Source organism: Streptomyces spirodelae (assembly GCF_017676385.1).
Taxonomy (GTDB): Bacteria; Actinomycetota; Actinomycetes; order Streptomycetales; family Streptomycetaceae; genus Streptomyces; species Streptomyces spirodelae.
Genome location: NZ_JAFFZN010000018.1, coordinates 56,706 through 114,196 on the forward strand (window position 1 = coordinate 56,706; position 57,491 = coordinate 114,196).

Consider the following 57,491-nt stretch of genomic DNA (forward strand, 5'->3'; position numbering starts at 1 on the left):
CCGGAACCGGGCAGCGTGCCCTCGTCGCCGCCGGCCCCGGCACCCCCGGGGCCGTCTGAACCGCCCGCCGACCCTTCGGCGCCCCGCGACGCCGCTGCGGAGGACTTCGAGCCGTGGCCCTTCGTCTCGCCGTCATTTCTGCCTTTCTTCTTGTCGCTGTTCTTGCCGTCCGTGGCGCTGTCGTCCTCCTTGCCGCCGCCCTTCGTGCTGCCGGGCGGGGCGACACCGGCCGGTGTGGCGTCACCGACGACCCGGCGGGGTTTCGAGGCGGCGGCGTCCTTGTCACCGCACCCGGTCAGCAGCACACCGGCCGCCAGCAGCGTGGTCGTGGCAGCCGCGGCTCTCCCCGGCCGGCGGACGCGGTCACGCCACTCGCGCGCACCGGCTCCCGGGCCTGCGGTCTCCCGCCGGGGACCCGCCGCCCTCTTCGCGCTGTGCGTCATCTCCGCGTCCGGTGCCATGCTGTCGTCGACTCCCTGCTCGTACTGCCCGCCGTCGGGCCGGGCACAGCGTTCTCAGCTGCCCGGCTTTCGATGACAGGGCGGACGGAATAGTTCACGGTGTACGGAGATTGTTTCCCGAGCACCCCGCGGCAGCCCAAGGGGGGACCGACGATCCCCTGACAACCGCTGCCTTCCTCCCGTTCTCCGGTCGGCGCACCGTTGAAGTGCAAGAACCCACCACCGAACGGAGAACACGGCATGGCTCGCATCGCCCTCATCACCGGCGCCAACCGCGGACTGGGACGCAGCACGGCGCTGCACCTGGCCGAGGCGGGCACCGACCTGCTGCTCACCTACCGCTCGCACGCCGAAGAGGCCGCGGACGTCGTCGCGCGCATCCGCGCCATGGGCCGGACGGCCGTCGCACTGCCGCTGGATGCCTCGGACCCCGCCGCGTTCCCGGCCTTCGCCGAGACCGTGCGCGGCCTGCTGAAGGAGCACTGGGAGCGCGAGGACTTCGACATCCTGCTCAACAACGCCGGGCACGGCAGTTACAAGGCGTTCGCACAGACCACCGAGGAGGAGTTCGACGCTCTGATGGATGTCCACGTCAAGGGCGTCTTCTTCCTCACCCAGGCGCTGCTGCCCCTGCTCAAGGACGGCGGCCGGATTCTGAACACCTCCACCGGGCTGACCCGTTTCATCGCTGCCGAGACCTCCGCGTACGCTGCGGCCAAGGGCGCTGTCGAGGTGCTGACCCGCTATCTCGCCAAGGAACTGGGGCCGCGCGGCATCGCCGTCAACGTCATCGCGCCGGGCGCCACGGCGACCGACTTCGGAGGCGGGGCCGTCCGGGACAACCTCGAGACCAGGAACGGTCTGGGTTCGCTCACCGCGATGGGCAGGGTCGGGGAGGCGGACGACATCGGAGCCGCCGCCGCGGCGCTGCTGGACGAGCGGACTTCCTGGATCACCGGCCAGCGCGTCGAGGCATCGGGCGGCATGCTGTTGTGAGCGGAACGCCGGAACGCCGGAACGCCGGAACGCCGGAACGCCGGAACGCCGGAACGCCGGAACGCCGGAACGCCGGAACGCCGGGCCCCGGAAGGTTGGAACGCCGGAACGGGACAGGGAGCATCGACAATGGACCGAGCACAGCTCGCGGACTTCCTGCGGACACGCCGGGAGGCGCTGCAGCCGGAGGATGTGGGCCTGCCCCGTGGGCCGCGCCGCCGCACCAGGGGGCTGCGACGCGAGGAGGCGGCGGCCCTGAGCGGTATGTCGACCGATTACTACAGCCGCCTGGAGCAGCAGCGTGGCCCGCAGCCCTCGCCGCCGATGCTGGCCGCGATCGCCAGGGGCCTGCACCTGTCGCTCGCCGAGCGCGACCATCTGTTCCGTATCGCCGGGCACAACCCGCCCCCGCGGTCGGGTTCCGACCACATCTCGCCCGGACTGATGCGGATCATCGGCCGTCTCGGTGACACACCGGCGCAGGTGATCAACGAACTGGCCGAGACGCTGTGGCAGACGCCTCTTGCAGCGGCCCTGCTGGGCGACGAGACCCGGTACACCGGTGCGGCGCGCAGTACGTACTACCGGTGGTTCACCGACCCGGCCGCACGGCTGATCTTCCCCGAGGAGGACCACCCCCGGCACAGCCGGTTCTTCGCCTCGGAACTCCGTGCCGCCTACTCCCGGCAGGGCACGGGCAGCCGCGCCGAGCTGCTGGTGGAGCGGCTGCTGGAGGTCAGCGAGGAGTTCGCCCGGTACTGGAGCGCCCATGAGATCGGCGCCCCACGGGTGGAACCGAAGCGGTTCCGCCACTCCGAGCTGGGCGAGATCGAGACGCACTGCCAGGTGCTCCTGGACCCGGACCAGGCCCAGACGCTCCTCGTCTATACGGCCACCCCCGGCTCGGCCGACGACGAGAAGCTCCGCCTGCTCCCGGCCGTCGGCCCCCGCTCCACCGGGGCCGACGCCGGTCGTCCTTCCTCCGGAACAGGTCAGGACCTGCCGTGACGACGAGTCAGAGGTACTGCGCCAGGCCGTTGCCGAGGGACCAGTCGGCCGACTGGTTCTCGGTGACCGTGACGAACATGTTGCGGGGTTCCGTTCCGGCGTAGCTGTGGGCGAGCTCGGCGATCCGCCGGTACATGGCCTGCTTCTGAGCGGGTGTCCGCCCGGAGCGCATGGTGATGGCCACATAGACGATGCCCTCGTCCCGCTGCACGCCGAGGTAGTTGTCGTAGGCCAGCGTGCTGTGGGTGCCGTCGTGGCCGACGAGGACCTGGAACCGGTCGTCGGGCGGTATTCCGATCGTCTCGACCAGCGCTTCGTGCACGGCCCGGCCGAGGGCGTCGAGTCGTTGCCCGTCGGCCCGCAACGCGTCGATACGGACAAAGGGCATGGGCGGCTCTCCTTCACGGGACGGGCGGCACCTGTCAGCACCGCAGTGCCGTACATACTAGTAGGTACAGCTATTGTCGGGGACGCCGTCCGATGAACCTGTCAGGGGCGCCGTCCGATGAAGCAGAGGAAGGCCGTCTGCGCGTCGGCGTCCTCCGGCGCCGGGAGGCTCCGGTCGAAGGCCCCGGTGGACAGCAGTGCCGCGTGATGCGGGACCAGCGCCTGATGGGTGCGGGTGACGGCGTCCTGGTCGAGTATCTCGTCGCCTCCGGTGGCGCGGGCCAGGTCCCAGGCGTGGCCCAGCAGTTCCAGGGAGCCGATCACCTCGACGGCCACCTCCACGGGCACCGGTCCGAGTGGTCCGCCGGGCAGCGGACGGTCGGCCTGCTCGGGGTCGCGGAGCATCGCGACCATGTCGTCGCGGCAGGCGAGGAACGCGGTCGCCAGGTCGGCGCCCGGCTCCACGGCGGGCGCCTCGGCCATGGGTGAGACGCCGACGCCGTGCGCGGGGGAGGGCGGAGCGCCATGGACGGCGGCGAGGATGCCGCGGTGTCCGTTGATGACGTGCGCGACGACATCGCGGGCCGTCCAGCCCCGGCACGGGCTGTGCGCGTCCCACCGGTCGTCGGGCGTGGCCCGGACGCGGGCCAGGAAGGCGTCGGCGAGGTGGGCGTAGTGGTCTGCTGTGTCGGACATGAGGGGTTCCTGCCTGTTTCGGTGGGTCAGCCGGCGGGCAGCCGGCTGAGGAATTCCGCCAGTCGGCGCTTGACCAGGGAGTTCCATCCGCCGCCCATCGCGTTGCGGGCCCGCTGCTGGAGCGGGTTGTCGGGGTCGAAGCCCTCGTGGAGAAGGAAGAGCCGGGTGCCGCGCCCTTCCGGCCGCAGGGTCCAGGTGATGGTCCAGTCGGCGCCGCTCGGGCTCATGGGGTCCGCGTCGCGCCAGCCGACGCGCAGCATGCGCTCGGGCTCGAAGGCGAGCACCTCGGCCCGTACGGTGCCGGAGAACCCCGTGGCGGGCATGGGCCGGGCCCGCATGGTGTAGCGGTGGCCGACCTCGAGACGGAAGTCGCAGGGCATGAGCCACTGCTCGATCAGCCCCGGTTCGGTCAGGGCCCGCCACACCTTGGCGGGTGGATGGGCCAGGAACTGGTCGACCCGCACGGTGCCCGGATCGTCGTCGGCCGTACCGTCAGCCGTACCGCTGTTCGTCGCCTCGTCGTCGGTCATGGCCCATCGTCCCCACGGGTGTCGCCGTGCCTCTGCGCATCGCCGACACCGCGGGTGTCGCCGTTGCCGGGTGGGTCCTCCTCGTCCGGAAGCGTGTCGAGCAGGTCGCGCAGGTTGCCGAGCTTCTCGCGCCAGAACCTCTCGAACGGGCTCAGCCACTCCTGCACGTCGTGCAGTGGGGCCGCCTCCAGCCGGTACAGCCGCTGTCGGCCCGATCTGGTCTCGCTGACCAGCCCGGCCTCCCGGAGCACCCGCAGGTGCTCGGAGAAGCTGGGGCGGGCCATGGCGAAGTGTGCGGCGAGCCGGGTGACCGGCTGAGGCCCCTGCTCCCGCAGCAGCCCCAGCACCTCGCGGCGCACCGGGCTGGCCAGCGCGGCGAAGACCTTCCCGCCCTCGGTTTCGGTGGTGCGCATCGGCTCAGGACCCGGATTTCGCCGGTGCGGGCGCCGGCTCGACGAGTACGAAGCTGTTGCCGTCCGGGTCGGTGAGGGTGGCCTGGCGGCCCCACGGCAGCTCGTGCGGGCCCTCGACGGCGGCCCCGGCCCTGGAGAGTTCGGCGCAGTCGGCGTCGAGGTCCGAGGTCTCCAGGATGAGGCCGCTGACGCTGCCGGGGGTGAAGCCCTGCTCGGCGGAGGCGAGCGTGAAGCTGGTCTCGGCTCCGTGCGGTGCGACCTGGAGCCAGCGGACCGGCCCCATGCGCTGGTCGGCGAGCACCCGGAAGCCGAGCGCGTCGACGTAGAAGTCCTTCGCCCGCTCCTGGTCGGAGACGGGCAGGGTGACGGTCTTGGCGTGCGTGATGTTCATGCCCTCCACTATACGTAGGAAAATTCCTACCTGTCACCGAGTGCGGCGGTGACCAGCCAGGCGGAGCTGCGCAGCCGTACCGTTCCCGCGGCGTCCTCGTGCGGCCGCAGCAGCTCGATCAGCTCCCGGCGGGCCCGCTCGCCGCTCTCCTCGTCCACCTGGCTCAGCAGATGGCGGGCCGGTCCCGAGCTCAACAGGAAGTCGGCCGCGTCCTGGGCACCCTCTCCCCACCTTCCGGCTGCTTCGGTGAGCTCCACCCCGATGTCCGCGAACCCGGCTGCCGCCAGGACTTCGCGGACCCGCGCCGGCTCGGCGAGCGAGAACATGCCCGGCCCGCCGGTCTCCCCGAATCCGCCGAGCGGGAGGTGCGCGCGGAGCCCTGCGAGTACCTGGAGCCACTCGTTCCGCTCGGCCCCCGCCGCGCAGATGAAGGCGAGCCGCCCCCCGGCGCGCAGGCCGCTGCCGATGTTGCGGAACGCGGCGACGGGGTCGGTGAAGAACATGACGCCGTAGCGGCTGATCGCGACGTCGAAGTCGCGTCCGGCCAGCGGGTGGACCTGGGCGTCGCCGTGCTCGAACGACACGTTGTCCAGTCCCTCGGCGCGTGCGGTGGCCTCGGCGCGCTCCAGCATGGGGCGTGACAGGTCGACGCCGGTGGCCCGGCCCTCGGGGGTGCGGCGGGCGGCGAGCCGGGTGGTGTCTCCCGCGCCGCAGCCGATGTCCAGGACGGTGTCGCCAGGCGTGAGCGCCGCGGCGTCCAGCAGCGGCTCGTTGAACCCCTCGTTGACGGCGTCCCAGCGTTCCTGGTTGCGGGCCCAGTGGGTGCCCTCGGCGCCGTTCCACGCCTGGGCCTGCTCGGTGTTGACGATCTGCTGCATGGCGAACCCGACTTCCCGTAGCGCCTAGTATGGGCGTGCGCCCAAAGCTGTGAGCTGCACAGTATGGGCACACGCCCAAACTGTCCATCCACAGCCGCCCATCCTTCCGAAAGGTCCCTTATGTCGCCGCGTGGCGTGGCCGTACCCGATATCCGTGAACGCCTCTTCGCAGCCGCCGAACGCGTCGTGGCCCGAGGCGGTCCCGGCGCGCTCACCAGCCGGGCCGTCACCGACGAGGCGGGCTGCGCCAAGGGGATGCTGCACACCCACTTCGCGGACGGACTCGATCAGTTCGTCGCCGAGCTCGTCCTGGACCGCTTCGCGCGTACTGCCGCACTCGCCGCCGAACTGCCCGGGCGGGCCGGTCAGGGCACGGTCGCCGCGAACCTGACCACCGTCGCCACCGCGCTGCTCACCTCCGCGGGCCCGGCCATGGCAGGGCTCGCCCTCACCCGCCCGGGCGCCGCAGCGCGCTTCCGGGAGGCGATGGCCGCCGGGGCCCCTGGCTTCGCCGCCGTCCAGGAGTCCGTCGCCGGCTACCTGGCCGCCGAACAGCGGCTGGCGCGTATGGCGGCCGACGCTGACCCCGAGGGCCTCGCCCTCGCGCTGGTCGCCACGGCGCACCATCTGCTGATGACCAGTTGGCCCGGCGCTCCCGCCCCTTCCGCACAGCTCGAGCGGGTGATCGCGGCCCTCACCGCCACCGGGGCCGCGGGCTGACGTGAGCCCGTTGCGCACCGAGAAGCATCCCGCCGCACTCGAACCCCTGTTGCCCGGCACGTGAGTTCCGTACTCTGACCGAGGCACCAGTCACGTTCGAATCGACTGTCTCCCTCCTGTCGCCGCCTCGGGCGCGGGTGCGCCGAGACGGGTCATTGGACAGACAGGGGGAAGGTGTGGGCTCAGGGCAGCATGCCGGAAATGCTTCGTTAGCGGGACGACCACCGTTGACGGACCAGGAGCTGGCGAGCGGACTCAAGGCCGATCTGGCCGTCGTCGAAGAACTCATCCACGACTCCATCGACTCCGAAGCGCCACTGCTGCGCGAGGCGTCCCAGCACCTGATCGACGCGGGCGGCAAACGCTACCGCCCGATGCTGACACTCCTCGCCGCCCGTTTCGGGAACCCGGACGACCCGGACGTGCTGCGTGCCGCCGCGGCCTGCGAACTCGTGCACGCCGCCGCGCTCTGCCACGACGACGTGCTGGACGGCGCCCCGCTCAGACGGGGCCGCAGCAGCGTCAACGCGCGCTGGAGCGACGCGGTCGCCATCCTCACCGGCGACTTCCTCTTCGCGCAGGCCTTCCTCCTGCTGGCGGCCGTGCCCCAGCAGGAGGCACGGCTGGAGGTCAACACCTTCGTACGGCTGGTCACCGGCCAGATCCGGGAGATGACCGGACCCGCCGACGGGGAGGACCCGACCGACTACTACGTCACCATGGTCTCCGACAAGACCGCCTCGCTGCTGCGCGCCTGTGTCCGCCTCGGAGCCCTCACCTCGGGCGCCGGAGAGACCACGGTACGGGCGCTGGAGGAGTACGGGGACGCCTTCGGAGTGGCCTTCCAGATCTCCGACGACCTGCTGGACCTCTTCGGCGAGGAGGAGCGGTCCGGCAAACGCCAGGGCACCGACCTCCTCCAGGGCGCGCCGACGCTCCCTGTGCTGTACGCGCTCAGCGGTACCGGCGAGGACAGCGAGCGGCTGCGCGCCCTGCTCGGCCCCCTCCCCGGAGCGCAGCGCCGCACGGCGCTCACCGCCCAGGAACGGGCCGAGGCAACGGAGTTGCTCCGTCGGCACCCGGCCGTCGACCGGACCCGCGAACGGCTGGACGCCTACATCGCGCGCGCCCGCGCCGCGCTCGCACCGCTGGCCGAAGGACCCGCCAGGGACACCCTCGAAGCGCTGTGTGCGGGCGTCGCCCACCGGGCCGGCTGACGCCGCTCACACCGTCCGCCGGTCGCCCGGCGGCCGGGCCGGCCCGCTGCAGCAGCAGTCCACACCAGGGGTTGCGATCTCTTGACCAGAACAGGCGCGATCCTGCGCGCCACCAGTGTCCGGTTCACCACGCTGTACTTCCTGCCCTACTACACAGCCCTCGTCGCCGAAGGGCGGGCCCGCTGGCAGTGGGTGGCTCTGGGAGCCGTCTACTGGTGCGCGCACGGCCTCGGCACCGAGTCCCTCAACCGGCTCGCCGACCGCGCCGAGGACGAGATCAACCGGCCCGAGCGCACCGCACTGTGCCACCGTGCGGGCTTCCCGCTGCTGCGGCGCGCGGCCCTGGTGGGCTGGGGAACCGTACTGGCGCTGGACGTCGTACTGCTCGTGGCACACCCGGACCGGTGGCTGGCGCTGTTCCTCTTCCTCGCGGGCTTCAGCGGCGTCAACTACTCCTACGGGCTGCGCCTGTCCCGCAACCGGTGGCTCGCCCCGCTGCTGCTGACCTTCCACTTCGGCGGCACGTTCGTGATCGGCACCGTGCTGGCGCAGGACCACTGGGACGCGGAGGTGCTGCGCGACCTCGCCGGGTACGGACTGCCGTTCTTCGCCGTCGGCATGGTGACCCTGCTCGCGCTGGGCGGCGCCAAGGACCTCACCGACCTGGCCGGCGACGCCAGCATCGGCTACCACAGCGCGTGGATCGACCTGCTGCGGCGGCACGGCGCCTGGCTCGCGGCGGCCATGGTGGGCTCCACCTACGTCCTGGTCGCCGTCTTCGTGCTGGCCGGCGCCTTCCCGCCGCGCTTCTGGCTGTGGCTGCTGCTGATCCCGGTGGCCGCCGCGCTGGGCCGCTGTCTGTGGCGGGCGGCGACGCCCGGTCAGCGGCATGCGACCCGGGAGTTCTTCTACCAGTACTGGGTGCTGTCCCTGCTGGTGGCCGCGCCGCTGTACGCGCCCCGCTGGGAGCTGGTCCCAGGGCTCGTGGCGAGCTTCGCCTTCTGGGCCGTGACCACCCAGCGCCTCCACTGGTCGGGCGGAGTGCGCCGCGAGACCGTGCGCACCGCGGCCGCGCTGGTACGCGGCAGCCCTCCGCGGCCGGGAGGGCCGCCCGCCGGGGCCGAGTACGCACAGGAACGAGAGGAGAGGACCGGATGACGACCCCCAGGACGGAGCAGGAGATCCGCGCGGTCGTAAGGGAGACCGCGCTGCGCATCTTCGAACTGGAACCCGAAGAGCTGGCCGACGAGACCGACTTCGAGACGGCGGGTGGTGACTCGCTGCTGCGCCTGGAGCTGGTCGCAGCGCTCCGCGACCGGCTCGGCGTGGAGTTCTCCGTCGCCGACGAGACGGAGATGACCTCGATCAAGGCCGCCGTGGACGTCACCCGGCGCGCCCTGGGGGTGTGAATGTGGCAGGGCCTCGGCCGCCGGGTCGTCGTCACCGGCATCGGAGTCGTCTCCGCGCTGGGCACCGGCGCCGACCAGTTCTGGGCCGCCGTGCGGCAGGGGCGGGTGGGCACCGGTGACGTCACCCTCTTCGACACCGGCGACTGCCTCACCCACCGGGGCGGACAGATACGCGAGTGGACGCCGCCCTGGCCCGACGAAGCGTACGGGCACGGCCCGTTGACCCGCAGCGAGTCCTTCGCGCTGGCGGCCACCCGGCTGGCGCTGGCCGACGGCGGCCTCGCCGACGGGCACGGCCGGCTCACCGGTCCGTACGACGACACCCGGGTGGGTGCCTCGTTCGGCATCGTCGTCGGCAACAGGCCCGGTATCGAGGCCCCGTTGCGTGCCGCGTACGCCCGGGAGCAGGCACGCGGCACACCGTCCGCGCCCGTCTCGGCTCCGGTGCCGCACCCTCCTTCGGGTGGCCTGGCGCCGCCCGCGCACAATCCGTCGCGGATCAGCGCGCTACCGGCCGCCAGCTTCGGGCTGTACGGGCCGAATGTGCTGCTGCCCACCGCCTGCGCGGCGGGCAACGGCGCGGTGGCGCTGGCCGCCGACGCCGTCGCCGAGGGCCGGGCCGACGCCATGCTGGCGGGCGGCACCGACGAACTGTCCGAGGCGATGTTCCTGATGTTCACCAGCTTCCGGGCGCTCTCCCCGGACGTCGTGCGTCCCTTCGACACCCACCGCGCCGGCCTGCTGCTCGGCGAGGGCTCGGCCGTGCTGCTGCTGGAGGCCGAGGACAGCGCCCGTGCGCGGGGCGCCCCCGTGCACGCCGTCGTCGCCGGCCACGGCAACGTCTCCGACGCCCACCACATGACAGCGCCGCACCCTCAGGGGCACGGCGCCATCCGGTCGATGCGCGCCGCGCTGCGCAGCGCGGGGCTCGGCCCCGGCGACATCGACTGCGTCAGCGCGCACGGCACCGGCACGCCGGCCAACGACGCCGTCGAGGCAGCGGCGCTCGCCGAGGTCTTCGGCGGCGGTCACCGGCACGCGCCGCTTCCGGTGACCGCGCTCAAGTCGCTGCTCGGACACGCACAGGGCGCGGCGGGAGCTCTCGCCGCCGCCGCGTGCGTGCTCGCGCTGCGCGACGGTGTCGTCCCGCCCACCGCCAATGTGACCGCGCCCGATCCGCGGTGCCTCACCTACGACTTCGAGCTCGTGCGGGAGCGGCCCCTGAGCCGGCCGCTGCGTGCCGTCCTCAACAACGCCTTCGGCTTCGGCGGCAACAACTGCTGCGTGGTCTTCACCCGTCCCGGCGCCGCGGCCGAGGGCGCCGAGGGCACGACCGGTGCGGAGGAGCGGTGGTGACCGGTGTGGTCGTCACCGGCGTCGGGGCGCTCACCTCGGCAGGGCTGGGGCACGAGGCGCTGCTGCGGCGTGCCGCGGACGGCGCACCCGCACGCCGCGAGGAGGAACGGACCCTGCCCGCGCCCCCGGGACAGCCCCCCACAGCACCGGTGCGGCTGGCCGCGCTCGCGCCGTACGATCCGGCCGAACACCTGGGCAGCCGCGGGATACGGACGCTGAGCGCACAGAGCAGGGCATTCGGCGTCGCCGCCGTCGACGCCTGCCGGCACGCGGGGCTGGCCGCCTCCTGGGAGCAGGACCCGTCGGTGGGGATCGCGGCCGGCACCACCAGCGGCGGTCTCGAGGACTACGCGGGGCTGTTCGCCGCCCGGCTCGCGCGTGGCGTGAGCGGCGTCAACCCGGCCCAGGGACCACAGACCGGACTGAACGCACCGGCCTCCGCCGTCTCGATCCTCACCGGAGCCGCCGGGCCCAACCTCACCCTGGCCACCGGGCGCGCGGCGGGCCTCGACGCACTGGCCGCGGCGGCCCGCGCCATCGGCTCCGGCGCCGCCACCACCATGCTCGCCGGCGGTGTGCAGGTCCTGGGCTACGCCGAGCTGACCGCGCGCCGCCGGACCGGGCAAGGTCCCGGCCCCGCCACCGATCCGCCCGCTCCCGGCTTCACGGCCGTCGCGGGCGAAGCGGCCGTGGTCCTGGTCCTGGAGGACGAGGCGGCGGCCCGGGCGCGGAGAGCGCGGCCACTGGCCCGCGTGCTGGGCGCGGGCTCCGCCTTCGGGCCGCCCGTAACCCGCCCCGGCCAGCGGGCGGCGCACGCCGCGCTGCACGAGGCCGGACTCGCACGCGGCGCACCCGGAGCGCCCCTGGCGCCCGCCTTTCCCGTGTCGGCCGTCGACGCCGCCTTCGGGGACTGCGCGGGGGCGACCGGCGCGGTGCAGGCCGCGCTGACCGTGCTCGGCCTGCACCACCGGACGCTGCCCGACGACACGGCCCTGGTGCTGACCTCCGAACCCGCCGAGCCAGGCGGGCCGGGCGGCTGTACGGCGGCACTCCTGTTCGGCAGGTCTCGCACCGGCACACCTTCCACCGGCCCGTCCCACGAGAGAGGTCACTCCGTATGACGACCGGCACCGGCGACGACGCTCGCGCCAGCGACGACGGCCGCACGAACGACGACGCCCGCACCAGCGACGGCACCCGCACCAGCACCGGCGCCCCCGCACGTGACGGCACCCCGGACATCGTGCCGCCACCCGACGGCAACAGCGTGCACCGCTTCCTGGACGACCATCTGGCGGCCGGCCACGGCGAAGCGCTCTGTGCGCTCACCGAGACAGAACGCGTCACCTACCGCGAGATGCACCGCAGGGCGTGCCGCGCCGCCAACGCGTTCGCCGCAGCGGGGGTCGGATACGAGACACGTGTGGCGCTCGTCCTGCCCGACAGCCCCGACCACCTCGCCTGTGTGCTCGGGCTGCTGCGGCTGGGTGCCGTACCCGTGCCGCTGGCCACCCAGCTCACCACCGAGGACTACACGCGGATCTTCGCGGACTGTCGCCCGCGCCTGGCAGTCACAGGCCCCGGCCGGATCGCCGACGTACAAGCCGCGTCTCGCGCCGCGGGAGTCGCCGGTGCCGCCCGGCCCGGGCAGGTGTGGGTCGCCGAGGCCCCCGGGGAGCGGCACGAGGGCCCCGAACCCACCCTCGGAGAGCGGCTGGCCGCCGCGTCCGACGAGTGTCCCGTCGCCCCCGTCAGCGTCGATGACATGGCCGTCATCCAGTACACCTCCGGCAGCACGGGCACCCCGCGCGGCGTCGTCCACCTGCACCGAGGGCTGCTCGCGGTGCTCGGCACCTTCCCGGTGCGCCTCGGGCTGACCCGCGACGACGTGTGCCTGTCGGCCGCCAAGCTGTCCTTCGGGTACGGCTTCGGCAACTCCTTCCTCTTCCCGCTCGCGGCGGGCGCCGCCACCCTGTTGATGCCCGAGTCAGCCGACGGCGCACGGGTCCTGCGCCTGGTGGCCCGGTGCCGCCCCACCGTGCTGTGCGCGGTGCCCGCGCTCTACTCCGCGATGCTGACCGTCGCCCGCCGCAGTGGTGGCGACGTCGATCTGACCAGTGTGCGCCGGTACGTATCGGCGGGTGAACCCCTGCCTGCGGGGCTGGCCGGACAGTGGCGGGAGCTCTCCGGTGCCGACATCGTCAACGGCCTCGGCTCCACCGAGTGCCTGCACATCTTCATCGCGGCCGAACCCGGCAGCACCCCGCCCGGCGGCTGCGGCACCGTCGTCCCCGGCTTCGAGGCCGAACTGCGCGACGAGCACGGCCGGGTGCTGGGACCGGGCGAGATCGGCCACCTGTGGGTACGCGGCGAGGCCAACGCCGCCCGTTACTGGAACAACCAGCCCGCCACGCTCGCCACCATGGTGGGTGGCTGGGTGCGCACCGGCGACCAGCTCAGCCAGGACGCGGACGGCCAGTTCACCTTCGTCGCACGCTCCGACGACATCCTCAAGGTCGGCGGCCTCAAGGTGGCTCCCACCGAGATCGAGGACTGTCTGCTGCGGCACCCCGCCGTCGCGGAGTGCGCCGTCGTCGGCGTACCGGGCGAGCACGCAACGACCGAGGTCGTCGCCTACGTCAGGCCCCACCCGCAAGCCGCCGAAGAGGAGGTCCTGCGCAAGGAGTTGCGCGGCCATCTGCGCGCAGGGTTGGCCCGCTACAAGCAGCCGCGGGTACTGCGTCTGGTCGACGCGCTGCCCCGCACGTCCACCGGAAAGCTGGCGCGGCACGCCCTCAGGGCCGCGGCGGCCGATTCCTGATGATCCATTGGATTCGCCGTCGCGTCTCGGACAGACTGTCCCCGGCACGGACGCACAACTGGCCCGGCAACCAGGCCGCCAGGTTCCGCACATGGCGGTCCGCCTCGGGAGAGGGGAGACCCCGTACATGGCCACACTCCGGCTCGACGGCGTGGTGCACGACTACCAGCGCGGCCGACAGCCCGTACGCGCGCTGAACGGTGTGTCGTTGACGGTCGAGGGCGGGCAGTGCGTCTCCGTGCTCGGCCCCAGCGGTTCGGGCAAGAGCACCATGCTGCATGTCATGGGCGCCCTGGACACCCCGTCGGAGGGCAGAGTACTCCTCGACGAGACGGACTTAGCCACCCTCGACGACGACGCGCTCTCCGACCTGCGGCGCAGACGCCTCGGCTTCATCTTCCAGTTCTTCAACCTGCTGCCCGCGCTCACCGCCTGGGAGAACGTCGCCGTACCCCGGCTGCTGGACGGTGAGAAGCTGAAGTCCGTCCGGGACGAGGCCCTGGCGCTGCTGGACCGCGTCGGGCTCGCCGACCGCGCCGACCACCGTCCCGGAGAGCTGTCCGGCGGACAGATGCAGCGCGTCGCCGTCGCCCGCTCCCTCATCATGGACCCCGGCGTCCTCCTCGCCGACGAACCCACCGGAAACCTCGACTCCCGCACCGGTGACGAACTCCTCGACCTGCTGGCCTCCCTCGCACACGACGGGTCCGAACGCGCCGTGGTGATGGTCACCCACAGCGTCGACGCGGCGCTGCGCAGCGACCGCGCCGTGCTGCTGACCGACGGTGACGTCGTCGCGGACGGCATCCCCGCCGACGTCGTGGCCAAGTTCGTCGGGGAGGGGCACCGCTCGTGACCGGTGATGTGCGCAAGCCCAAGGCGGCGGGACCCGCCGTCCTCGCGGCCCGGCTGCGCCTGTTCAACCTGCGCCATTTGCGCCGTCATCCGGCCCGCACCGCGCTCTCGCTGGGCGTGCTCACCGTCGCGGCGGCGCTCATCGTCGCCGTACTGGGGATCTACGGCTCGGTCGGCGGCTCCTCGGGGCGGCTGGCCGGCCAGGTGGCAGGCGGCGCCGACATCGAGGTCACAGGGCGTACCGACGAGGGTCTGACCCCCGCCGCCGTGCACCGGGTCGACGAGCTGGGCGGCGTCAAGGCGGCGGTGCCGCTGGTGCGGTCGCCCGTGGAGGTCGACGGCGAACGGATGCTGCTGTTCGGCACCGACCGCTCGGCCAAGGCGCTCCACAGCGACCTGTCGGACGTCGCCGTCGACGCCGTACGGGACGCGGCCGAGGGGGACGGCACCGAGCCGGGGGCTGTCTTCGCGGGCCCGGGCGTCCAGAGCGGCAAGAAGGGCGGCACCGTCCAAGTCGCCTCGATGACGGGCCAGTCGCACCGGGCTCCGGTCGCCGGCACGCTCAGCGGCGGCACTGCCGAGACCGTCAACGACGGCGCCTACCTGGTGGCCCCGCTGCCGGTCGCCCAGCGGCTCGCCGGGCTCGGGGACCGCGTCCAGTCGGTGCTGGTGGTCGCCGAGCCCGGTACCGACACCGGGGCGCTGCGCGACCGGCTGGCAACCGAGCTGGGGCCCGGCGCGTTCGTCACCGACCCCTCGTTCCGCGCCGACCAGGCCGACGACGCCACTGCCATGGTCCGCAACATCACACTGCTCGTCGCCTTCATGGCGCTCGTCGTCGCGGCGTTCCTGATCTTCAACAGTATGAACATGGCCGCGGCCGAGCGGCGCGGCGAGATCGCCTCGCTGCGCGCGCTGGGCTCCCGGCGCGCCCCTGTGATGCGGGACTTCCTCCTGGAGTCGCTGCTGCTGGCGCTGGTCGGTGCCGCGGTCGGCAGCGCGCTCGGCTACGCCATGGCGGGCGCCAGCATCGACTCGCTGCCCCCGGTGATCACCGACTCCGTCGACGCCGAGGTCGAGCTGGCGGTGCCCGCCGGTGCCGTACCGGCCGCCGTCCTCGCCGCCGTCACAGCGTCGCTCGCCGCTTCCTGGCTTGCGGCCCGCCGCGCCTCTCGGGTACCGCCCGTGGAGGCCATGCGCACCGCCGACCCGTCCGCCGACACCGGCGACGGCGAACAGCGCCGCGCCGGACGGCTGTGGGCACTGGGCCTCGGACTCGCCCTGGTGGCACTGGCGTTCGTCACGGCGGCCGTCTTCGACGACGAGCGGTCCTTCGGCGGCGGCTCCCTGCTGCTGCTCGGCGTGATCCTGCTCGCCTACGCACTGATCGGCCCGGTCACCCGCGCCGTAGCGCTGCTCGCCGCCCGGCTGGGGCCCAGCGGCCGGATCGCCGCCTCGGCGGTCGAGCGCGCCCCGCGCCGGGCGTGGGCGACGTTCATGACGGTGCTGCTCGCCGTCGCCATCGGCGTCGCCACCACGGGCTCCTCGCAGAACACGGTGGACGCCGCCTCGAAGAACGTCTCCACGCTTGCCGACACCGATCTGATGGTGCAGCGCGCCGCCGAGGACGTACTGCCGGTACGGCCGCTGCTGCCGCGGGAGACCCAGCGGGAGCTGGCCGGTACCGACGGCGTACGGCGGGTGGTGGCGGGTCAGTTCACCTACCTCAACCAGCCGGGGAAGCGTGCGCTGCTGCTCGGCATGGACGGGCCCAGCAACGCCACCGCCTACCGGCTGGCGTCGAAGGAGGCCCGCGCGGAGCTCCTCGCCGGCCGCGGAGCCGTCGTCTCCGGCACCTACGCCAAGGACAAAGGGATCTCCAAGGGGGACACGCTCACCCTGCCAACCGCCAAGGGCAAGCAGCACATCAAGGTCGCCGACGTCGTCGACTACGTGAGCATGGACGCCGGCCTGATCGCCCTCTCCCTCGACCGCGTCGCGCAGTGGTACGGGCAATCCGGCGCCTCCTACTACGAGGTGATGCTCGAACCCGGAGCCGACAAGGCCGCGGTGCGGCACCGCATCGAGCAGCAGACGGGGCACGAGCCGTACCCGGTGCACGTCCTGGACGGCAGCGAGAGCGTGAAGGCCACCGAGTCCGCCGTCGAACAGGTCGGTTCCCTCGCCCTCGCCCTCCAGTGGGTGATCGCAGGCGTCGCCGGACTCGCGCTGCTCAACACGCTGATGCTCTCCGTGGTCGAGCGGCGTCGCGAACTGGGCATCCTGCGCGCCCTCGGCAGCAGCAGACGGTATGTGCGCCGCGTCATCCTCACCGAGGCCACCGCCGTCAGTGTGCTGGGCGGCCTGGCAGGGCTTGTCGTCGGCACCGCGCTGCACTATCTGTCCACCGACGTGATGGGCGAGGCCCTGGCGATGGACATTCCGTTCAAGGTGGCACCGGCGGCGCTGGGGCTGGCGATCGGCGCCATCTTCATCGCGCTGGCCGGCTCCATCCCCCCGGCCCGGCGCGCGGGCAAGCTGAACGTGGTGCAGGCCATCGGATACGAGTAGGGGCGAGTTGATGAGACGGGCACCCGGGCCGCGGCCCCACCAGATACCCGGCCTGCTGCGGCTTGCCGTCTCCGACCCGCTGCGGTCCATGTACCAGACCGTCAGCCGGTACGGGGACGTGGTGCGGGTGCCGCTCGCACCGGGACGCGGCATCCATCTGTTCTGCCGCCCGGAGCACGCCGAGCACATCCTGGTCGACCGCGAACAGCGGTACGGCAAGGCGTTCACCTACCGCCCACTGCGCGAGTGGATCGGGCTCGGCCTCATCACCAGCGACGGCGAACTGTGGGAGAGACAGCGGCGGCTGATCCAGCCGCTGTTCTCGCACCGCCGGGTGGAGACCCTGCGCCCGCTGATGGTCGCCTCGGTGGAACGGATGCTGGACGAGTGGGACCGGCGCCCGGACGGCACCGTCGTCGACGCCACCGGCGCGATGAGCGGGCTGACTCTCGACATCGTCGGGGCGAGCCTCTTCGGCGCCGACCTGACGGGGGACAGGGACAGCGTCTACCACGCGGTGGAGACCCTCCAGGACGCCGTCACCAAGGTCATCAAGAACCCGCTCACCTGGATCTCACCCCGCGCGGCGCGCCGCACCAGCCCCGGCTTCCGGCAGTGGGACAAGGCCAAGGACACCATCGACCAGGTGGTGGCCCGGGTCATCGCCGACCGCGCAGAGGGAAGCGCCGGGCCCGGGCGGCAACCGGCCGGGCGCGACCTGCTGGACGCGCTGCTGGCGGCCCGCCACGAGGACGGTTCGGCGCTGGATCCGCGCCAGCTGCGCGACGAGATCGTCACGTTCTTCATGGCAGGGCACGAGACCAGCGCCACCTGCCTCGCCTGGACGTTCTATCTGCTCTCCACGGCGCCCGAGGCACGGGCGCGGCTGGAGGAGGAGGTCGACAAGGTGCTCGCGGGTCGGCCACCGGGCCCGGAGGACACCGAGCAGCTGGTGTGGACCCGGGCGGTGCTCAACGAGTCGCTGCGGCTCTTCCCGCCCGTGTGGACGGTCGAGCGCGACGCGGCCGCGGACGACGAGGTGGGCGGCTGGCCCGTGCGTGCGGGCGACACCGTCATCACCCCGCCCTACCTCGTGCACCGGCACCCGGGCGTGTGGGAGAGCCCCGAGGCGTTCGACCCCGCGCGGTTCCTGCCGGAGAGGTCGGCCGGACGGTCCCGGCACGCCTTCATCCCCTTCGGCGGCGGCAAACGGGGCTGCATCGGCAACGCCTTCGCGCTGATCGAGGTCGTCGTCGCGCTCGCCATGATCACCCAACGGTACCGGCTCGACCTGCTGCCGGGCTTCGAGCCCGTGCCCAAGGTGACGGTGACCCTGCGGCCCTTGCACGAGATGGCGATGACACTGCGACGGAGGGTCCCGTGACGGCCACCACCCCGGCGGGCCGCCGTCCCGCCGGTCCCGGCGCTTCCCAGGTGCCGCAACTGCTCGCCGCCATCGGGCGCGACCCGCTGAGCGCCGCCGTCGGCCTCTACCGCCGCTACGGCGACCTGGTGCGGGTGCCGCTGCTGCCCCGGCGTCCGCTGTTCCTGCTGTGCCACCCGGCGCACGCCGAACACGTTCTCGTAGCGCGCCAGGACAACTACCGCAAGGCCGCCACCTACCGCCCGCTGCGCGTCTTCCTCGGCGACGGCCTGGTCACCAGCGAGGGCCGGCTGTGGGAGAGACAGCGGCGGCTGATCCAGCCGATGTTCTCCCACCGGAGGGTCAGCGGCTTCGTGCCGGGAATGGTGGCCACCATCGGGCGCACCCTCCGGGAGTGGGAGGGACGGCCCGACGGGGCGCTGGTACATGTCTCGGAGACGATGAGCCTGCTCACGCTGACCATCGTCGGTGAGGCGCTGTTCGGCGCCGATCTGCGGGGCACGGGGGCGCGGGTCTCGGCGGCGGTCACCGGGATGCAGGACTTCGCGACGACCGCGATGCGCAATCCGCTGCTGCTTCCCGCGCCCCGGCTGGGGCTGCGCACCACACCCGGCTACCGGACCTGGCGCGGCACCGTGGAGGCCGTCGACGAGGTGGTCGCACAGCTCGCCGCCGAGCGGCGCAGCGCCGGACAGGACCGGTGGACCGGCGGCAAGGACCTGCTGGACGCGCTGCTGGAGGCCCGCCACGAGGACGGTTCGGCGCTCGGTCCGCGCCAGCTCCGCGACGAGATCGTCACGTTCCTGATGGCGGGCCACGAGACCAGCGCCACCGTGCTGACCTGGACCTGCTGTCTGCTGGCAGCACACCCCGCCGCGCGGCGCAGGCTGGAGGAGGAAGTCGAAGCGGTGCTGTCCGGGCGCGCGCCCGAACTCGCCGACATGGACCGGCTCGTGTGGACCAAAGCCGTCCTCAGCGAGGCGATGCGGCTCTACCCGCCCTTCTGGACGCTGGAGCGGGACGCCGTGGACGACGACGAGATCGACGGTGTGCACGTCCCCGCGGGAAGCACGCTGGCCGTGCCGCCGTACCTGGTGCACCGGCACCCGTCGGCCTGGGAGAACCCCGAGGGGTTCGACCCCTCCCGCTTTCTGCCCGACGCCGCCCCCGGGCGCCCCCGGCACGCGTTCATCCCGTTCGGGGGCGGGCGGCGCGGGTGTGTCGGCAACCTCTTCGCGATGCTGGAGATGACCGCCGCCGTCGCCATGCTGACCCAGCGGTTCCGGCTGGAGCTGGCACCGGGCGGGGTGCCCAGGCCGCAGCCGACGGTCACGCTCCGGCCGCGCGGCGGGCTGCGGATGGTGCTGCGGCACCGCTGAGGGCGCCCGCGGCGGTCACAGCGGCCAGGGCGTGTCCAGCACGTGCGGAAGGCCCAGCGCGTAGCGCACATCGTCGGCCTTGCGCAGCAAGCGCAGCTCCGGGGGAGCGTACAGATCGTGGACGGCACAGGCGTCGGCGTCCGAACCGGCCGCCTCCAGCAGGGTGTTGACGGCTCTCTTGGCCGTCTCGTTGGCGCCCTCCATCGTCGCGCAGCTGAGGTTGTCGCGGACGTAGTCGGAGGCGAGGAACAGATTGGGGACCGCGGTGCGGTGGCTGGGCCGGTGGGCCCAGGAACCGGCCTCGGAGACGATCAGCGGCTCGTCGTTGGCCGCTGTGGAACCCCCGTCCGGGTAGCTGATCGCCGGGTCGAGGTGCCAGCTTCTGACGGACTTCTCGGGCAGCACCGTGCGCCCGGTGTCCTCCAGCGCGGCCCGCATCTGGGCCAGGGTCTCCTCGGCGATCTGCGCCGGGGTGCACTCGCGTGCCGGCTTGTTGTACACGATGCCCGGCGCGTCCCACTGCGCGATGTTCACGGAGAACGACTCGGCGACGGAGCCGTCGCCGTACTCGGCCCGAAGGTCGCGGTCCCAGTACTGGGCCTGGCTCAGGGAGACCAGCGCCCAGGGCGAGTCGAGGTAGTCGACGAAGCCGTTGAGGACGGGGGTGGGCCTGTCCAGATAGAACTGGATGCCGTTCATCCACTCGGTGCGGAGCTTGTCCATCCGGGCGAGCGCCGGATCGGCCGCGCGCAGGGCCGGGGACCACAGCTTCCTGGCGCGCTCGGCCGGTACCGCGCACACGTACCAGTCGGCCTCCACCCGCTGTCGCTCGCCGCCCGGGCCGCGCGCCCGGGCCCCGGATATCCGCCCGTCGGAGCCGAGGGACAGCTCCTCGACCGTCCAGCCGACCTGGAAGCGCACACCTCGGCGGCGCAGATACGCAACCCAGGGCTGAATCCACGACTCACTGGTCGGCGCGTCCAGCACCCGGCCCAGCTTGCCGGTGCTGCCGCGCCCGGCGAGCGCGTAGAAGTACAGCTCGGTGAGGATGCCGGTGGCGCGCGTCGAGGCGATGTCCGGGCGCGAGGCGACCAGATGGGTGGTGAGCCCGTCCGCGAACAACCTGCGGAACTCCCGGCTCATCTCGTCCGTGCGCAGGAACTCGCGCCACGGGGTCTTCTCCCACTGCCCGAACCGCCGCTTCTCGCCGCTGGTGGCGAAGATGGCGATCTGCCGGGCGAAGAAGGCCGTCTCGTCCGGCGGCACGGCGCCCAGTTGCTGCACGAGCGCAACGACCAGCCGTTGGATCTCCGCCAAGGACGGCAGGTCGTCCGGGTTGGACTCCAGCCGCAGGTCCTCCCGGCCGCCGGAGCGCGAGTAGAGCACTCCCGCCTGGGCCACCAGATGGTCGTGGACGCTCTCCTCGTCGCCGCCCGCCGCGGGGATACGGGCCATCGTCTCCGGCAGGTGGTGGTAGAAGCCCGGTACGTACCGGAAGCCGTGCTCGCCGGGCAGATCGCGGCGCCCTTCGGTACCCGTGCCCTTGACGGGGATCGACCGCGACTTGCCGCCCAGCTCCTTGCGCTCCCAGACGGTGACCTCGAAGCCCCGTTCGACCAGCTCCTGTGCCGCGGTGAGACCCGCGACGCCACCGCCGAAGACGGCCACCCGGCGCCGTTCGGCTGCCGCGGCCGGTGTGCCCGGGCCGCCGACGCCGAGTACGGTCGCCCCGGCGCCCAGCGAACCCGCGACGAAGGTACGGCGAGGGGTGCCGCGGCGCTGGTGCCGGGCAGGGGACGAGGGACTGCCTTCCGCCGCTTTCTCCACCCGTGTTCTCCCTCGCTCCGCGGGGCCGCACTCCCGAGGTCGGACGGCAACGCTCCCGGATATGGCGGGAAACGACGCTACCGGTCATCTGGTAGGCGTCAAGGGGGAGTTCTAGGCTGAGCGCTCATCTGTCATTCCCTCGCCCCCGGGCGAACAGGAGGAGAATCGGCGTGGCTTCCAGCAAATGGAGCAGGACTCTTCGCACGGCGTTCAGCCAGCCCGATCCGGCCGCCCACGCACTTCTGCTGCGGGATTCCCAGCAACTGACGCGGACGCATTTCCTCACGGCCGCCGTACACCTCGGGCTGCTGGAAGCCCTGAAGACCCCCGCTCCGGCCGGTGAACTGGCCGAGCGGCTCGGCATCACCCGGACCGAGCAATTCCGTATTCTCCTCGAACTCGGGGTCTCGGTGGGGGAGCTGTCCGTCTCCTCCCGGATCTCCGGCACCGCGGCGGCGCCTGGCACGTACGCACTCAAGGGCAGGCGCGCCCGCGCCCTCGTCGGCCGCAACGGCAGCGTCCTGCGGGCCCTCCTGGAGGAGCAGACCGCCTACCACGCCACCGTCTACCGCCAGCTGCCTGAGACGCTGCGCGGCGGCGACCTCGGCGACCACCTGCCTCGCTACGCCGAAGTGATCGCCGAGTCCTCCCGGATCGCCGAAGGGGTGATCGCGCAATACGTACGCGAGGCCGTGAGCGAGGCCGACGGCGGGCGAGTGCTGGACGTCGGCTGCGGCTCAGGAGTCCACCTGCGTGCGGCCTCGGCGCGGCCGGGCAGCAGCGGCACCGGACTCGACCTCCAGCCCGCCGCGGTCGAGCTGGCCCGCGACAACCTGCGCCGCTGGTCCTTGGACGACCGCTTCACCGTCCGCCAGGGCGATGTGCGCGAGACCGAACTGGACGGCCCCTACGACGTGGTCCTGCTGCTCAACAACGTCTACTACTTCGCGGCCGAGGAACGGCCTGCCCTCTTCGGCACCCTGCGCGGCGCACTGCGCGAGGGCGGCACGCTGGTGCTCGTCTCGATGTTCCACGACCGCAACCCCACAGCGCTCAACCTGGATCTCATCCTCGCCTGCACCCAGGGGTGCTACCCACTGACCACCCCGGCCCGGCTGGAACCCGAGCTGCGCGAGGCCGGCTTCGGGCGCATCCGCACGGACCAACTCGTCTCGGGCCAGAGCCTGTACGCGATTCGCGCTTCCTGATCCCGAGTCTTGCGCGGCGCACACACGGATGCGAATGTTGAGGCGTGGTGAGTGACGTGGCACGTCCCGCTGTGGAGAAACCCGATATCACCATCGTCGGCGGTGGTCTCGCAGGCTTGTCCACGGGCATTGCACTGGCCGAGTCCGGAATCGACACGGCCATCGTCGAATCGCGCAGGAATGCCAAGGCGGACATCTTCGGATTTCTCCTCTGGCCGCCGGGAACACGCAGCCTCAGGTGGTTAGGCGTACTGCCCGAGGCGCTGCGTGACGGCGCCGAACTGGAATCCCTCACCTGGTTTGTGACCGAGCGGGAGCACACCCGGCTGCGGGTGAATCTGACGGAGTTGGGCGCGGGCACCTTCCTGGGAATTCTCCCCTCCCGCCTGGAATCCCTGCTGCGGGACGCCGCCCTCCGCGCCGGGGTGCGCATCCTCGACTCGGTCGACGACTGGACCCTCAGCCGGGAGCGCGTCACCTGGACGATGCGGCTCCAGCGCCCCGACGGCACGCTGACCCTGCGTACGCCGCTGCTGATCGGCGCCGACGGTTCCGGCTCCCGGCTCCGCGGCGAGTTGGGGCTGAGCTCCTCGCGCAGGCAGCCGCGCGGCCAGGTCATCGTCACAGGGGTCGGAGGGCCGCTGCCGGCCCGTGAGTCCCGGCAGGCCCTCTCGGCGGCTGGCTCGGGAGGCTGCGTCAGCCTCGGCGACAAGAACAGTTGGCTCTACACCGTCGCCCGGGAGCGGGAGGCGGCCGACCCCGACAGCGCGCTGCTGCGGTACGCCACCTCCGACCCGGCCGAAGCCACTGCCTACGACCAACTCCGGCGCGCCGTCGTCGTCCGTCCTTGGACCGTCACCGTGCCCCGCTGGGCGACCGACGGTGCCGTGCTGATGGGCGACGCTGCACACGGGATGCTGCCGCACCTCGGGCTGGGCGGCTCCCTCACGCTGGAGGACGTGCCGCTGCTGCGGGAAGTGGCCGAAGAGGCATTACGCAGCGGCGATTTCTGCGCCGCACGGCTGTCCGCCTTCCAGCAGCGCCGCCAGGCCCGCACCGCCTACGCCCAGCGGATCTCCGAGCAGTGGGCCCGCGTCCTGTGCGGCAGCGTGCCCGGCGCCCGTACAGCGCGCGACCTCGCCATGCGCCGGATGGCCCGCAACATGGAGTTGGCCGAGCGGTTCTACCGTGAGCTGGCCTCCCCGTCCGTGCCGTCCCTGGGCACGCGGATGCGGATGATGATGCTGTAGCGGCACGCCCTTCGAGCCCGAACTCCGTCGAGACGGGATGACACATGACCGCACCTGGTAAGCGAGGCACGGCTGCCGTCGTCGGCGGCCGCGGATTCATCGGCGGCGCCTGCGTCGAGGCGCTGCGCGAGGCGGGCTGGGACGTCGTCGTGGTCACCCACAACGCGCGCGCCGCGGCCCGGCACGAGGGCTACCGCTGGGGCGACATGCTCGATCCGACGACGCTGGAGCCAGCCGTCGAGGGCGCCGATGTGGTGGTGCAGAGCGCCAACTTCCCCGACTACCCCTTCGAGAAGCCCCGGCAGCGGCACAGCTTCCTGGAGTACGACGGACTGGGAACCGAGCGACTGGTACGCGCGGCGCGCGCCGCCGGGGTACGGCGCTATGTGTACGTGGCGGGCGTCGGCGTCACGGAGAACCCGACCAAACCGTACTTCCAGGCCATCCGCCGCGGTGAACTGGCCGTGGCCGACTCCGGGATGGAGCATGCCGTCGTCCGGCCGGCCTTCGTCTACGGCCCGCGCGACAACGGCATCAACCGCATCGTCCGTGCCTGCCGCTATCTGCCCGTCCTGCCGCTGCCGGAAGGGGGGCGGCAGAACCACCAGCCGGTGCATGTCGACGACGTCGGTGACCTCGTCGCCCAGGCGGCGGCGGCCGGAGCGCCCGAGGGCACGTTCGAGATCGGCGGGCCCGAACGGATGACGATGCGGGCCATGCTCACCGCAGCGCTGCGGCTGGCCGGCCGCAGCCGTCCCGTCGTCGATATCGCCGACCGGGTCGCCCGCCCAGGGGCGCACCTCCTGGCACGCCTTCCCGGTCCGCTGATCACCCCCAACGCGCTCGACTTCATGCTGGAGGACTTCGTCGCCGACCTGGAACCGGTGACGAAGCACTACCGATTGCGCCTCACACCGTTCCTCGACGGTCTGCGGAGCTACCTGGTGCGGTGAGCCGCGCCTACCTGACGCGGTGAGCCGCGCGCGGCACGGGACGGTCCCTGCTGTGCGGCGGCCCGCCGGAGCCCGCGTGTATGAGCCGTACGCCCGGACCGTTGCCCTGCCATGGCGAGTGCCAGGGGGCGATTTGCCAAAGCGGCAACAACGCTGGCCTCCGGCCCTGGCGGGACACATGATCGTTACGGACCCGATCAGCCGATGGGTCAGGGCTGGGCACCACGCCCGGCGGTTCCACAGCTTTGGAGGGCGCATGTCGCAGCAGACCAAGGACCAGGCATCCGAGTTGACACATCGGCTGGTCCCCTCGCCGGCCGGCCGGATCCACGTCGTCGAACAGGGCAGCGGTCCGCTGGTGCTGCTGGTGCACGGCTTTCCCGAGTCCTGGTACTCCTGGCGCCACCAGCTCCCCGCGCTGGCCGCCGCCGGCTACCGCGCTGCGGCCATCGACGTGCGGGGCTACGGCCGCTCCTCGAAGCCCGCCGAGGTGGCCGCCTACCGGATGCTCGACCTCGTGGAGGACAACGCCGCGGTCGTACACGCCCTCGGCGAGCGGACCGCCGTGATCGTCGGGCACGACTGGGGCTCGCCCATCGCCGCGAACTCAGCGCTGGTCAGGCCGGATGTCTTCCGCGCCGTGGGCATGCTGAGCGTGCCCTACAGCCCGCGCGGCGGCCCCCGGCCCAGTGAGATCTTCAGCCGGATCGGCGGCGACGAGGAGTTCTACGTCTCCTACTTCCAGCAGCCCGGCCGTGCCGAGGCCGAGATCGAGCCCGATGCGCGCGGCTGGCTCGCCGGAGTTTACGCGGCGCTGTCCGCCGACACCATGCCTGCCGACGACGCCCCCGACCCGCATTTCGTTGCGCCCGGCGGCCTGATGCGTGACCGGTTCCCCGCCGGACAGCTGCCCGCCTGGCTCAGCGAACAGGATCTCGACTTCTACGCCGGGGAGTTCGAGCGGACGGGGTTCACCGGGGCCCTGAACCGCTACCGCAACATGGACCGGGACTGGGAGGACCTCGCCGACTTCGACGGCGCCCCCGTCACCCAGCCCTCGCTGTTCGCCGGCGGCGGCCGGGACGCCTCCACCACCTGGCTGCAGGACGCCATCGAGGCATATCCCACCACCCTGCCGGGCCTGCACTCCTCCCACGTCCTGGACGACTGCGGCCACTGGATCCAGCAGGAGCGCCCCGCGGAGATCAACAAGCTGCTGACCGACTGGCTCGCGTCCCTCCCTGCCCCGGCTGCCTGACCGGGCTCCGGCTGCGCGCTGCCCGGCGGCTGAACCACTGAACGACTACTCCCCAGCTGCCCCGGGCCCGTGCGCCCGACACGCTCCACGGACCGGAACCGGCGATCCACCCTGTCCATACGATCGCCGAGGGCTCACGGGCGGCAGCCCGGTGGATTCCGGGGTGGGCTCGCGGGCGGGGCCTCGTGCGTGTCGGGCCGCTCAGTCGCTTCAGGGGAGGCGGCGGGCTGCACGATCCTGCCCGCCTTCACGGTGAGCTGCCGCCTGAGGTAGTCGGCGGCGTCGTCGGGCCGCATGCGGGCGAGGGAGACCAGGCCGGTGATGACCACGTCGGCCACTTCGGCGTGCACATCCTCCCAGCGGTGGCTGTGGCCCTTCCGGGGATTGGTGCCCTCGGCGCCGATGACGGCCTGTGCCGCCTCGCCGGTCTCCTCCGCGAGCTTGAGCACCTGCAGGGTCCACTGCTGCTGCCGGGGCACGCCACGCGCGTCGCCGTGCGCCTCGAAGGCCCGGGCGAGGCCGTGGACGGTCCCCCAGACACCGTTCTCCGCCCCACTGTTCCCCGTCGGCGGGCCGACGCGTTCCCGGCCCGCCGGGTCGCGGGCACCGTCGCGGGCCCGGGCGGGGCAGACGCTCAGCGGCCCGGGTCCGGGCAGGACGCCGGGCCAGACGGCTTCCAGGGCCTGGGCCGACGGTGCGAAGACCGGCCCGAGCGTGGCCAGGGAGCGTGGCTCGTGCCACTCCCAGCGGTGGAAGCGGTGCGGCTCGGGACACCGCAAGGCACCCGACCAGGCGGTGACGCGGACGACGGCGGACACCCGGGGCACGCTCTCGTTCTCGTCCAGCAGGACGGCGTGCAGGCGCGCTTCCCCGGTGTCTGCTCGCAGGCCCGTCTCCTCGGCGAGTTCTCGTACGGCTGTGGTCTCGAAGGACTCGCCGGGCTCCACACCGCCGCCGGGCAGTTCCCACATCCCGCGCACCGACCGGCCGAGCAGCACGCGGCCCGCCGCGTCGGTCACCACCGCGCAGGCACCCGCCGCGGCGTGCGGCACCGGGCGGCCCTTCTCCACCGGAGCGAAGGCGTGCGGCGCCCCCCGCAGCACCAGCACCGTCAGCCCGTCCGCGTCGAACCGCTCCGCCTGCTCCCAGCCTTCGGTCAGCAGGCTGATCTCCTCCTCGTCCAAGGCGATGCCGCGCCTGCTGTCCGGCACCTGCTTCGCCGACGGCGAGATCACCACCAACCCGCCGCCGGGACGCAGCCGTTCACCGAGCCTGCGCAGGGTGCGGGCGCGGTCGCGGAGAAAGGGGTAGGCGAGCCGCAGCGCGATGAGGTCATAGCCGTCGTCGCGCAACACGGTGAAGTCCGCGTGCTCGACATCCAGTCGCAGCCACCGCACCTGCCCGCTGTCGGGGTAGCGTTCGCGTGCCCGGGTCAGGGCGCTGTCGGCGTAGTCCACGGCGTCAACCCGGTAGCCGAGGCGGCTGAGGTAGTCGGCCAACTCCCCGGTGCCACAGCCGACGTCGAGCGCGGCGCCGCCGTCCGGAGCGGGGGTGTGCGCGGCGAGCAGCGCCCGCTCGGTCTCGCCGAGCGGCCGGAAGCCGCGGCCGTCCGCGTAGTGGCGCTCCCACTGCTGGACCGTGACGTAACCCAAGGGGCTGCTCCTCATCTGTGCCGGGTGTGCCGGGTGTGCCGGGTGTGCCGTGCGGGCTGGGTGTGCGGGGTGTGCCGTGCGGCCTGTGTGCGGTGGCACTCGGGAGTCTGCCCCTCCGGTCTGCTGCCACCCCCCGGTCAGGGTGGGAAGGGCGGGCAGCAGCGGACTCGGCCGCGCTCAGGTGCGCGGCTCCCGCGCGAAGGAGCCGATGACGGTGGTCACGGTTCTGTGGACGGCTTCGGTGTCCGGTGGTGTGCCCGTCCGGTCGGCGAACAGCAGGTGTCCGGCGCCGATGAGGGTGCGGGCGAGCGTGTCGAGGTCGGCGTCCGCCGCGATACGTCCCAGCTCGCGTTCGGCTGCGAGGTAAGAGGCGAGCATGGCGGTGGCTTCCGCCAGCAGCGGGACGCCGGTCGGCCAGGTGCGGCGCAGCCGCTCGCGCAGGCCGTCCCGGGAGGTGATGAGCCCGACGAGGGCGACGGCGACCGAGCCGAACAGCTTTGTCAGCGCGTCGGTGAGGTTGTCGGCGACGGTTCCGGTCCCGGCGGAGTCGCGCAGAGCGGCGGCCCGGCCCTCGAGCCGGCCGACGCGGTCGTGCACGAGTTCGGCGAGGAAGGCGTCGAAGTCGGCGAAGTGCCGGTGCAGTACTCCCTTGGCGCAGCCCGCCTCCGTGGTCACCGCCCGGCTGGTCAGGGCGTTGGGCCCGTCCCGCAGCAGTACGCGTTCCGCGGCGTCGAACAACTGCTCCCGTACGTCCCGGATGGCCACCCCTGTCGGCACTGTGCACCCCTCCTTGCTCGTCGTCTCGTGGGCACCCGCTTGGCGAGTGGGCATTTGCCCACTAAGGTGGGCGCATGCCCACTCTACCGTCGGGGCCGTCCCGACCCCCTGCTTCCGAACCGCACCAGGCCCGCCATGTCGCCGAGTCCTTCGGCGTGGACCCCGAGCGATACGACCGGGCCAGGCCGCGCTATCCCGACGCCATGGTGAACCGGATCGTCACCGCGGCGCCCGGAACCGATGTCCTCGACGTCGGCTGCGGCACCGGCATCGTCGCCCGCCAACTCCGCGCGGCCGGGTGCCGGGTGACCGGCGTCGAGCCCGACGAGCGGATGGCCACGTGGGCGCGGCGGCGCGGACTCCGCGTCGACGTGGCGACGTTCGAGGACTGGGACCCGGCCGAAAGGTCCTTCGACGCGGTGGTCGCCGGGCAGACCTGGCACTGGGTCGACCCGGCGGCCGGTGCCGCCAAAGCGGCCGAGGTACTGCGGCCCGAAGGGCGGCTGGCGGTCTTCTGGAACGTCGACCAGCCGCCGCCCGAGCTGGCGGAAGCCTTCTCAGAGGTCTACCGCCGGATTCTGCCCGACTCCCTCGCAGCGCGGCGGCCGCCTGCCGAATCGGACCCCTACGCGGCAATGTGCGCCAGGGCGGCCGACGCGCTGCGGGAGGCCGGGGCTTTCGACGAACCGGAACGGTGGCGGTTCGACTGGCAGCGGTCCTACACCCGGGACGAGTGGCTGGACCATCTGTCCACCACCGGCGGTCTCACGCTGCTCCCGCCTCCGAAGCTGGAGGAGGTCCTCGCCGGGATCGGGGCCGTCATCGACACCCTGGGCGGGGAGTTCACGATGCCCTACGCCGCGGTGGCCGTCACCGCGCGGCGTACGGATGCGAGCTGAGCTGCGCGGAGCACGTGCTGTCGTAGCCCTTGACGACCCGTGACGGCGGCCACATATTACCTCTCAGTGCAACTGGCCAGTAACTGCCGGCAGTGACCCCCCATTTTCCCCACTCACGAGAGGTCCGTCATGCGCTCACGCATGCCCAACTGCCGTGCCAGAACCGCCGTGGCCCTGGCCACCGCCACAGCCGCCGTCACCGCAGGCGCCGGGCTCGGTGCGAGCCCGGCGCTCGCGCAGGACACCACCGTCCACCGCTATGTCGCCCTCGGCGACTCGTACGCGGCCGGGGCAGGCGTACCGAACACGGTCGACGAGACCTGTTCGCGCTCCGACCGGAACTACCCCTCGCTGGTCAAGGCCGCGCTCGGGCCCGCTGGGCACCAGGACGTCACCTGCGGCGGAGCGACCACAGAGGACCTGTACACGGGCCAGCACCCCTCCGTCGCACCGCAGTTGGACGCACTCAGCGCCGAGACCGACCTGGTCACCCTCACCATCGGTGGCAACGACATCGGCTTCGGCAACATCATCGTCCGCTGCGTCACCCTCGGTCTTTTCAACCCGCTGGGCTCACCGTGCAAGAAGAGCTACACGTGGACCGGGCACGACGAACTCGCCGCCACCATCGAGAACACCGCGCCCAAGATCTCCAAGGCGCTGGAGGACATCCGCGCCCGCGCCCCGCGTGCCAAGATCCTGATCACCGGCTATCCCGCCATCCTGCCCGACGACGGCAGCAACTGCCCCACTGTCGTCTCCATCGCCAGGGGCGACGCCCCCTGGCTGCGCGACACCCACAAGCACCTCAACACCATGATCGCCAAGCAGGCGGCCGAGCACGGTGCCGTCTATGTGGACACCTACTCCAAGTCCATCGGCCACGACGTGTGCAAGCCCGCCGGGACCCGTTGGATGGAACCACTCGTCACCAACGCGGCGGCGCCCTTCCACCCCAACGCGGCCGGCGAGAAGGCGATGTCCGAATCCGTGCTCGCCGCCACCCGCTGACCGGCTCCGCCACCCGCTGACCGCCCCCCACCGGCGCTCGGCCCCACCCGTACGGGGCCGGGCGCCGTCAGCTGCCGACGGGGTCGGCGGCGCGGCCTTCGGTGCGGAACTCCAGCTGCCCGTCCGCGACATCGACCAGCAGCCTGGTGTGCGGCTCCAGATCGCCGCCCAGCAGCATCCGGGAGAGCCGGTTGTCGACCTCGCGCTGGATGGTCCGGCGCAGCGGACGGGCACCGTACTCCGGCTGGTAGCCCTTGTGCGCCAGCCAGTCCACGGCCGCGGGGGAGAACTCGATCTCCAGGTCCTGGGCGTGCACCCGGCGGCGGGTCTCCTCCAGCAGCATGTCGGTGATCCGCCGCAGCTGTGCGTCGTCGAGCTGCCGGAAGACCACGATCTCGTCGATACGGTTGAGGAACTCCGGCCGGAAGTGCTCGCGCAGCGGCCGTAGAACGCGCTCCCTCCGGGCGTCCTCGTCGGCCTCCTCCCCGCCGCCGAAGCCCAGCATCGCCCCGCGCCCGGTGATCGCCTCCGAACCCAGGTTGCTGGTCATCACGATGACGGTGTTGGTGAAGTCGACGGTGCGGCCCTGCGAGTCGGTGAGCCGTCCGTCGTCCAGCACCTGCAACAGGATGTTGAAGACGTCGGGGTGCGCCTTCTCCACCTCGTCCAGCAGCAGCAGCGAGTACGGGTTGCGCCGCACTGTCTCGGTGAGCTGCCCCGCCTCGTCGTGCCCCACGTATCCGGGCGGAGCGCCCACCAGCCGGCTGACCGTGTGCCGCTCCTGGTACTCGCTCATATCGAGCCGCACCATTTTCTCGTCGGTGCCGAACAAGGACTCGGCCAGCGCCCGGGCCAGCTCCGTCTTGCCGACCCCGGTGGGTCCCAGGAAGAGGAAGCTGCCGATGGGCCGGTCCGGGCTGGCCAGGCCGGAGCGTGAACGCAGCACCGCGTCGGCGACGGCGGTGACCGCCTCGTCCTGCCCGACGACCCGCTGCTGCAGCCGCTCCTCCAGACCCAGCAGCCGGTCCTTCTCCTCCTGGGTGAGATTGCTGACGGGGATGCCGGTCTGGTGGGAGATGATGTCGGCGATGTCCTCGACGGTCACCTTCACGATCCGGTCGCCGTGCCGGGCGTCCGGCCGGTGCCCGTCCTGCTCGATGGCCTCCTCCAGCTCGGTGAGCCGGTCGCGCAGCTGCTTGGCCCGTTCGTAGTCCTCGGCGGCCACCGCCTGGTCCTTGTCGCGGCGCACCTGCTCGGCCTCGCGCTCCAGCGCGCGCACGTCCGTACCCCGGGTGGCGGTGCGCAGCCGTACCCGGGCGCCCGCCTGGTCCAGCAGGTCGATGGCCTTGTCGGGCAGGTATCGGCCGGTCAGATAGCGGTCGGACATCTCGACGGCGGCGACGAGCGCCTCGTCGGTGTAGCGCACCTGGTGGTGGGCCTCGTAGCGGTCCCGCAGACCGCGCAGGATCTCGATGGCGTCCGTCACCGTGGGTTCGGGGACGAGCACCGGCTGGAAACGTCGGGCGAGCGCCGCGTCCTTCTCGATGTACCGGCGGTGCTCCTCCAGCGTCGTGGCGCCGATGACATGCAGCTCGCCCCGGGAGAGCGGCGGCTTGAGCATGTTGCTGGCGTCCATCGAGCCGCTCTCCCCGCCGCCGCCGGCCCCGACCACAGTGTGCAGCTCGTCGATGAAGACGACCAGCTCCTCGGTGTGGGCGCGGATCTCGTCGATGATGCCGGTGAGCCGTTCCTCGAAGTCACCGCGGTAGCGGGTGCCGGCCACGACGGTGCCGAAGTCGAGCTGCACGACGCGGCGGCCCAGCAGATTGTCGGGCACATCACCGTCGGCGATCCGCTGGGCGAGGCCCTCGACGATGGCGGTCTTCCCCACGCCCGCCTCGCCGATCAGCACGGGGTTGTTCTTGCCGCGCCGGGCGAGGACCTCCACGGTCTGCTCGATCTGCTCGTCCCGCCCGATCACCGGGTCGATCCTGCCCTCGCGGGCCAGCTCGGTCAGATCGCGGCTGTACTTGTCGAGGGTGGGGGTGTTGCTGGGCCGGGCCTCGGGGCCGCCGCGTGCGGGGGTCTCGGGCCCGCCGCCCTGTCCGGAGCCGGGGCCACCGCGCGGGGTGGCGGAGCGGGGATCGAAGTGTGCCGAGTTGAGGATCTGGCCGGCCGTGGAGTCACGGTTGGCGGCGAGCGCGACCAGCACGTGTTCGGCGCCGATGTAGGAGGCGCCGCGGGAGCGGGCGATCTCGTGCGCGTCCATGAGCGCCCGCTTGACGGCGGGGCTGACGGAGAGCGAGTTGCGGGGCTGCCCCTCGCCCACCTCGCGGTCGATCTCGGCGGCGATGGCGTCGGGGTCGGCCCCGGCCTTGGCCACCATGGTGCGGGTCGGCTCCGCGGTGAGCGCTGCTCGCAGCAGATGCTCGGTGTCCAGGTCGTTGCTGCCGTGCTCGGCGGCGTACGTTGCCGCGTCGGAGACGAGCTGCCGGGCGGGCTCGCTCATCAGCCGGAGGAAGTCGTAGGAGCGCGGGTCGCTGTAGCGGCCCCCGCCACCGGACCGGGCCTTGCCGAGGAAGCGCGCGATGAACTCTTCGAACGGGTCCCGACCGAAGTCCCCGGGACCCATGTATCCGCTGGTCATAGTGGATCCGTCCCGCTGACCCGACCGAGCCGGGCCACGCTGTGCCGACTTGGAGTGGCTACTCGTGCGGGGGTTCCCAGGTGTGCCGGTGTGACACGTGGGCTGGATTTTCGCGGGTGGGGGAGCGGCTGTCGGAGCAGGGCCACCGGGGTGGCAGCCGTCCGTCGCCGACCCCTGCCATTCACCCGTATGGGTGAAGCCGGACGGATGAAACCGCACCGGTCATCGCGCCCGCGCTCCCGCACAAGCGTTCGCAACCGCATACAGTGCCGCTTCGGGCCGACGGCCGGATGGCGTCCGGATGGCTCACGGCCCCTGCCTCCCGGCGGCGTGTCCGGTGTGATGAATCCCTCGGTCCTCTTTGATGGTTGACAGTAATTGATTCGTGATGAATGACATCGGTGATTCGGGGCAGAGGCCGCCACAGGCCGGGACTCCCCGGTCTGATGGTTTCCCAATATGACCGCAAAGGATGAACGCGTGGCTGCGCAGACAACGGCCAGAACATCTGACCAGAAGCCGGGGCCGAAGCCTCCGGCGCCGCCGGGGGGTGGTTCGATCGCGCCGTGGGTCTTCTATCCGTCGGCCATTGTCATCCTGATCTTCGTGCTCTACGCCGTGATCGGCCAGGACACGGCCGCGGAGCAGGTGCAGACCGTCCAGGACAAGATCGTCGGCAACCTGAGCTGGTTCTACATGGCTCTGGTGTCACTCTTCGTGATCTTCGTCATCTGGATCGGTATCGGCCGCTACGGAGACATCAAGCTCGGCAAGGACAACGAGAAGCCGGAGTTCAGCGCCGGCTCCTGGTTCGCCATGCTGTTCGCGGCCGGTATGGGCATCGGCCTGGTCTTCTGGGGCGTCGCCGAGCCGCTGAACTTCTTCCACGCGCCCAGGCCCGGCGTCGGCAAGGGCGCGCCTGACCGCGAAGAGTTCGCCATGGTGCAGACCTTCCTGCACTGGGGCATCCACCCGTGGGCCATCTACGTCGTGGTCGGCCTGGCCGTCGCCTACTCGGTGCACCGCAAGGGACGCCCCGTCTCCATCCGCTGGGCCCTGGAGCCGATCTTCGGTGACAAGGTGAAGGGCTTCTGGGGCAACGTCATCGACACGGTCGCGATCGTCGGCACCCTCTTCGGCGTGGCGACCTCGCTGGGTCTCGGCGTGATGCAGATCGCCAGCGGCATGAACTTCCTCGGCTGGGTGGACGACCCCAACAGCAAGGGGCTGCTGGTCCTGCTGATCGCCTGCATCACCGCCGCCGCGACGACCTCGGTGGTCTCCGGCATCGGCAAGGGCATCAAGTGGCTGTCCAACATCAACATGGGTGTGGCAGCGATCATCATGCTCTTCGTGCTGATCGCGGGCCCGACGGTGTTCATCCTCAACGGACTGGCCCAGGACGTCGGCGGCTACCTGCAGAACCTGCTCCAGCTCAGCTTCGACACCGGCGCCTCGTACGGCGAGGAAGGCACCAGCTGGGTCAACGGCTGGACCGTCTTCTACTGGGGCTGGTGGATCTCCTGGGCGCCGTTCGTCGGCATCTTCATCGCCCGGATCTCCCGCGGCCGTACCGTCCGCGAGTTCGTCTGCGGCGTTCTGCTGGTGCCCACCCTGCTGACGTTCGTCTGGTTCGCCATCTTCGGTGGCACCGGGCTGTTCCAGCAGATGAACGGCAAGCACAACTACGTGCACGACGGTGTGGTCAGCACCAACAACGCGCTCTTCGAGATGCTGGACACACTCCCCGGCGGCAAGTTCGTGGCCGGAGTGTCGATCCTGCTGATCGTGCTGTTCTTCGTCACCTCCTCCGACTCCGGCTCGTACGTGGTCGACATGCTGGCCTCGGGCGGCGACCCGAACCCGCCGGTGTGGAGCCGGGTGTTCTGGGCGATCGCCGAGGGGGCCGTGGCCATCGCCCTGCTGCTCGCTTCCGACCTGCAGGGCGGAGCCGCCTCGCTGAACACGCTGAAGACGGCGGCCATTGTCATCGCGCTGCCGTTCAGCATCGTGATGATCGGCATGTGCATCGCCACCCTGAAGTCCTTCCATCAGGAGCGGCAGGCATATCTGAAGGCCAAGGAGCAGAAGCAGCAGGAGGAGCTGATCGACCAGACCGTGGCTGCCATCGAGGACAGCCTGGAGGGCGGGACGCTCTCCGATGCAGTCGAGTCCTCCAAGAGCACCTCGGGCGAGTCCTCCAAGAGCACATCGGGCAAGAAGGGCGAGGACGAGAGCTAGCGCTCCGCCGTCGCCTTCCGGTGCCGAGGCCGCAGCCTTCCGGGCTGCGGCCTCGGCCGTGTCCGCCGGGGCCGGGGCTCGGCTGTCAGCTGTCCGCCAGGAGAGAGGCTGCGGCTTCTGGCCCGCGGGCCTGCGGGTCTCCGGCCTGCGGCCTGCGAGGTCGGAGGCGGGCGGCTACGTCCGGGTGGTTCCGGGGTCCGGGGCGGCCGCTGGGCGGCGCGGAGGGGTACCGGTGACCGGTACCGCTGACGTATTGCTTATCGTCTCCCGGTGCGAACAATCGTGGTACCTGTCTGCGGGGCGGAGGACTGGCTGTGGTGACCCGGTGGCGGCCACGTGTGCGGCACCCGGCGCAGATGGTCGTGGCCGGCTTCGCCGTGGCGATCGCGCTGGGGACCGGCCTGCTGATGCTGCCCGTCGCCAAGGCCGGGGCCGGCTCGGCGTCAGCCCTCGAGGCGCTGTTCACCTCCACCTCCGCGGTGTGCGTGACAGGGCTGATCGTGGTCGACACCCCCGACTACTGGAGCGGCTTCGGCCAGACGGTGATTCTGGCGCTGATCCAGGTCGGCGGGCTCGGGATCATGACCTTTTCCTCCTGGCTGGTGCTGCTGCTCTCCCACCGCCGTATGGGACTGAAGGCCCGCCTGACCGCCGCCACCGAGACCAAGACGCTGGGCCTGGGCGACGTACGGACGGTCGTGGTCCGGGTGGTCAAGGTCAGCCTGCTGCTGGAAGCCGTCACCGCGGCGATCCTGACCGTCCGGCTGGCGATTTCCTATGACGAGCCCTGGCCGCGAGCGGTGTGGCTGGGTGTCTTCCACGCCGTGTCGGCGTTCAACAACGCCGGGTTCGCGCTCTACTCCGACAGCCTGATGGGCTTTGTCACCGACCCGTGGATCTGCCTGCCGATAGCGGGGGCCGTCATCGCCGGTGGCCTCGGCTTCCCGGTGCTGTTCGAGCTGCGCCGCAGGTTCCGCAAACCGCGCTCCTGGTCCCTGCACACCAAGATCGTGCTCAGCGCCTCCGCGATCTTCCTGATCTGCGGCAGCGCTTTCATCACCGCGCTCGAATGGCGCAACCCGGCGACGCTGGGCAGGCTGGACGCGCCGGACAAGCTTCTCGCCGGGTTCTTCCAGGGGGTGATGCCCCGCACGGCCGGCTTCAACAGCGTCGACATCTCCCAGATGAACCCGGCCACCTGGCTCGGCACGGACGTACTGATGTTCGTCGGCGGCGCCAGCGCGGGCACGGCCGGCGGTATCAAGGTGACCACTTTCGCCGTACTGTTCTTCGTGATCTACGCCGAGATCCGGGGCGAGGGCGCGGTCGACATCTTCCGCCGCCGCCTACCCGGCGACATCCAGCGCCAGGCTCTGACCGTGGTCCTGCTGTCAGTGGCGGCCGTCGCCGTCTCGACACTGGTCTTCATGGTCTTCACCGACTTCAGCCTGGACAAGTCGCTGTTCGAGGTCACCTCGGCCTTCGGCACCGTGGGCCTGTCCACCGGCATCACGATGGGGCTGCCGGGCGGGGAGCAGGTCCTGCTGACCGCGCTGATGTTCCTCGGCCGCCTCGGCCCCATCACCATCGCATCCGCGCTCGCCCTGCGACTGCGCGTCCGTATGTACGACCTTCCCGAGGAGCGACCCGTCATTGGTTAGGAACCGCACCCCCAGGAACCGCCGGAGCTCTCGCCAGGACGCCGTGGTCGTCATCGGGCTCGGCCGCTTCGGCCGTTCCCTGGCACTCGAACTCGCGGACGAGGACACCGAGGTCCTCGGCATCGACGAGAATCCCGAGGTGGTCCAGCTCCTCTCCGGTTCCCTCACCCACGCCGTGCGGGCCGACTCCACCAAGGAGGACGCCCTGCGCCAGCTCGCGGTCCACGAGTTCGACCGGGCGGTCGTCGCCATCGGCACCGACCTGGAAGCCAGCATCCTCACCGCCTCGCTGCTGATCTCCTTCGGCATCGAGAACGTGTGGGCCAAGGCCACCAGCGAGGCCCACGGCCGCATCCTCACCCAGCTCGGCGTGCAGCACGTCGTCTACCCCGAGCACGACATGGGCCAGCGGGTCGCCCACCTCGTGCGCGGCCGCATGCTCGACTACATCGAGTTCGAGGACGACTTCGCGATGGTCAAGACCGACCCGCCCACCGCCATCCTCGACGTCCCGCTCTCCAGCAGCGCCGTCCGCACCCGCTACGGCATCACCGTCGTCGCCATCAAGCGCCCCGGGGAAGGCTTCACCTACGCCACCCCGGACACGGTCGTGCGGGCCGACGACACCGTCATCGTGGCGGGCCGGACCCGGGCCACCGAACGCTTCAGCGAACTGCGCTGACCTCGGGCGACCCAGGCGGGACGCGCTCGGGGAAAGCCTTCTCCGCTCTTCGGATCGCTCCTGTTTCAGGCCGGAACCTTGGGCACCCGCCCGCCGAACCAGACAGCCGCATTCGACGCAAAGAAGGAGAAATCGGCCATGGCTGAGAACCCGGGCAACTTCGCGAACGACCCGCAGCGGGCTGCCGAGGCCGGTCAGAAGGGCGGCCGGACCAGCGGAGGCGGACAGGGCGGCTGAATCGGCCACCTGTCAGGAGGCGCACACGCCTCCGTCCGCTGATGACCGGTGGGCTGCCCGCCAGAGCGCGGGCAGCCCACCGTCGTGCCGCGGCGCGGACCGGCAGTCCCGGCAGGCTGGGCAGCACCGGGACTGCCGGCCCGCGCAGCCTAGGCGCCGCGCGGCTGCCCGCCAAAGGGGCGCACCGGCGGGGCTTCCACCGGCCTTCGCACGTGTGACGTGTGCTCACCGATGCGGCGGTGGTCGGCGCCGCGGCGGCCGCCGCGCGGACGCGCCGGGCCCCTCGGGCCTCTCCGCCGCTGCCGGCCTCTCGGCAGCGGCTGTCGGCCCCTCCGTCGCTGCCGGCCTCCCGGATGCTGTCGGCCGGGTGGGTGAGGCCGTCGTCCCGGATGCCGACCGGTCGGCCGAGACCAGGGCACGGTGGCGGAGCCGGGTGATCCGGTGCGCGCAGAACCGGCCGGTCCACTGCAGGAGTGCGCACACGGCGAGGACGGCGACGGCCGCGGCCGCGTCGCCCCAGAAGTGGTTGGCCGTCACGACGATCACCACCAGCGTCAGCAGTGGATGCGCGAGCACCAGCCAGCGCACCCGGCGGCGGCTCACCCGGATGACGACCACGGCGACGAGCACCGCCCAGGCCACATGCACGGAAGGCACTGCGGACAGCTCGTCGGCCACCACGCTCCCCGGGCCGCTGTCGTAGACCGACTGCCCGTACCGCTCGGCCGTGTCGGCGAACCCGAGCTCCGTCACCAGCCGCGGCGGCGCCACGGCGACCAGCTGCACCAGCAGCGAGACGACCGTGACCAGCACGGTGTAGGTGCGCACCCGGGCATAGGCCGGGCGGTGCCGCCAGTACAGCCACACCAGCAGCGCTGCCATCGCACCGAAGTGCATCACGGCGTAGTAGTAGTTGGCGGCCTGCACCAGCCATGGGTGCGGCAGTACGGCCTGCTGCCAGTCCACCTCGTCGGGCAGCCGGAGGCGCTGCTCCCAGCGGTAGATCCACTCGGCCCGGTCGACGGCGACGTGCAGATCGCCGGCCGACATCCGCGCCGGGATCTGCCAGATGAGGAAGACCGAGGAGATGATCGCGGCCTCCCGCAGCAGGATCGGTGCCCGGGGCCAGCGCCGGCGCCACAGCGGCAGGCTCAGCGCCAGGAGGACCAGCGGCACTCCGGCGGTCACAAGCCAGGGTCCGGCTGCTCCCACCGACAACGGCTCCCACTCCCTCCTGGCCCGCGGCTTTCCGGCGGCCCGGTGAGTCGCACACCACAGGAACGGGGCACCCACCGTCCCTCATGGTGGCGGTGCCGATGGACAACTCGGATGATTGGTCGGTACCCCGGCGTTCCGCCACTCGCAAACAGGACACCCGAAGAGCGGATACGACGAGTGACTTCTCCGCGCTCATCACCGGGTGCGGAGCGGGTCGGGTACGGCCATACTGAGGCGAGTCGGAGCGGTACCGCCGCCTCGCGAGAGGTGCTCCGGGAGGACACGGGGTCATGACGAACGAACAGCGCAGGGAAGCGTATCTGCGGCAGGCCGGCCGACGGGAGCTGACGCACCGCCAGCGGCGCCGCATGCTGAAGAAAGCCCGCCAGGGCAAGGAGTAGCGGGCCAGGGCGGGCCGCGCCCTCGTCCGTGCGGATCGAAGCAGTCGGGAGAGAAGTGAGGCGACCATGGCTCTGCGGGCGCCGCTGGCGGTCTTCGATCTGGACGGAACGCTGGCCGACGTCCGGCACCGGCTGCCGTTCCTCCAGCAACGCCCACGGGACTGGGACGCCTTCTTCGGCGCCGCTGTGGACGACCCGCCGCTGGCGAAGGGTGTCGCCCTGGCCCTGGAGACGGCCAAGAGGTGCGAACTGGTGTACGTCACCGGGCGGCCCGAGCGCTGCCGGGCGGACACCGTGGCGTGGCTGAGGACCCACGGCCTGCCCACAGGGCGGCTCCTGATGCGCGCCGATGACGACCGGCGTCCCGCCCGCATCACCAAGCTCGAGCTGCTGCAACGGCTGGCCAGTGACCGCGCGGTCGCTCTGGTGGTCGACGACGACGAGCAGGTCAACGCCGCATACGAGGGCGCGGGCTTCCGGGTGGTGCGAGCCGACTGGATGACGGCCCCGGCGGTCCTGGAGGCGGCCCAGGAGCGGGAGGGTCGCACCTGACCCGAGGGCCTCAGGTTGTGCGGGAGCCCGGGCGCGGACACATGCCGGGAGTCTCCGCAGCCGCCCGTCCCGCTCCATACGGAGGCTTCCTTGACGGCTGGGCGAGGCACCGCTGGGCGAAGGGCCGCTGAGCGAAGGGGAGGAAGCGACCTGGCCCAGCGGCGTGTGACGGGCCCGGGCCGCGCGGTCTCAGCGCGGCGCGCCGATGGCCGACCGGCCGCCGAACGCGGTGAGCGTACGTTCCAGCAGCGGCAGCGCCCGCACCACCCGGCGGCTGCGGATCAAGGCGTCCCACGCCGGTTCGAACTTCTTCCAGCCGCCCGCGTATGCCAGGTGGCGCAGCCGTTCGTGGCCGCCCGGCTGGGCCGCCGCACCCCGCCAGATGTTCCCCCAGCGGTAGAAGTCCCGGTACGCGCGCCAGTAGCCGTCCTCCAGCTGCCGGGCTGACATACCGCGCGGGCGGAAGACGACGTGCCGGGTGTCGTACAGGTCCCAGTCCTGGTGGAGGATGCGGTCCTCGGCGGCCAGTTGCCGCCACAGCCCGGTGGAGGGGTAGGGGGTCATGATGTGGAACGTGGCCGTCTCGATGCCCTGCCGCACGGCCCACTCCACGGTGCGGTCGAAGACGTCCGGACCGTCCTGGTCGAGCCCGAAGACGAAGCTGGCGTTGACCATCACTCCCGCGTCGTGCAGCCGGCGGACGGCGGCGGAGTAGTCGCGGCCGATGTTCTGGTCCTTGCGGCGCTCGGCGAGGTTGGCGTCGTTGACGGTCTCGAACCCGACGAAGAGGCTGCGCAGCCCGGCGGCCTGGGCGCGCTCCAGCAGGCCGGGCTCCAGGACGGACTTGACGGTGGCGGCGGCCTGCCACAGCCTGCCCATGCCTGCCATACCGTCGAACAGCGCGGTGGCGAACCGGCGGTTGCCCAGCAGATGGTCGTCGAGGAAGTACAGATGGCGGCCGGGCAGCCGGTCGATCTCGGCCAGCGCGTCGTCGACCGCCTGGGTGTAGAAGGACTTGCCGCCCGCGAAGAAGGCGTCCTTGTAGCAGAAGTCGCAGTGGTGCGGGCAACCGCGCGAGACCACCAGGGAATTCGGCACCAGATACAGCTGCCGCTTGATCAGGTCGCGCCGCACGGGCGGCAGCCCCGCGAGGGTGCGCTGCGGTCCGGAGTCGTACCGGCGCGCGGGCACGCCGTCGCGGAACTCCTTCAAGAAGCGCGGCCAGGCGTCCTCGCCCGGCCCGGTGAAGACGGTGTCGGCGTGCGCGGCGGCCTCCTCGGGCAGCGAGGTGACGTGCAGCCCGCCCATCGCCACATGGGCGCCCCGGGCGCGGAAGTGGTCGGCTATCTCGTACGACCGGCGCGCCGAGGTGATGTACGGCTGAAGCACGAGCAGGTCGGGCGTGGGCATGGCGGCCAGGTCGAGCCGCTCGACGTGCTCGTCGTACAGCTCGACCTCGTCGTCGGTGTCGAGGTATCCGGCCAGGGTGGCGAGGCCGAGGGGCGGGAAGAGCGAGTACTTGATCGGCCGGAACAGCGGGCTGGTCGCCTCGGTCAGGGCGGGCAGAATCATGGTGACGCGCATGCCTCAAGGACAGCCGCGACGGCTTGCCCGGTTCCGGAGGGGCGCGTCCTGCCACGCTATGGACGGCGGGAGGCCAGCAGCTTGACGGCCGCAGCGAGCGGTGCCAGTGCCGTCCGGAGGCCGCGGGCGGCGCGCGGACCGACCGTACCGATCCGCAGGACAGGCACCGGCGGCGCTTCGGGGCGCAGCGCGCGGCGGACCGAATCGGCCGCCGTCAGGCCCGACCGCACCGCGCTCTCCATCCCGGCCACGCCCGGTGGTGCGGCGCAGTAGTCGCCCGCGAGGTGGAGGTTCGGCAGGTCGGTCGAGCTCACCGGCCGGTGCCGTGACGAGTTCGGGCCGGGCGCGAAGAACGGCTCGGTGGAGTGCGGCTGGTAGCAGACGTGCTCGATGTCCTCCCAGGTGAGCGTCGGGAGATAGGACATCAGCTCTTCCACCAGGATCTCGACCGCCGCGGACTCGGACACCTCCGCGAGCAGCGCCACCCGGCCGACCACACAGTTGAGCAGGCTGGTGCGGTGCCCTTCCCACACCTGGCCGACGTCGACGAGGGTGAGGGCGTGCGGCGATCCGACCAGGCGCACGTGCTCGTCAGGCAGCCCCGGCAGGCGCCTGCGCAGGTACAGGTGGAGCGCCCCGAGCGGACGGGAGCGCAGCTCGGCCACCCCGTGCGGGGGCCGCAGAGCTCCGGTGACGTCCGGGCCGAGCCGGGCGACCCCGCAGTGCGGAACCGCCAGCACCACATGCCCGTCGACGTCCTGCTCCGTCATGGCGGCGCCGTCGCGCACCGTCAGAGTGCTGAGCCTGCCGTCGGCCACCCGCGCTGCCAGCAGTTCCGTGCCGGTGCGCACCTCGACGCCGTCGGCCTCCAGCCGCTGCCGGAAGGGGCCGATGAACCACTGCTCCAGATCGCCCTTCGGCATCCGCACCCGGCCGGGGTGGCGGGCGAACGCGGCGATGCTGCCCCGGAATCCGGCCGCCGAGACGGCGTGGCTCTCCGCGGCGCTGGAGGCCACGAAAAGGTGCTCGACATCCGCGATGGCCGCCTCGGTCAGGTACCAGCGGCTGTGCAGGAAGTCGTGGAGGGACTGGTCGCGGTCGTCGTACCGCTGGGCGAGCAGATCGATGACCCCGTAGTAGAACAGCAGCCGGTCGGCGACCGGTGTGACCGCTGAACGGAAGGCGGGGAACTCGCCCGGCAGCAGCTGGTGGAAGGTGTGGCACTCCCGCAAGTTGCCGAGGATGCCCAGCTCATCGACGAGCCGCAGCGTGTTGCGGTACCAGGCGGGGAAGATGTGCACCCCGTGGTCTTCGACCCGGCCGTCGATCATCCGCGCCCCGGCCATTCCGCCCAGCTGCGGCGCGGCGTCCAGCAGCCGCACCGGTATCCCGAGCCTGCGGATGTGCCACGCCGCCGTCATCCCGGCCAGGCCCCCGCCGACCACCGTCACGCCGGTCATCGCTGCTCCGATCCGCGGGCGTGCCCTGACCCGCGGGCGTGCCCCGATCCGCCGACGCTCCCCGGTCCGACGGGATCTTCAGCTCCGCCCGTCCAGGCCCGGTAGGCGGCCAGCGCCATGACCGGATAGATGAGGCGCAGCAGGCTGTCCCGCCAGTAGAGGCCGTCATGGTGCACCACCCAGGTGTGCCATGGCTCGGCCCAGTCGCCGTCGGCCTGCTGGGTACGGACCAGGAAGTCCACCCCGGCACGCACCGGTTCGTCTCCGGCGCGGCCCGCGGCGATGAGGGCGAGCAACGCCCAGGCCGTCTGGGAGGGGGTGCCCGCGCCTCTGCCGATCCACTCCGGGTCGTGCAGCGCGCGGATGTCCTCGCCCCACGAGCCGTCGTCCTGCTGGTGCGCGACGATCCAGGCGCACGCGCGGGCCACGGCAGGGTCGGTGCCCGGAACCCCGCACGCGGTCAGACCGGTGACAGCGGCGCTCGTACCGTGCAGGTGGTAGCAGGCCCACCAGCCAGGCCACGATCCGTCGGGACGCTGGCTGCGGCGCAGCCAGCGCACCCCGCGCCGGGCTGCGGCGCTCCCGCCCTGTCCCTCGGCGCCGAGCGCTTCCAGTACATGCCCTGTCACATCGGCCGACGGCGCCTCCAGAAAGCCGATCCGGGCCAGGATGTCGCGTCCGGGCAGCCGCCAGCGGAGCGGTTCGAACGCGGCCCAGCCTCCGTCGTCACCCTGCTGGGAGACCATCCACCGGCAGGCCCGCGCGCACGCCTCGTCCACGGCCGGGTCGCTGCCGCGCGGATGGAGCCGCCGCAGCCCCGCCACCGCGAACGCGGTGTCGTCGGCGTCCGGGTTGGCGTTGTTGGTGAACTCGTACGGCCAGCCACCCGGGGCCGGGTCCTTGGTCAGCACGGCCCAGTCGCCCAGCTCGGTCACCTGGTTGTCGAGCAGCCACCGCACCGCACGCGCGGCCGCCGCCTTGGTCTCCGCGGCCCCCTCCATGGCGGCAGCGGACACGGCCAGGGCGGTGTCCATCACCACCGAGGTCCACATCTCGACCCGGCGCTGCCCGCCCTTGGTGACCACACAGCCGTCGAGCGCTGCCATCGCCGCCTCGATGACGGGGTGGTCCTGCGGGTAGCCGGCCGCGCGCAGCCCCATGACGACGTTCGCGGTCTGCGGCCAGTTGCCGCCCCAGCCGCCGTCCCGCTCCTGGGTGCGGACGAGCCATTCGGCCGCCTTGCGGACGGCCCTGCGCCGCAGCGGGCCGATCGGATGTCGGGCATACGCATGGCTGAGCGTGGTCGCGGCACGTACGGCGCGGGACCTCGGCAGCCGCCCGCTGCCGGCGCCCGCGCCGGCGAACAGCTCCGCGATGCCGAATCCCGCCGGGGTGACCGGGCGGCGCGCCATGAACAGGCTGTTGGCGACGACGATGCCGCGCGCCGCGGCGCCTATCTGGTAGATGTTGCCGGGGCAGCGGCTCGGCAACAGCACGAGTTCCGGCGGGATGAGCGGAATGTCGCGCCACGGCCACAGCCCGATCAGGGCCAGCCACGCCAGCATGGTCGGGTTGTCGACCGCCTCGATGCCCCCGCCGCGCCGCACGGACTCGGCTGCGGCGCGCATCACCGGCTCATCCGGCCCGTGGCCGGCCAGCCGCAACGCCACGTAGCAGAAGACGGAGAGCAGCAGTTCGTCCGGCCCCTGGTGGTAGGAGGCCCAGCCGCCGGTGGGCGTCTGCTCGGCGAGGATCGTGCGCGCCGCCGCTGCCGTCCTGCCGTCGTCGGGTAACCGCAGGAAGTGGCGGAAGATGACTTCGCCCGCCTCGCCGATCAGACCGGTCTCGAAGTCGCCCTTCCAGTAGCCGGCCGGGTCCTGGCGTTCCCGCAGCGCGGTGCCGGCCAGGGCCAGGGCACTCTCCACGCGCGCGGCTGTCCCGGTCGCTTCCGCTTCGGACCCGGTGGTCGTCGCTGTGCCGGTCTCGGTGGTCATCGCTGTGTTCCTCCCGTTCGGGCCGTCGCCTCGTGGACAGCCGCAGAGGGCGCCGAGGATGTCTCCGCGCCTGGGCCGCTCCCGCTCGCCGGGGTCCGGGCGATCCGCAGCTGGCGGACGAGCATGAAGAGGGGGAAGCTCACACACAGCGCCAGCACCGGGGCCCCGACGATGTACGCCCACGTGTGCCGGATGCCCAGCCGCCGGGCCTCGACGATCATGAATGCCGCCAGTGCGATCCATACGAGCGTCAGATCCGCGTAGATGAAGCGCGACGCCAGGTTGGTCAGCGCCTCGCGGATGAATTCCCGCACCACGCCGAGGAGGCCGTCCTCGCGGTGCCGCACGAGGTAGGTGACGGCCATGGCACCCATCACGAGGCAGCCCGCCACGGAGAACAGCCCGTAGAAGGCACACAGTGCCCTGTCCCGTCCTCGTACGTCACTGAAGCGCGTCATAGTGGCCTCCCTCGCGGTCGCCCCGCGCCCGAGCGGTCGGAGCGGCGGCGGGCCGGGACCTGGCATAGCGGTAGTCGTCGAGGTCGAAGTGCCTGGCGCGCCAGGCTGCCTCGTATGTCGTCGCGGGCCGGACGGCCGGGGCGTCCCCGCGCTGGTCGAAGTAGTAGCTGTTGGTGCCCTGGCAGCCGCTGTCGAGGAAGACCGTGTTCCGCTGGCGGCGCAGCGTCCTGCGGAACGATCTGTCGTGCTTCTCGGGCCGGACGGCCGCTTCCGTCGCACGCCGCCGCCGGGCTTCCTTGATCACCCGCAGAGCGTGGGTGACCTGGTAGTCGATCATCCCGAACCAGGAGCCGCCGGTGAACGAGTACGGCCCGACGATGAACCACAGATTCGGGAACCCCTTGACCGAACTGCCTTCGTAGGTCTGGAACCGTTCGGTGTTCCAGAACTCCTTCAGCTCCCGTCCGCCGGGGCCGTGCATCGGGAAGGGAGGGAGGTTGTCCAGCACATGGAAGCCGGTGGCCAGCACCAGTACGTCGATGGCGCGTTCCGCGCCGTCAGCGGTGCGGATGCCCGCCTGAGTGATCCGCTCGATGGGCTCGGTGACCAGGTGGACGTTCTCCCTGGTGAAGGCGCGCCAGTAGCCCTTGCCGAACGAAGGGCGCTTGCACCCCAGCCGGTAGCCGGGGGTGAGCTTGTCCATCAGCTCCCGGTCCCCGCCGACCTGGCTGCGCAGATACAGCCGGGACAGGGCCTCCCCTGCCCGTACCAGGAAGGGGAACTGACGGTGGTGGATCATGGCGATCACGAAGCTGAGTTCGGTCACGGTGTCCGTGAGCAGCCGGACCGTACGCTGCGTCCACGGGGCAGCCCTGAACAGTCGGCGCACCGCCTCGGGCATCGGGAAGTCCGGCTTGGGGAACAGCCAGATCGGGGTGCGCTGGTAGACATCGAGCCGCGCCACCCGGGACGCGATCCGAGGCACCACCTGCACCGCCGAGGCACCGGTGCCGATCAGCCCGACCCGCCGCCCGGCCAGCTCCAGCGCCGGGTCCCATTCCGCGGTGTGCACAACGCGCCCCGTGAACCGGTCCAGCCCCTCGATCCGGGGGGACCTGGGCTTGGTGAGCCAGCCGGTGGCGCAGATGACGAACCGCGCCGTCAGCGAGGTGCCGTCCCGCAGGCTCACCTGCCACAGATGGTGCGCCGTGTCGTACCGGGCCCGCACCACTTCCGCGTTGAGGCGCAGCCGGGAGCGCAGACCGTACTTGGTCACGCAGTGCTGCGCGTAGGCCCGCAGCTCCGCGCCGGGAGGAAAGGCCCGGGTCCAGAAGGGGAAGGGCTCGAAGGAGAAGGAGTAGGAGAAGGCGGTGATGTCCACGGCGATGCCGGGATATCTGTTGGCGTGCCAGCTCCCGCCGATGTCGTCCTGCGCGTCCAGCACCGCGAAGTCCTCTATGCCGGCCCGGCGCAGACCGATGGCCGCGCCGATCCCGGAGAACCCGGCGCCGATCACCAGCACCTCGTGGTCCGGCTCCACCGGTGTGCTCCCCGGCGCGGTCACAGCGCCAGACCGATCGCCAGCAGGGTCCCGAACGCGAGCAGCAGCACACAGGTGTGTTCCAGCACCGGTATCAGATCACTGCCCCGTGCCCCCGCCAGCACCCGCCGCACCGGGACGACGGCGAACGGGACGGCGGCGAGTACGAGCAGCGCCCAGGGCCGGGCGAAGGCCAGGAGCAGTCCCGTGGCGAAGGCCGTGCAGACTCGGCTGACGAAGATCTGCCGCGTCTGCCGGTCTCCGAGCCGCACCGCGAGAGTGATCTTCCCCGCGGGCGCGTCGGTCGGCAGGTCGCGGAGGTTGTTCGTCATCAGCAGCGCCCCGGCCAGCAGCCCGATGGGCACCGCGGCACCGAGCGCGAGCAGCGGGATGTGGCCGAGCTGGATGAAGGCCGTGGCGCACACGGCGACGATCCCGTGGAAGACGAAGATGCTGACGTCGCCGAGCGCCCAGTAGCCGTAGGGGCGGGAGCCCCCGGTGTAGAACCAGCCGCCGAGCCCGCAGAGCGCCGTGAGGGCGAGCAGCCACCACGAGACCGTCACGGCCAGCCCCACTCCGGTCACGGCCGCGAGCGCGTACAGGGCAGCGCCCATCCGGAAGACCTGCCGCGGTGACGCCTTCCCGGAGCCGACCAGCCGGACGGGCCCCACCCGGTCGTCGTCGGCTCCCCGCACCCCGTCGCTGTAGTCGTTGAAGAAGTTGGTGCCTAGCACGAAACCGAGCGCGAACAGCAGCGTCAGTACGGCACGCCACCCTTCGAGCGGACCCAGCGAGTGGGCGATGCCCAACCCCACCGCGATCGGCGCCAGGGTCACGGGCAGGGTCTTCAGCCGGGCACCGACCAGCCAGTTGCGTACCGTCCTGGGCAGCGGACGCTGGTCTGCCGTCAGCATTTCTTTCCCACTCCCAGGTAGAGAACGGCGGTGGACTTGATGGGGATCATGCGGACCTCCTCGTGGCGTCGGGCCAGGTAGCCGATCCCGTCGCGGAGACTGGGGCGCAGACCGAGCAGGTCGAGCCGGACGCCGTGCGAGCGTGCGACCCGCACCAGGCGTTCCCGGTTGACGAAGAGACGGTGATCGTGGGTGCCGCGCGGCGGACGGCCCGGAAGTGGGACGTTCTCGGCGAGCGTGATCGCGGCCAGCCTGGCCCGCGCGGTGTCGGCGATGGTGTCGACGATCAGGGTGCCCGATGGGCGCAGCACCCGGCACAGCTCCGCCACCACCGCGTAAGGGTCGGGCACATGCTCCAGGCACTGCCCCGCTGTGACGACGTCGAAGGACTCGTCCGCGAAGGGGAGCCTGCCGATGTCGGCCCGGACGACCGCGTCGAATCCGTGCTGCCTGGCCTCGGCCAGTGCCGTCGCGGAGAGGTCGACGCCGTGGACGCGGTACCCCTTGCCGGTCAGTTGCGGACCGAACAGGCCGCCGCCGCAGGCGACATCGAGCAGCCGGTCCCGGCCGCTGCCGGCCTCGGGGACGAAACCGGCACGCGCCCTGGCGATCCAGCCCAGCGGGGCGAGCGGTCCCCGGGGGTCCCACCATTGACCGGCGAGCAGGTCGTAGTCGGTGATGAGGTTCTTTCGGAGTGCAGACACGGCTGACCACCGTCCGGAAGGGTGCGGGCTAGGCCCGCTGGAGTGCCGGCACGACCTGTGCCGCGAACAGTTCGAGGGAGGCGCGTGCGAGCCGGGGGTCGATGTCCGAGAAGTAGAACTGGATGCTGGCCTTCTCGAAGCCGCCGCAGGCTCCGTGGTAGTCCAGCAGCATCCGGGTGATCTCCTCGGGGGAGCCGACGAGCGCTGAGCCGCGTTCCAGGAGCCGGTCGAAGTCGTCCTGGCGCAGCTTCTCGATCATCCTCCGGTACCCGGGGTAGTCGGCGCTGTCGGCCCCCGAGGTCCACTCACCGGCGCCTTCCGCCAGCGTCCTCAGATACCGGTTGACCGGTTCGCGCCCGGTGCGCCGGGCGGTTTCACCGTCGGGCATGCACAACATATGGAAGGCGAGCATCACTTGGCCTTCGCCGGGGTGCCCCGCCTGCTTCCACGCCTTGCGGTAGACGTCCAGGTTCGTGCGGAGCGAATCGGGCACCACCGGCTGCGCCATGATGCCGTAACCCAGCTCGCCGGCCTTCTGGAAGCTCTCCTGCGTGGACAGCGCGGCGATCCAGAACGGGGGGTGCGGGCGCTGCGTCGGCCGGGGGAGGGAGGTGGTGGGCGGGAAGCTGTGGAAGGTGCCGTGGTGTTCCACCTCCTCCTCGGCCAGTAGCCTGCCGATGACCCGCACGCCCTCGTCGAAGCGGTCCCGGCTCTCGTTCATGTCGACGCCGAACCGCTGGAACTCGTGCGGGAGAAAGGCCCGCGCGAAGCCGATCTCGGCGCGCCCCTGCGAGAGCGCGTCGAGCATCCCTATCTCACCGGCCAGCTTCAGCGGATGGTTGAAGGCGGGCAGCACGGCACCCGTGATCAGTCTGAGTCTGCGGCTCCGCTGGGCGGCGGCCGCGAGGAAGACCAGGGGGTTGGGGGAGTAGCCGCCGTACCGCCGGAAGTAGTGCTCGACGATGCGTACGTGGTCGAATCCGAGCCGGTCACCGAGTTCGACGAAGTCGAGGCAGTGCGCGAAGTACTCGGCGGCTTTCCTGTCGCGTTCGTCGACGTCGGGGAAGAAGGCCAGGCCAACATCGATCATGTCGCCCTCCGGGAGGGGTGGGAGTTCGTCGGTAGGAGGCACAAGGTCATGCGCGAGGTCATGTCAGGTAACCCGGGTCGCGGCGAGGGGCAGCCGCTCGTAGCGGCCGCTGCGGACGAAGTCGCGCAGGATCGCCAGGCCGTCCCAGACGTCGGTGAACCGGGTGTAGAGCGGAGCCGGTCCCAGGCGCAGCCGGTCCGGGGCGCGGAAGTCGCAGATCACCTTCTCCTCCCGCCGGAGGCCCTGGCAGATGCGCGACGCCTCGGGATGGGCCAGCGCGATGTGCGCGCCACGCCGCGCCGCCTCGGGGGGTGAGGCGAGCCGGAAGCCGAGCGGCGCCAGCCAGTCGGCGGCCAACTCGACGGCCAGTTCACCGAGACGCACCGACTTCTCGCGCACCAGGCCGACCGGCACCCGCTCGACAACGTCCAGCGCAGGCTCGACGGCGGCCAGCGAGAGCACCGGGGGCGTGCCCACCAGAAAGCGGTCGATGCCGTCCACGGGGTCGTACGCCTCCGCCATCCGGAACTGGTCCCGCTGCCCGTACCAGCCCCAGAGCGGCTGCCGGAGCCGCTGTTGGAGTTCGTCCCTCACATAGAGGAACGCCGGCGATCCGGGGCCGCCGTTGAGGTATTTGTACGTCGACCCCACGGCGAGGTCGGCGCCGTCCGCGCCGAGCCGTAGCGGGATCACCCCGGCAGCGTGGCTGAGGTCCCACAGGACGAGCGCACCGGCCCGTGCGGCGGCCTCGTTGACAGCGGCCATGTCCAACAGCGCGCCTGAGCGGTACGAGACATGGGAGAGCACCACCAGGGCGACGTCCTGACCGAGCGCCCGGCGCAGCACGTGCAGGTCGAGCCCGTGGTCGGGATCGGAGGGCAGTGCCTCCAGCCTCAGGTCCCGCTGGTGCGCCAGTCCCTGGAGGATGTAGCGGTTGGTGGGGAAGTCGTCGGCGTCCGCCAGCACCGTCCGGCGCCCCGGCCTCGAGTCCAGCGCGGCGACCGCCAGCTTGTACAGGTTCACCGAGGTGGAGTCGCAGACCACCACCTCGCCGGGAGCGGCGCCCAGCGTATGGGCCGCGAGCCGGTCGCCCAGGCGGCCGCTCCAGTCGATCCACTCCTCCCACGACCGCACCAGCCCGGTGCCCCAGCCGTCGACCAGCAGCCGCTCCAGGAAGCCCGCCGTGCCGCTCGGCAGCCGGCCGAGGGAGTTGCCGTCCAGGTAGAGCGTCTCCGGCTCTGCGCAGACGAACGCGTTCCGCAGCTCGCTCAGCGGGTCTGCGGCATCGAGTTCCTCGGCGGCAGCGCGCCCGGTCCCGTGCTTCATGGGGGGCAGGGAGCGTGCGGCGGGCGGGCTGAGGACCGGTCGGGCACACACGATTCCTCCTCGGTGCGAGCGGTGTGGGAAACCTGGGGGCTGACGGAGTCGAAGGCGCGGATCTGCGCCAGTACGGCCCTGCCGAGTGCGGTGTGCGACCTCCCCAGGTCGTAGGGGAGGTCGAAGTGGTTGCGCCCCGGGCACACCACTTCGGTGACTGCCGTACGCCGCGCCAGCAGCGCTGTCATGGCCTCGTGCTGGCGGATGAACGCGGTGGTCTCGCGCCCGCCGCGCGCGATGACGACCGGGGGCAGGCGGGCCGGCAGGTGGTGGACGGGGCTGTTGCGCAGCGCAGCTTCCGGGTCCAGCCCGAGCGCGTCGTTCACATAGGTGTGCCGCACGGGCTCCAGGTCGTAGACACCGCTCAGCAGCGCGGCGCCCGCGATCCGCCGCGCCGTGTCCCGGGTGAGTGCCATAGCGGCGAGGTGGGCGCCCGCCGAGCTTCCGGCGAGGTGGATTCTCCGGCGGTCGACCCCGAAGCGCGCCGCGTTGTCGTGAAGCCACACCACGGCCTCACACACCATGGTGACGATCTCGTCGAGGGAACAGGCGGGTGCCAGCCCGTAGCCGAGCGCCGCGAACGCGGTCCTCGAGGACACGAGGTCCGGGGCGGGGAAAGCGGAGTGCTCTTTGCAGAGTTCCTGCCAGTAGCCGCCATGCACATAGACCACCAGGGGCGATCCCCCGCCCGGGACGGGGAACAGGTCGAGCCGCGCTTGCGGGTGCGAGCCGTAGGCAAGATCGGTGAGGGGCCGGTGCGCCGTGTGGGCGGCCGCACTGAGATCGGCGTATTCCCGCAAATAGAACCGCAGGCTGGGGATGAGGGAACTGGGGGAGTATTCCCGGTCGAGTTCCGTCTGCCCGGAGGTGCCGACGGCGTTCATGTGCCGGTCCCGTACTCGGCGCGTGCCCGCCGGAACGCCTCGGTGAAAAGTGGGTCCAAGGCTTCGCGTCCGGGCTTGTAGTGGTGTCCGAAGCGCCGGTGGTACTCATGGAACCACTCTTTGCTGTCCTTGAGGAACAGAATGTCGTGCAGAGCCATGCGCCGAATCGCCACCAGCGGCACCGGTGAACGGTTGACGGGGAATTCCGGATTTCTCGCCGACGGCTCCTCGCACTGCGGGTGCAGTTGGCCGACCATCATTCCCCGGCGCACCGCGAGCGACTTGACCGTGCGGTGTGCCTCGTCGAGCAGCCGGCAGTCCGGCTCCGGCAGATCGGGCAGGCAGACCACCAGGCTGCGCAGCGCCAGGTTCGAGCCCTGCCACTCGATCAGGTCGAACTCGTCGAGCGCCTGGTGGATGATTCCGGTGACGCCCGCGACGCTGGGCTCCGTACCGACGCTGCGTACCCGGATCTCCAGTGCACCGGCCCGCAGCGACGGAGCCACGAACGGACAGACGGGTCCCTTGCGCCCGATCCGCTGGTCCGGCTCGCAGATGTAGCTGTCCAGCCAGTCGCGGATCAGCGCCTGTGCCGCCGTATGTTCTCCAGCGGGCTGCGCCGCGACGGCCGGACCGGCGCCCACCGTCTCGGCCGGCGACCGGAGGTCGGGGTGCTGGGAGACGAGCCTGCCCACCAGCTCGTGCAGGCAGCGCCGGACCGCCGGGGCCCGCCGTGCGAACGACGGCTGGGACTCCACGGCGGCCAGCGCGTCCGCCACATGGCGCTGCGCGGTCCGGGCCGCCCGGCCGACGGCGCCGCACTCGTGGAGGACGGAGAGGACCTCCTGGCACTGCTCCGGGGAGAGTGTTTGCTCGCGCAGGAGCGGCAGCAGCCGGTCAGGGCTCTCCTCGACGGCGTAGATCACCGGGAGCGTGTAGACGCCGTTGAACAGGTCCTTGGCCACCTGCTTTCCGGTCTGCGCACCGCACAGATCGAGGATGTCGTCCCAGATCTGGAAGGCCATACCGAGGTGGTGGCCGAAACGTTCCAGCGCGTCCCTGGCCACTTCGTCCGCTCCGCACTGCAGCGCACCCATCAGGGTCGCCGTCCGCATCAGGCGCGCGGTCTTTCCCGAGATCGCGGTGAGGTAGTCGTCCTCGGTGCGCAGCGGGTCGAAGAGCTGGCTCGATTCGAGCATTTGCCCAGCGCACACATCGACCAGTGTCTCGGCCATGGTCCGTACCCGGGAAACTCCGAGTGAGGCGGCGATCTGCATACAGCGGGCCAGCAGGAAATCCCCGGCGAGCAGCGCGAGAGTGGCGCCGTGCCGCGCGTTGACGGTGGGCTGTCCGCGCCTCACCTGCGCGTCGTCGATCACATCGTCGTGGTAAAGAGTGGCCGTGTGCAGGATTTCCACGACGGCAGCCGCATCGATGAGGCGCTGATGTGTGGCCTCATCCAGGTCGTCCTGGAGCAGGTAGGAGGAGAGCAGTACGAGAGTGGGCCGCAGAAGACGGCCCGTGTGTTCCACGCCATGCGTGATCGGGGCCTGAATACGGTGATGCGGTGGCGCCACGAGCACGCCGAGCCGTTTTCTGACCCGCTCCAGGTCGGCGCGCAGTTGTTCCGGTATCCGAGTGGGCCCGCCGTCGAGCGGGGATTTTCCCTGCACGGCGGCGAGTTCGGTCTTCAACGGGAGGGTCGGAGTGCGTTTCATCGATACGTCCTTCGGCAGCGGCACCCTTGGCATGGAAGCCGAATCGCACGCTAAGAGCCCGCGCCCGGATGCGTATCGATAAATTCTCGAAGAATCGGGAAGTGGCCGGTCCGCTTCAACGGCCCCGCTTCAGCGGCCCCCTTCAACCGGTCCGCTTCAGCCGATCGGCCGGAATCACCGGAAGGCGTGGCGAAAAGCGAGCGCCGGGATCGGATCCTCCACCCCGCCTCGATCCTGAGAGTGCGTCATGGCTGCCACGGCCGCCACGGTGGAGGGGCACCGCACCGCAACCGTCAGCTCCTCGGCGTGGCCTTCCACAGCGACAACACGTAGGGGATGGTGACATGGAGAGCGGTTCGGCAGTGGCGCAGGCACCTGGTGCGCTCCCCGTCCTGGGGCATCTGGCAGCGTTCTTACGGGCCCCGCTGCCCTTTCTGCGCGGACTGCCCTCGCACGGTCCGCTGGTGGAGATCCGGCTCGCAGGCAAACCCGTCCTCGTGGTGTGCGACCCGGAACTGACCCGTACCGTCCTGGTGCACGACCGGGTCTTCGACAAGGGCGGACCGCTCTTCGAGCGGCTGCGCGAAGCAGGTGGCCAGGGCCTGGCCACCTGCCCCAGCGGGGAGCACCGGCGGCTGCGGCGGCTGATCCAGCCGGCCTTTCACCACAGCCGGTTCCCCGGCTACGCCCGCATCATGACCCAGCGGATCGACACAGCGCTCGCGGGCTGGCACGACGGCCAGACCCTCGACCTGGCGGTGGAGGCCCGTCGGCTCACCGCCGACATCGTCGTCTCCACCGTCTTCGGCACCGGCCTGGACCCCACCGTGCACACCCGGCTGGCCACCGACTTCGACACCCTGCTGGCGGGCTTCACCCGGCACAGTCTGCTGCCCGGACCGCTGCGCAAGGTGCCCACGCCGGGCAACGTCCGCTACGAGCGCGCCACCCGCCGGGTGCGCCGCGAGATGAGCTACCTCACCGCCGAGTACCGCGCCCACGGCACCACCGGGGAGGCGAATCTGCTCTCGCTGCTCATCGCGGCCCGCGACCCGGCAAGCGACACTCCGGCCCTGACGGACGACGAACTGGTGGACCAGGCCGTGACGATGTACTCCGCGGGGACGGAGACGACGGCGGGGGCGCTGTGCTGGGCGCTGTACCTGGCAGCGCTGCATCCCCCCGTCCAGGAGCGGCTGACGGCCGAGGTCGGCACGGTGCTCGGCGGACGGACCGCGGGCTGGGACGACCTGCCCCGCCTCGCCTACACCCGGCAGGTGTTCAACGAAGCCCTCCGCATGTACCCGCCGGGCTGGTTCCTGACCCGGCAGACCGAGAAGGACACCCACCTGGGTCCGTACCCCATCCGGCAGGGCACCACCCTTGCCTACAGCCCCTATCTCATCAGCCATCTTCCGGGCCTCTACCCCGACCCGGAACGCTTCGCCCCGGACCGCTGGGAAGCCGCCGGCCGGGAACCAGACGTCCCCTCCACCGTGTTCGGCGGCGGCGCGCGCAAGTGCATCGGGGACGAGTTCGCCCTGGTGGAAGGCGTTCTGCTGCTGGCCTCCGTGCTCAGCCACTGGGAGATCGAGCTCCATCCCGGCAGCCTCGGCCTCCCCAGGCTGCCGCAGCTCACCCTCAACCCCGGCCGGATGACGGCCACCTTGGCCACTCGCCGTCACCACCCCCGTCCCACAACGGCTCCCCACGGGACAGCCCGGTGACCGACAGCCGACGGCCGGTGGCCGGTCCGGCCCACCCGGGCCCGGGTCAGCCCACCGTGCCGGAGAGAACGCTTCGCACGGGCCCGGCACCGGAAGCGGCCGGCGCGGCATCGGAAGCGGCCGGCGCGGAGTCGGCGGCCGGCACCGGGATCTCGGGCAGCCGGTCATGCACCTCGAACACGCCGGTGAGGCGGGCGTGTTGGATGATACGGCGGAAACGCCTGCTCTCGGTGATGAGCCGCAGCCTGCCGTGCCGCTCCACGGCACGGTTCCTCGCCCTGCACAGCAGGCGCAGCCCGCTGCAGTCCAGGAAGGTCACCGGCCGCAGGTCCAGCACGAGGTCGGGGCGCGGCCCCGCGGTCAGCGCGTCGAGGAGTGCTATCAGAGGCGGCGCCGTACGGAGGTCGATCTCGCCGCTCAGTTCCACGACGGTCACGCCTCCGTCGCCGCGTTCCGTGCAGCGGGGCGCGAACTCGATGGGGTTCTCGGACATGTACCGAGGAAAGCCGGGCATCAGGTGGCGCGGTAGGGCCGGTCGGTCCCGCGCTGATGTTCTGGTAGGCACTCCGTCGAGCACGAGAGAGGGGTTCGCGTACGCCGGTGCTCCGGCGTACGCGAACCCCTCAGGGAGCGGAACGCTGTGGCGGTCAGGTGGTCGGCTGCACCGGCTCCGCGTCCTTCTCCTCCGCGTCCGGCAAGCCGGCCTTGCGGGCGCGGACGAACTCCAGGAAGGAGTTCAGCTCCCGCTTGACCACCGGCGCCAGCAGGTAGAGGCCGATGATGTTGATGACGGCCAGCGAGAAGAGCACGGCGTCGGCCAGGTCGATCAGCGTCTGCAGGGTGAGCAGGGCGCCCGCGATGGCGAACACCGTGTAGACCACCTTGAAGGAGAGCTCGCTGACCTTGCTGCGGCCGAACAGGTAGGTCCACGCCTTGAGGCAGTAGTAGCCCCAGGTCAGCACCGTCGAGATGGCGAACAGCAGCACCGCGAGGGTGAGCACGTACGGGAACCAGGGCAGTACGGTCTCGAAGGCGTCGGAGGTGATGGTGACACCGCCGATGGACTCGTCCGTGCGCGCCTTGGTCCAGCTCTCCGGGCTGGCGATCACGATGGTCAGGGCCGTCATGGTGCAGACGACCACGGTGTCGATGAACGGCTCCAGCAGGGCGACCAGGCCCTCACTCGCGGGGTGCTTGGTCTTCACGGCGGAGTGGGCGATCGGGGCCGAGCCCAGTCCCGCCTCGTTGGAGAAGGCGGCTCGCTTGAAGCCGATGATCAGCGCGCCGAGGATACCGCCGGCGACACCCTCAGGGGCGAAGGCCCCCTCGAAGATCGAGGCGATCGCGTCGGGGACCTGCGTGATGTTGACCAGGATGACGATCAGGCACGCCACGATGTACATGGCGGCCATGGACGGAACCAGCCGGCTGGTGACGGTGGCGATGGAGCGGATGCCGCCGAGCAGCACGATGCCGACGACCGCCGCGATCGCGAGGCCGAAGAACAGGGCGCCTGCCGAGGAGCCGAGGGCGCCGTCCTCGCCGCCCGCGACGGAGACGAGCTGGGCGTAGCTCTGGTTGACCTGGAACAGGTTGCCGCCGAAGAGCCCGAAGAAGAGCACCATGGCGGAGGCCAGGACCGCCAGCACCCGGCCGAGGATCTTGCCGTTGCGCCCGAAGCGGTCGGCGAGTCCCTTGGGCAGGTAGTGCATCGGGCCACCGGAGACGGTGCCGTCGGGGTGCACCTCGCGGTACTTCACACCGAGGGTGACCTCGACGAACTTGGTGGCCATGCCCAGCAGGCCGCAGAGGATCATCCAGAACGTGGCGCCGGGGCCGCCGATGGAGACGGCGACGGCGACACCCGCGATGTTGCCGAGGCCGACGGTGCCGGAGACCGCGGCGGTCAGGGCCTGGAAGTGGTTGACCTCACCGGCCGACCCCTTCTCGTCGTATTTGCCTCGGACCACGTCCACCGCAAGCCGGAACTTGCGTATCTGCACCAACCCGAACCAGGCGGAGAAGACGAGGCCCGCCACGACGAGCCAGGTGACGATGAGGGGCAGTTCCGTTCCACCGATCGGAACGGAGTAGA

50 protein-coding genes (2 of these 50 cut by a window edge) are annotated in these 57,491 nt (G+C 71.6%); 25 read left to right on the forward strand and 25 right to left on the reverse strand.

Features of this window, described 5'->3' with window-relative positions:
• On the reverse strand, nt 1-461 hold the 5' portion of the coding sequence (locus JW592_RS19675; RefSeq protein WP_209266471.1) for a DUF4232 domain-containing protein. Its footprint begins 427 nt before the window's first position; the window shows 461 of its 888 coding nt (coding positions 1-461); the start codon lies at nt 459-461; the stop codon falls past the left edge of the window.
• 240 nt (nt 462-701) lie between these two features.
• Here JW592_RS19675 and JW592_RS19680 point away from each other — a divergent pair, with 240 nt between their 5' ends.
• The gene (locus JW592_RS19680; RefSeq protein ID WP_209266472.1) at nt 702-1,457 is read left to right on the forward strand and encodes an SDR family NAD(P)-dependent oxidoreductase; all 756 of its coding nucleotides are present in this window, start codon (nt 702-704) and stop codon (nt 1,455-1,457) included.
• Between the two features lie 129 nt (nt 1,458-1,586).
• Nucleotides 1,587-2,465 carry a helix-turn-helix transcriptional regulator gene (locus tag JW592_RS19685; RefSeq protein ID WP_209266473.1) on the forward strand — a complete coding sequence of 293 codons (879 nt, stop codon included), beginning with the start codon at nt 1,587-1,589 and terminating at the stop codon, nt 2,463-2,465.
• 7 nt (nt 2,466-2,472) lie between these two features.
• On the opposite strand, the gene JW592_RS19690 is transcribed toward JW592_RS19685, so the two are convergent.
• The 6 genes from JW592_RS19690 to JW592_RS19715 all read right to left on the reverse strand — a co-directional run bounded on the left by JW592_RS19690 (nt 2,473) and on the right by JW592_RS19715 (nt 5,760).
• Entirely contained in the window at nt 2,473-2,853 is a 381-nt protein-coding gene (locus JW592_RS19690) for a tautomerase family protein (protein ID WP_209266474.1), read from the reverse strand.
• 101 nt (nt 2,854-2,954) lie between these two features.
• The gene (locus JW592_RS19695) at nt 2,955-3,548 is read right to left on the reverse strand and encodes a TIGR03086 family metal-binding protein (protein ID WP_209266475.1); all 594 of its coding nucleotides are present in this window, start codon (nt 3,546-3,548) and stop codon (nt 2,955-2,957) included.
• A gap of 26 nt (nt 3,549-3,574) precedes the next feature.
• A complete protein-coding gene (locus JW592_RS19700; protein ID WP_209266476.1) occupies nt 3,575-4,078 on the reverse strand; it encodes an SRPBCC family protein in 504 nt (167 codons plus the stop codon).
• Complete coding sequence (locus JW592_RS19705) at nt 4,075-4,491, reverse strand: ArsR/SmtB family transcription factor (protein WP_209266477.1); 417 nt, start codon at nt 4,489-4,491, stop codon at nt 4,075-4,077. Before JW592_RS19705 ends, JW592_RS19700 begins: the two co-directional genes overlap by 4 nt.
• A 4-nt stretch (nt 4,492-4,495) precedes the next feature.
• On the reverse strand, nt 4,496-4,882 hold the full coding sequence (locus JW592_RS19710; protein ID WP_209266478.1) for a VOC family protein: 387 nt from the start codon (nt 4,880-4,882) through the stop codon (nt 4,496-4,498).
• 26 nt (nt 4,883-4,908) lie between these two features.
• Nucleotides 4,909-5,760 carry a class I SAM-dependent methyltransferase gene (locus JW592_RS19715; RefSeq protein WP_209266479.1) on the reverse strand — a complete coding sequence of 284 codons (852 nt, stop codon included), beginning with the start codon at nt 5,758-5,760 and terminating at the stop codon, nt 4,909-4,911.
• Between the two features lie 120 nt (nt 5,761-5,880).
• Between JW592_RS19715 and JW592_RS19720 the strand changes: the two genes are divergently transcribed.
• The 11 genes from JW592_RS19720 (at nt 5,881) to JW592_RS19770 (ending at nt 19,472) form a co-directional block, all read left to right on the forward strand.
• Nucleotides 5,881-6,480 carry a TetR/AcrR family transcriptional regulator gene (locus JW592_RS19720; protein WP_209266480.1) on the forward strand — a complete coding sequence of 200 codons (600 nt, stop codon included), beginning with the start codon at nt 5,881-5,883 and terminating at the stop codon, nt 6,478-6,480.
• A 227-nt stretch (nt 6,481-6,707) separates the two neighbouring features.
• Entirely contained in the window at nt 6,708-7,697 is a 990-nt protein-coding gene (locus JW592_RS19725; protein WP_209266481.1) for a polyprenyl synthetase family protein, read from the forward strand.
• An 81-nt stretch (nt 7,698-7,778) separates the two neighbouring features.
• Nucleotides 7,779-8,855, forward strand: a complete 1,077-nt coding sequence (locus JW592_RS19730) for a UbiA family prenyltransferase (RefSeq protein WP_209266482.1) — start codon at nt 7,779-7,781, stop codon at nt 8,853-8,855.
• A complete protein-coding gene (locus JW592_RS19735; RefSeq protein WP_209266483.1) occupies nt 8,852-9,106 on the forward strand; it encodes an acyl carrier protein in 255 nt (84 codons plus the stop codon). The genes JW592_RS19730 and JW592_RS19735 overlap by 4 nt, the downstream gene beginning before the upstream one ends.
• Nucleotides 9,107-10,462 (forward strand): beta-ketoacyl-[acyl-carrier-protein] synthase family protein, encoded by a 1,356-nt coding sequence (locus JW592_RS19740; protein ID WP_209266484.1) that lies wholly within the window; start codon nt 9,107-9,109, stop codon nt 10,460-10,462.
• Nucleotides 10,459-11,583, forward strand: a complete 1,125-nt coding sequence (locus JW592_RS19745; protein ID WP_209266485.1) for a beta-ketoacyl synthase N-terminal-like domain-containing protein — start codon at nt 10,459-10,461, stop codon at nt 11,581-11,583. The genes JW592_RS19740 and JW592_RS19745 overlap by 4 nt, the downstream gene beginning before the upstream one ends.
• Nucleotides 11,580-13,283 carry a benzoate-CoA ligase family protein gene (locus JW592_RS19750; RefSeq protein WP_209266486.1) on the forward strand — a complete coding sequence of 568 codons (1,704 nt, stop codon included), beginning with the start codon at nt 11,580-11,582 and terminating at the stop codon, nt 13,281-13,283. The genes JW592_RS19745 and JW592_RS19750 overlap by 4 nt, the downstream gene beginning before the upstream one ends.
• Before the next feature lie 127 nt (nt 13,284-13,410).
• The gene (locus tag JW592_RS19755) at nt 13,411-14,139 is read left to right on the forward strand and encodes an ABC transporter ATP-binding protein (protein ID WP_209266487.1); all 729 of its coding nucleotides are present in this window, start codon (nt 13,411-13,413) and stop codon (nt 14,137-14,139) included.
• Nucleotides 14,136-16,709: an ABC transporter permease gene (locus JW592_RS32865; RefSeq protein WP_209266488.1), complete on the forward strand. Its 2,574-nt coding sequence runs from the start codon at nt 14,136-14,138 to the stop codon at nt 16,707-16,709. Before JW592_RS19755 ends, JW592_RS32865 begins: the two co-directional genes overlap by 4 nt.
• Before the next feature lie 10 nt (nt 16,710-16,719).
• On the forward strand, nt 16,720-18,093 hold the full coding sequence (locus JW592_RS19765) for a cytochrome P450 (RefSeq protein ID WP_229376429.1): 1,374 nt from the start codon (nt 16,720-16,722) through the stop codon (nt 18,091-18,093).
• The gene (locus JW592_RS19770) at nt 18,090-19,472 is read left to right on the forward strand and encodes a cytochrome P450 (protein WP_209266490.1); all 1,383 of its coding nucleotides are present in this window, start codon (nt 18,090-18,092) and stop codon (nt 19,470-19,472) included. Before JW592_RS19765 ends, JW592_RS19770 begins: the two co-directional genes overlap by 4 nt.
• A gap of 15 nt (nt 19,473-19,487) precedes the next feature.
• Here the strand turns inward: JW592_RS19770 and JW592_RS19775 are convergent, their stop codons facing one another.
• Entirely contained in the window at nt 19,488-21,299 is a 1,812-nt protein-coding gene (locus JW592_RS19775) for a hydroxysqualene dehydroxylase (RefSeq protein WP_209266491.1), read from the reverse strand.
• 170 nt (nt 21,300-21,469) lie between these two features.
• Here JW592_RS19775 and JW592_RS33415 point away from each other — a divergent pair, with 170 nt between their 5' ends.
• From JW592_RS33415 to JW592_RS19795, 4 genes are all read left to right on the forward strand, one after another.
• Entirely contained in the window at nt 21,470-22,507 is a 1,038-nt protein-coding gene (locus JW592_RS33415) for an SAM-dependent methyltransferase (protein ID WP_209266492.1), read from the forward strand.
• 56 nt (nt 22,508-22,563) lie between these two features.
• Nucleotides 22,564-23,757, forward strand: coding sequence for an FAD-dependent oxidoreductase (locus JW592_RS19785; RefSeq protein WP_209266493.1), 1,194 nt, complete (start codon nt 22,564-22,566; stop codon nt 23,755-23,757).
• A 44-nt stretch (nt 23,758-23,801) separates the two neighbouring features.
• Nucleotides 23,802-24,710: an NAD-dependent epimerase/dehydratase family protein gene (locus JW592_RS19790; RefSeq protein ID WP_209266494.1), complete on the forward strand. Its 909-nt coding sequence runs from the start codon at nt 23,802-23,804 to the stop codon at nt 24,708-24,710.
• Nucleotides 24,711-24,966: 256 nt separating this feature from the next.
• Complete coding sequence (locus tag JW592_RS19795) at nt 24,967-25,968, forward strand: alpha/beta fold hydrolase (protein ID WP_209266495.1); 1,002 nt, start codon at nt 24,967-24,969, stop codon at nt 25,966-25,968.
• 134 nt (nt 25,969-26,102) lie between these two features.
• Here JW592_RS19795 and JW592_RS19800 read toward each other — a convergent pair whose 3' ends face one another.
• Together JW592_RS19800 and JW592_RS19805 are read right to left on the reverse strand one after the other, a co-directional pair.
• The gene (locus tag JW592_RS19800) at nt 26,103-27,620 is read right to left on the reverse strand and encodes an NUDIX domain-containing protein (RefSeq protein WP_229376430.1); all 1,518 of its coding nucleotides are present in this window, start codon (nt 27,618-27,620) and stop codon (nt 26,103-26,105) included.
• A 177-nt stretch (nt 27,621-27,797) separates the two neighbouring features.
• Nucleotides 27,798-28,397, reverse strand: coding sequence for a TetR/AcrR family transcriptional regulator (locus JW592_RS19805; RefSeq protein ID WP_209266549.1), 600 nt, complete (start codon nt 28,395-28,397; stop codon nt 27,798-27,800).
• 74 nt (nt 28,398-28,471) lie between these two features.
• On the opposite strand from JW592_RS19805, the gene JW592_RS19810 reads away from it, so the two are divergent.
• Together JW592_RS19810 and JW592_RS19815 are read left to right on the forward strand one after the other, a co-directional pair.
• On the forward strand, nt 28,472-29,296 hold the full coding sequence (locus JW592_RS19810) for a class I SAM-dependent methyltransferase (protein ID WP_209266496.1): 825 nt from the start codon (nt 28,472-28,474) through the stop codon (nt 29,294-29,296).
• Between the two features lie 129 nt (nt 29,297-29,425).
• Complete coding sequence (locus tag JW592_RS19815; RefSeq protein ID WP_209266497.1) at nt 29,426-30,307, forward strand: SGNH/GDSL hydrolase family protein; 882 nt, start codon at nt 29,426-29,428, stop codon at nt 30,305-30,307.
• A 67-nt stretch (nt 30,308-30,374) separates the two neighbouring features.
• Here JW592_RS19815 and JW592_RS19820 read toward each other — a convergent pair whose 3' ends face one another.
• Nucleotides 30,375-32,954 carry an ATP-dependent Clp protease ATP-binding subunit gene (locus JW592_RS19820; protein ID WP_307805468.1) on the reverse strand — a complete coding sequence of 860 codons (2,580 nt, stop codon included), beginning with the start codon at nt 32,952-32,954 and terminating at the stop codon, nt 30,375-30,377.
• Between the two features lie 480 nt (nt 32,955-33,434).
• Here JW592_RS19820 and JW592_RS19825 point away from each other — a divergent pair, with 480 nt between their 5' ends.
• From JW592_RS19825 to JW592_RS19840, 4 genes are all read left to right on the forward strand, one after another.
• Complete coding sequence (locus JW592_RS19825; RefSeq protein WP_307805469.1) at nt 33,435-35,195, forward strand: BCCT family transporter; 1,761 nt, start codon at nt 33,435-33,437, stop codon at nt 35,193-35,195.
• A gap of 314 nt (nt 35,196-35,509) precedes the next feature.
• Complete coding sequence (locus tag JW592_RS19830) at nt 35,510-36,856, forward strand: TrkH family potassium uptake protein (RefSeq protein WP_307805470.1); 1,347 nt, start codon at nt 35,510-35,512, stop codon at nt 36,854-36,856.
• Nucleotides 36,849-37,538, forward strand: coding sequence for a potassium channel family protein (locus JW592_RS19835; RefSeq protein ID WP_229376432.1), 690 nt, complete (start codon nt 36,849-36,851; stop codon nt 37,536-37,538). The genes JW592_RS19830 and JW592_RS19835 overlap by 8 nt, the downstream gene beginning before the upstream one ends.
• A 138-nt stretch (nt 37,539-37,676) precedes the next feature.
• Entirely contained in the window at nt 37,677-37,775 is a 99-nt protein-coding gene (locus JW592_RS19840) for a KGG domain-containing protein (protein ID WP_209266498.1), read from the forward strand.
• Nucleotides 37,776-38,000: 225 nt separating this feature from the next.
• Here JW592_RS19840 and JW592_RS19845 read toward each other — a convergent pair whose 3' ends face one another.
• A complete protein-coding gene (locus tag JW592_RS19845) occupies nt 38,001-38,987 on the reverse strand; it encodes a phosphatase PAP2 family protein (protein WP_307805471.1) in 987 nt (328 codons plus the stop codon).
• A gap of 473 nt (nt 38,988-39,460) precedes the next feature.
• On the opposite strand from JW592_RS19845, the gene JW592_RS19850 reads away from it, so the two are divergent.
• The gene (locus JW592_RS19850) at nt 39,461-39,946 is read left to right on the forward strand and encodes a phosphatase domain-containing protein (protein WP_209266500.1); all 486 of its coding nucleotides are present in this window, start codon (nt 39,461-39,463) and stop codon (nt 39,944-39,946) included.
• Nucleotides 39,947-40,135: 189 nt separating this feature from the next.
• Here JW592_RS19850 and JW592_RS19855 read toward each other — a convergent pair whose 3' ends face one another.
• From JW592_RS19855 to JW592_RS19905, 11 genes are all read right to left on the reverse strand, one after another.
• Nucleotides 40,136-41,530: a B12-binding domain-containing radical SAM protein gene (locus JW592_RS19855; RefSeq protein ID WP_209266501.1), complete on the reverse strand. Its 1,395-nt coding sequence runs from the start codon at nt 41,528-41,530 to the stop codon at nt 40,136-40,138.
• A gap of 56 nt (nt 41,531-41,586) precedes the next feature.
• The gene (locus tag JW592_RS19860; protein WP_209266502.1) at nt 41,587-42,990 is read right to left on the reverse strand and encodes an FAD-dependent oxidoreductase; all 1,404 of its coding nucleotides are present in this window, start codon (nt 42,988-42,990) and stop codon (nt 41,587-41,589) included.
• A complete protein-coding gene (locus JW592_RS19865; RefSeq protein WP_209266503.1) occupies nt 42,987-44,984 on the reverse strand; it encodes a squalene/oxidosqualene cyclase in 1,998 nt (665 codons plus the stop codon). Before JW592_RS19865 ends, JW592_RS19860 begins: the two co-directional genes overlap by 4 nt.
• Nucleotides 44,981-45,442 (reverse strand): DUF2834 domain-containing protein, encoded by a 462-nt coding sequence (locus JW592_RS19870; protein ID WP_209266504.1) that lies wholly within the window; start codon nt 45,440-45,442, stop codon nt 44,981-44,983. Before JW592_RS19870 ends, JW592_RS19865 begins: the two co-directional genes overlap by 4 nt.
• Nucleotides 45,426-46,982: a flavin-containing monooxygenase gene (locus tag JW592_RS19875; RefSeq protein WP_209266505.1), complete on the reverse strand. Its 1,557-nt coding sequence runs from the start codon at nt 46,980-46,982 to the stop codon at nt 45,426-45,428. Before JW592_RS19875 ends, JW592_RS19870 begins: the two co-directional genes overlap by 17 nt.
• A gap of 20 nt (nt 46,983-47,002) precedes the next feature.
• Nucleotides 47,003-47,896: a 1,4-dihydroxy-2-naphthoate polyprenyltransferase gene (locus tag JW592_RS19880; RefSeq protein ID WP_209266506.1), complete on the reverse strand. Its 894-nt coding sequence runs from the start codon at nt 47,894-47,896 to the stop codon at nt 47,003-47,005.
• Nucleotides 47,890-48,600: a bifunctional 2-polyprenyl-6-hydroxyphenol methylase/3-demethylubiquinol 3-O-methyltransferase UbiG gene (gene ubiG / locus JW592_RS19885; protein WP_209266507.1), complete on the reverse strand. Its 711-nt coding sequence runs from the start codon at nt 48,598-48,600 to the stop codon at nt 47,890-47,892. Before ubiG ends, JW592_RS19880 begins: the two co-directional genes overlap by 7 nt.
• A gap of 28 nt (nt 48,601-48,628) precedes the next feature.
• Nucleotides 48,629-49,690: an LLM class flavin-dependent oxidoreductase gene (locus JW592_RS19890; protein ID WP_209266508.1), complete on the reverse strand. Its 1,062-nt coding sequence runs from the start codon at nt 49,688-49,690 to the stop codon at nt 48,629-48,631.
• A 63-nt stretch (nt 49,691-49,753) separates the two neighbouring features.
• Nucleotides 49,754-51,016, reverse strand: a complete 1,263-nt coding sequence (kynU, locus tag JW592_RS19895; protein ID WP_209266509.1) for a kynureninase — start codon at nt 51,014-51,016, stop codon at nt 49,754-49,756.
• Complete coding sequence (locus JW592_RS19900; protein ID WP_209266510.1) at nt 51,013-51,951, reverse strand: alpha/beta hydrolase; 939 nt, start codon at nt 51,949-51,951, stop codon at nt 51,013-51,015. Before JW592_RS19900 ends, kynU begins: the two co-directional genes overlap by 4 nt.
• Entirely contained in the window at nt 51,948-53,669 is a 1,722-nt protein-coding gene (locus JW592_RS19905) for a polyprenyl synthetase family protein (RefSeq protein WP_209266511.1), read from the reverse strand. Before JW592_RS19905 ends, JW592_RS19900 begins: the two co-directional genes overlap by 4 nt.
• A gap of 344 nt (nt 53,670-54,013) precedes the next feature.
• Between JW592_RS19905 and JW592_RS19910 the strand changes: the two genes are divergently transcribed.
• On the forward strand, nt 54,014-55,396 hold the full coding sequence (locus tag JW592_RS19910; protein ID WP_209266512.1) for a cytochrome P450: 1,383 nt from the start codon (nt 54,014-54,016) through the stop codon (nt 55,394-55,396).
• Nucleotides 55,397-55,442: 46 nt separating this feature from the next.
• On the opposite strand, the gene JW592_RS19915 is transcribed toward JW592_RS19910, so the two are convergent.
• Both JW592_RS19915 and JW592_RS19920 read right to left on the reverse strand, forming a co-directional pair.
• On the reverse strand, nt 55,443-55,889 hold the full coding sequence (locus JW592_RS19915) for an STAS domain-containing protein (protein ID WP_209266513.1): 447 nt from the start codon (nt 55,887-55,889) through the stop codon (nt 55,443-55,445).
• A gap of 154 nt (nt 55,890-56,043) precedes the next feature.
• On the reverse strand, nt 56,044-57,491 hold the 3' portion of the coding sequence (locus JW592_RS19920) for an alanine/glycine:cation symporter family protein (protein WP_209266514.1). It continues 88 nt past the right edge of the window; the window shows 1,448 of its 1,536 coding nt (coding positions 89-1,536); the start codon falls outside the window, past its right edge; its stop codon occupies nt 56,044-56,046.

Excerpts from the sequence above, each read along its gene's own strand:
- JW592_RS19680 (WP_209266472.1), top strand. The coding sequence starts at position 702 with ATGGCTCGCATCGCCCTCATCACCGGCGCCAACCGCGGACTGGGACGC.
- JW592_RS19685 (WP_209266473.1), top strand. The coding sequence starts at position 1,587 with ATGGACCGAGCACAGCTCGCGGACTTCCTGCGGACACGCCGGGAGGCG.
- JW592_RS19690 (WP_209266474.1), bottom strand. The coding sequence starts at position 2,853 with ATGCCCTTTGTCCGTATCGACGCGTTGCGGGCCGACGGGCAACGACTC.
- JW592_RS19695 (WP_209266475.1), bottom strand. The coding sequence starts at position 3,548 with ATGTCCGACACAGCAGACCACTACGCCCACCTCGCCGACGCCTTCCTG.
- JW592_RS19700 (WP_209266476.1), bottom strand. The coding sequence starts at position 4,078 with ATGACCGACGACGAGGCGACGAACAGCGGTACGGCTGACGGTACGGCC.
- JW592_RS19705 (WP_209266477.1), bottom strand. The coding sequence starts at position 4,491 with ATGCGCACCACCGAAACCGAGGGCGGGAAGGTCTTCGCCGCGCTGGCC.
- JW592_RS19710 (WP_209266478.1), bottom strand. The coding sequence starts at position 4,882 with ATGAACATCACGCACGCCAAGACCGTCACCCTGCCCGTCTCCGACCAG.
- JW592_RS19715 (WP_209266479.1), bottom strand. The coding sequence starts at position 5,760 with ATGCAGCAGATCGTCAACACCGAGCAGGCCCAGGCGTGGAACGGCGCC.
- JW592_RS19720 (WP_209266480.1), top strand. The coding sequence starts at position 5,881 with ATGTCGCCGCGTGGCGTGGCCGTACCCGATATCCGTGAACGCCTCTTC.
- JW592_RS19735 (WP_209266483.1), top strand. The coding sequence starts at position 8,852 with ATGACGACCCCCAGGACGGAGCAGGAGATCCGCGCGGTCGTAAGGGAG.
- JW592_RS19740 (WP_209266484.1), top strand. The coding sequence starts at position 9,107 with ATGTGGCAGGGCCTCGGCCGCCGGGTCGTCGTCACCGGCATCGGAGTC.
- JW592_RS19750 (WP_209266486.1), top strand. The coding sequence starts at position 11,580 with ATGACGACCGGCACCGGCGACGACGCTCGCGCCAGCGACGACGGCCGC.
- JW592_RS19755 (WP_209266487.1), top strand. The coding sequence starts at position 13,411 with ATGGCCACACTCCGGCTCGACGGCGTGGTGCACGACTACCAGCGCGGC.
- JW592_RS19765 (WP_229376429.1), top strand. The coding sequence starts at position 16,720 with ATGAGACGGGCACCCGGGCCGCGGCCCCACCAGATACCCGGCCTGCTG.
- JW592_RS19790 (WP_209266494.1), top strand. The coding sequence starts at position 23,802 with ATGACCGCACCTGGTAAGCGAGGCACGGCTGCCGTCGTCGGCGGCCGC.
- JW592_RS19795 (WP_209266495.1), top strand. The coding sequence starts at position 24,967 with ATGTCGCAGCAGACCAAGGACCAGGCATCCGAGTTGACACATCGGCTG.
- JW592_RS19810 (WP_209266496.1), top strand. The coding sequence starts at position 28,472 with ATGCCCACTCTACCGTCGGGGCCGTCCCGACCCCCTGCTTCCGAACCG.
- JW592_RS19815 (WP_209266497.1), top strand. The coding sequence starts at position 29,426 with ATGCGCTCACGCATGCCCAACTGCCGTGCCAGAACCGCCGTGGCCCTG.
- JW592_RS19820 (WP_307805468.1), bottom strand. The coding sequence starts at position 32,954 with ATGACCAGCGGATACATGGGTCCCGGGGACTTCGGTCGGGACCCGTTC.
- JW592_RS19840 (WP_209266498.1), top strand. The coding sequence starts at position 37,677 with ATGGCTGAGAACCCGGGCAACTTCGCGAACGACCCGCAGCGGGCTGCC.
- JW592_RS19850 (WP_209266500.1), top strand. The coding sequence starts at position 39,461 with ATGGCTCTGCGGGCGCCGCTGGCGGTCTTCGATCTGGACGGAACGCTG.
- JW592_RS19855 (WP_209266501.1), bottom strand. The coding sequence starts at position 41,530 with ATGCGCGTCACCATGATTCTGCCCGCCCTGACCGAGGCGACCAGCCCG.
- JW592_RS19860 (WP_209266502.1), bottom strand. The coding sequence starts at position 42,990 with ATGACCGGCGTGACGGTGGTCGGCGGGGGCCTGGCCGGGATGACGGCG.
- JW592_RS19865 (WP_209266503.1), bottom strand. The coding sequence starts at position 44,984 with ATGACCACCGAGACCGGCACAGCGACGACCACCGGGTCCGAAGCGGAA.
- JW592_RS19870 (WP_209266504.1), bottom strand. The coding sequence starts at position 45,442 with ATGACGCGCTTCAGTGACGTACGAGGACGGGACAGGGCACTGTGTGCC.
- JW592_RS19880 (WP_209266506.1), bottom strand. The coding sequence starts at position 47,896 with ATGCTGACGGCAGACCAGCGTCCGCTGCCCAGGACGGTACGCAACTGG.
- JW592_RS19890 (WP_209266508.1), bottom strand. The coding sequence starts at position 49,690 with ATGATCGATGTTGGCCTGGCCTTCTTCCCCGACGTCGACGAACGCGAC.
- kynU (WP_209266509.1), bottom strand. The coding sequence starts at position 51,016 with ATGAAGCACGGGACCGGGCGCGCTGCCGCCGAGGAACTCGATGCCGCA.
- JW592_RS19900 (WP_209266510.1), bottom strand. The coding sequence starts at position 51,951 with ATGAACGCCGTCGGCACCTCCGGGCAGACGGAACTCGACCGGGAATAC.
- JW592_RS19905 (WP_209266511.1), bottom strand. The coding sequence starts at position 53,669 with ATGAAACGCACTCCGACCCTCCCGTTGAAGACCGAACTCGCCGCCGTG.
- JW592_RS19910 (WP_209266512.1), top strand. The coding sequence starts at position 54,014 with ATGGAGAGCGGTTCGGCAGTGGCGCAGGCACCTGGTGCGCTCCCCGTC.
- JW592_RS19915 (WP_209266513.1), bottom strand. The coding sequence starts at position 55,889 with ATGTCCGAGAACCCCATCGAGTTCGCGCCCCGCTGCACGGAACGCGGC.